The sequence below is a fragment of the Vreelandella stevensii S18214 genome (assembly GCF_000275725.1).
In the GTDB taxonomy this organism is placed as follows: domain Bacteria; phylum Pseudomonadota; class Gammaproteobacteria; order Pseudomonadales; family Halomonadaceae; genus Vreelandella; species Vreelandella stevensii.
The window spans coordinates 1-42,541 of sequence record NZ_AJTS01000031.1; the positions used below are offsets into that span (position 1 = coordinate 1).

General features: G+C 61.2%; 39 protein-coding genes, 10 tRNA genes and 1 pseudogene. 21 read left to right on the forward strand and 29 right to left on the reverse strand.

The window, feature by feature from the left end; translation table 11 throughout:
- Positions 1–56 precede the first annotated feature (56 nt).
- The 4 genes from HSS18214_RS0106220 to HSS18214_RS0106235 all read right to left on the reverse strand — a co-directional run bounded on the left by HSS18214_RS0106220 (position 57) and on the right by HSS18214_RS0106235 (position 1,012).
- Positions 57–353, reverse strand: coding sequence for a metalloregulator ArsR/SmtB family transcription factor (locus HSS18214_RS0106220; RefSeq protein WP_237718591.1), 297 nt, complete (start codon positions 351–353; stop codon positions 57–59).
- A 290-nt stretch (positions 354–643) separates the two neighbouring features.
- A tRNA-Asn gene (locus HSS18214_RS0106225) sits at positions 644–719 on the reverse strand.
- A 55-nt stretch (positions 720–774) separates the two neighbouring features.
- Positions 775–850, reverse strand: a tRNA-Asn gene (locus HSS18214_RS0106230).
- A gap of 86 nt (positions 851–936) precedes the next feature.
- Positions 937–1,012: transfer RNA gene (locus tag HSS18214_RS0106235), tRNA-Asn, on the reverse strand.
- 188 nt (positions 1,013–1,200) lie between these two features.
- Here HSS18214_RS0106235 and miaB point away from each other — a divergent pair.
- The 5 genes from miaB to lnt all read left to right on the forward strand — a co-directional run bounded on the left by miaB (position 1,201) and on the right by lnt (position 6,698).
- Positions 1,201–2,544 carry a tRNA (N6-isopentenyl adenosine(37)-C2)-methylthiotransferase MiaB gene (gene miaB / locus HSS18214_RS0106240; protein WP_016914439.1) on the forward strand — a complete coding sequence of 448 codons (1,344 nt, stop codon included), beginning with the start codon at positions 1,201–1,203 and terminating at the stop codon, positions 2,542–2,544.
- Positions 2,545–2,630: 86 nt separating this feature from the next.
- A complete protein-coding gene (locus HSS18214_RS0106245; protein WP_016914440.1) occupies positions 2,631–3,722 on the forward strand; it encodes a PhoH family protein in 1,092 nt (363 codons plus the stop codon).
- A complete protein-coding gene (ybeY, locus tag HSS18214_RS0106250) occupies positions 3,719–4,180 on the forward strand; it encodes an rRNA maturation RNase YbeY (protein ID WP_016914441.1) in 462 nt (153 codons plus the stop codon). The genes HSS18214_RS0106245 and ybeY overlap by 4 nt, the downstream gene beginning before the upstream one ends.
- Positions 4,181–4,303: 123 nt before the next feature.
- Entirely contained in the window at positions 4,304–5,185 is an 882-nt protein-coding gene (locus tag HSS18214_RS0106255; protein WP_026001772.1) for a CorC family transporter, read from the forward strand.
- A gap of 49 nt (positions 5,186–5,234) precedes the next feature.
- Positions 5,235–6,698, forward strand: a complete 1,464-nt coding sequence (gene lnt, locus HSS18214_RS0106260; protein WP_016914443.1) for an apolipoprotein N-acyltransferase — start codon at positions 5,235–5,237, stop codon at positions 6,696–6,698.
- A gap of 73 nt (positions 6,699–6,771) precedes the next feature.
- Here the strand turns inward: lnt and phaC are convergent, their stop codons facing one another.
- The 5 genes from phaC to prmB all read right to left on the reverse strand — a co-directional run bounded on the left by phaC (position 6,772) and on the right by prmB (position 11,771).
- Positions 6,772–8,625 (reverse strand): class I poly(R)-hydroxyalkanoic acid synthase, encoded by a 1,854-nt coding sequence (gene phaC, locus HSS18214_RS0106265; RefSeq protein ID WP_026001773.1) that lies wholly within the window; start codon positions 8,623–8,625, stop codon positions 6,772–6,774.
- Between the two features lie 93 nt (positions 8,626–8,718).
- Positions 8,719–9,129 (reverse strand): phasin family protein, encoded by a 411-nt coding sequence (locus tag HSS18214_RS0106270; protein ID WP_016914445.1) that lies wholly within the window; start codon positions 9,127–9,129, stop codon positions 8,719–8,721.
- 127 nt (positions 9,130–9,256) lie between these two features.
- Positions 9,257–9,628: a hypothetical protein gene (locus HSS18214_RS0106275; protein WP_016914446.1), complete on the reverse strand. Its 372-nt coding sequence runs from the start codon at positions 9,626–9,628 to the stop codon at positions 9,257–9,259.
- Between the two features lie 60 nt (positions 9,629–9,688).
- Complete coding sequence (gene aroC / locus HSS18214_RS0106280) at positions 9,689–10,780, reverse strand: chorismate synthase (RefSeq protein ID WP_016914447.1); 1,092 nt, start codon at positions 10,778–10,780, stop codon at positions 9,689–9,691.
- 13 nt (positions 10,781–10,793) lie between these two features.
- Positions 10,794–11,771, reverse strand: a complete 978-nt coding sequence (gene prmB / locus HSS18214_RS0106285) for a 50S ribosomal protein L3 N(5)-glutamine methyltransferase (RefSeq protein ID WP_176212910.1) — start codon at positions 11,769–11,771, stop codon at positions 10,794–10,796.
- Positions 11,772–11,895: 124 nt separating this feature from the next.
- Here prmB and HSS18214_RS0106290 point away from each other — a divergent pair, with 124 nt between their 5' ends.
- Entirely contained in the window at positions 11,896–12,459 is a 564-nt protein-coding gene (locus HSS18214_RS0106290; RefSeq protein ID WP_016914449.1) for a Smr/MutS family protein, read from the forward strand.
- A 1-nt stretch (position 12,460) separates the two neighbouring features.
- On the opposite strand, the gene HSS18214_RS0106295 is transcribed toward HSS18214_RS0106290, so the two are convergent.
- Both HSS18214_RS0106295 and HSS18214_RS0106300 read right to left on the reverse strand, forming a co-directional pair.
- Complete coding sequence (locus tag HSS18214_RS0106295; RefSeq protein ID WP_016914450.1) at positions 12,461–13,477, reverse strand: patatin-like phospholipase family protein; 1,017 nt, start codon at positions 13,475–13,477, stop codon at positions 12,461–12,463.
- Between the two features lie 50 nt (positions 13,478–13,527).
- Entirely contained in the window at positions 13,528–14,412 is an 885-nt protein-coding gene (locus tag HSS18214_RS0106300) for an alpha/beta fold hydrolase (RefSeq protein ID WP_016914451.1), read from the reverse strand.
- A 343-nt stretch (positions 14,413–14,755) separates the two neighbouring features.
- Here HSS18214_RS0106300 and HSS18214_RS0106310 point away from each other — a divergent pair, with 343 nt between their 5' ends.
- Together HSS18214_RS0106310 and HSS18214_RS17900 are read left to right on the forward strand one after the other, a co-directional pair.
- Entirely contained in the window at positions 14,756–15,199 is a 444-nt protein-coding gene (locus HSS18214_RS0106310; protein ID WP_016914453.1) for a LexA family protein, read from the forward strand.
- Complete coding sequence (locus HSS18214_RS17900) at positions 15,196–16,494, forward strand: Y-family DNA polymerase (protein ID WP_016914454.1); 1,299 nt, start codon at positions 15,196–15,198, stop codon at positions 16,492–16,494. The genes HSS18214_RS0106310 and HSS18214_RS17900 overlap by 4 nt, the downstream gene beginning before the upstream one ends.
- Before the next feature lie 146 nt (positions 16,495–16,640).
- Here the strand turns inward: HSS18214_RS17900 and HSS18214_RS0106325 are convergent, their stop codons facing one another.
- Both HSS18214_RS0106325 and HSS18214_RS0106330 read right to left on the reverse strand, forming a co-directional pair.
- Positions 16,641–18,104 (reverse strand): sodium-dependent transporter, encoded by a 1,464-nt coding sequence (locus tag HSS18214_RS0106325; protein WP_016914456.1) that lies wholly within the window; start codon positions 18,102–18,104, stop codon positions 16,641–16,643.
- Positions 18,105–18,192: 88 nt separating this feature from the next.
- Positions 18,193–19,410 carry a YbfB/YjiJ family MFS transporter gene (locus HSS18214_RS0106330; protein WP_016914457.1) on the reverse strand — a complete coding sequence of 406 codons (1,218 nt, stop codon included), beginning with the start codon at positions 19,408–19,410 and terminating at the stop codon, positions 18,193–18,195.
- Positions 19,411–19,633: 223 nt separating this feature from the next.
- Here HSS18214_RS0106330 and HSS18214_RS0106335 point away from each other — a divergent pair, with 223 nt between their 5' ends.
- A complete protein-coding gene (locus tag HSS18214_RS0106335; RefSeq protein ID WP_016914458.1) occupies positions 19,634–20,893 on the forward strand; it encodes a M20/M25/M40 family metallo-hydrolase in 1,260 nt (419 codons plus the stop codon).
- Between the two features lie 452 nt (positions 20,894–21,345).
- On the opposite strand, the gene HSS18214_RS0106340 is transcribed toward HSS18214_RS0106335, so the two are convergent.
- Positions 21,346–22,458, reverse strand: coding sequence for an RNA-guided endonuclease InsQ/TnpB family protein (locus HSS18214_RS0106340; RefSeq protein WP_016914459.1), 1,113 nt, complete (start codon positions 22,456–22,458; stop codon positions 21,346–21,348).
- 426 nt (positions 22,459–22,884) lie between these two features.
- Between HSS18214_RS0106340 and HSS18214_RS0106345 the strand changes: the two genes are divergently transcribed.
- The 3 genes from HSS18214_RS0106345 (at position 22,885) to HSS18214_RS18625 (ending at position 26,194) form a co-directional block, all read left to right on the forward strand.
- Positions 22,885–23,682 carry a MipA/OmpV family protein gene (locus HSS18214_RS0106345; RefSeq protein WP_139790098.1) on the forward strand — a complete coding sequence of 266 codons (798 nt, stop codon included), beginning with the start codon at positions 22,885–22,887 and terminating at the stop codon, positions 23,680–23,682.
- Positions 23,683–23,746: 64 nt separating this feature from the next.
- On the forward strand, positions 23,747–25,399 hold the full coding sequence (locus HSS18214_RS0106350; RefSeq protein ID WP_016914461.1) for an alpha/beta hydrolase: 1,653 nt from the start codon (positions 23,747–23,749) through the stop codon (positions 25,397–25,399).
- A gap of 642 nt (positions 25,400–26,041) precedes the next feature.
- Positions 26,042–26,194, forward strand: a complete 153-nt coding sequence (locus HSS18214_RS18625; protein ID WP_081195643.1) for a metallothionein — start codon at positions 26,042–26,044, stop codon at positions 26,192–26,194.
- Positions 26,195–26,648: 454 nt separating this feature from the next.
- Here HSS18214_RS18625 and HSS18214_RS0106360 read toward each other — a convergent pair.
- The 12 genes from HSS18214_RS0106360 to HSS18214_RS0106415 form a co-directional block, all read right to left on the reverse strand.
- Positions 26,649–26,736 (reverse strand) — tRNA-Ser (locus HSS18214_RS0106360).
- Between the two features lie 140 nt (positions 26,737–26,876).
- Positions 26,877–27,383 (reverse strand): YiiD C-terminal domain-containing protein, encoded by a 507-nt coding sequence (locus HSS18214_RS0106365; RefSeq protein ID WP_016914462.1) that lies wholly within the window; start codon positions 27,381–27,383, stop codon positions 26,877–26,879.
- A gap of 25 nt (positions 27,384–27,408) precedes the next feature.
- Complete coding sequence (locus HSS18214_RS0106370) at positions 27,409–27,969, reverse strand: nitroreductase family protein (protein WP_016914463.1); 561 nt, start codon at positions 27,967–27,969, stop codon at positions 27,409–27,411.
- Between the two features lie 25 nt (positions 27,970–27,994).
- Positions 27,995–28,828: an NADPH-dependent 7-cyano-7-deazaguanine reductase QueF gene (gene queF / locus HSS18214_RS0106375; protein ID WP_016914464.1), complete on the reverse strand. Its 834-nt coding sequence runs from the start codon at positions 28,826–28,828 to the stop codon at positions 27,995–27,997.
- 38 nt (positions 28,829–28,866) lie between these two features.
- Positions 28,867–29,640: an ABC transporter permease gene (locus HSS18214_RS0106380; protein ID WP_016914465.1), complete on the reverse strand. Its 774-nt coding sequence runs from the start codon at positions 29,638–29,640 to the stop codon at positions 28,867–28,869.
- Positions 29,637–30,599 carry an ABC transporter ATP-binding protein gene (locus HSS18214_RS0106385; RefSeq protein ID WP_016914466.1) on the reverse strand — a complete coding sequence of 321 codons (963 nt, stop codon included), beginning with the start codon at positions 30,597–30,599 and terminating at the stop codon, positions 29,637–29,639. The genes HSS18214_RS0106380 and HSS18214_RS0106385 overlap by 4 nt, the downstream gene beginning before the upstream one ends.
- A 267-nt stretch (positions 30,600–30,866) precedes the next feature.
- Positions 30,867–30,941 (reverse strand) — tRNA-Gly (locus tag HSS18214_RS0106390).
- 74 nt (positions 30,942–31,015) lie between these two features.
- Positions 31,016–31,091, reverse strand: a tRNA-Glu gene (locus HSS18214_RS0106395).
- Between the two features lie 19 nt (positions 31,092–31,110).
- Positions 31,111–31,185: transfer RNA gene (locus HSS18214_RS0106400), tRNA-Gly, on the reverse strand.
- 22 nt (positions 31,186–31,207) lie between these two features.
- Positions 31,208–31,283, reverse strand: a tRNA-Glu gene (locus HSS18214_RS0106405).
- Positions 31,284–31,317: 34 nt separating this feature from the next.
- A tRNA-Gly gene (locus HSS18214_RS0106410) sits at positions 31,318–31,392 on the reverse strand.
- Between the two features lie 25 nt (positions 31,393–31,417).
- A tRNA-Glu gene (locus HSS18214_RS0106415) sits at positions 31,418–31,493 on the reverse strand.
- 308 nt (positions 31,494–31,801) lie between these two features.
- Between HSS18214_RS0106415 and HSS18214_RS0106420 the strand changes: the two genes are divergently transcribed.
- The 8 genes from HSS18214_RS0106420 to htpX all read left to right on the forward strand — a co-directional run bounded on the left by HSS18214_RS0106420 (position 31,802) and on the right by htpX (position 40,309).
- On the forward strand, positions 31,802–32,905 hold the full coding sequence (locus HSS18214_RS0106420; RefSeq protein ID WP_016914467.1) for a TRAP transporter substrate-binding protein: 1,104 nt from the start codon (positions 31,802–31,804) through the stop codon (positions 32,903–32,905).
- A 1-nt stretch (position 32,906) separates the two neighbouring features.
- A complete protein-coding gene (locus tag HSS18214_RS0106425; protein WP_026001778.1) occupies positions 32,907–33,416 on the forward strand; it encodes a TRAP transporter small permease subunit in 510 nt (169 codons plus the stop codon).
- A gap of 3 nt (positions 33,417–33,419) precedes the next feature.
- The gene (locus HSS18214_RS0106430) at positions 33,420–34,745 is read left to right on the forward strand and encodes a TRAP transporter large permease (protein ID WP_026001779.1); all 1,326 of its coding nucleotides are present in this window, start codon (positions 33,420–33,422) and stop codon (positions 34,743–34,745) included.
- 40 nt (positions 34,746–34,785) lie between these two features.
- On the forward strand, positions 34,786–36,372 hold the full coding sequence (locus tag HSS18214_RS0106435) for a gamma-glutamyltransferase family protein (protein ID WP_016914470.1): 1,587 nt from the start codon (positions 34,786–34,788) through the stop codon (positions 36,370–36,372).
- A gap of 149 nt (positions 36,373–36,521) precedes the next feature.
- Positions 36,522–36,920, forward strand: coding sequence for a peptide-methionine (R)-S-oxide reductase MsrB (gene msrB, locus HSS18214_RS0106440; protein WP_016914471.1), 399 nt, complete (start codon positions 36,522–36,524; stop codon positions 36,918–36,920).
- 94 nt (positions 36,921–37,014) lie between these two features.
- The gene (ylqF, locus tag HSS18214_RS0106445) at positions 37,015–37,974 is read left to right on the forward strand and encodes a ribosome biogenesis GTPase YlqF (RefSeq protein WP_016914472.1); all 960 of its coding nucleotides are present in this window, start codon (positions 37,015–37,017) and stop codon (positions 37,972–37,974) included.
- Between the two features lie 55 nt (positions 37,975–38,029).
- A complete protein-coding gene (locus HSS18214_RS0106450) occupies positions 38,030–39,277 on the forward strand; it encodes a pyridoxal phosphate-dependent aminotransferase (RefSeq protein WP_016914473.1) in 1,248 nt (415 codons plus the stop codon).
- A 126-nt stretch (positions 39,278–39,403) separates the two neighbouring features.
- Complete coding sequence (gene htpX, locus HSS18214_RS0106455) at positions 39,404–40,309, forward strand: protease HtpX (RefSeq protein WP_016914474.1); 906 nt, start codon at positions 39,404–39,406, stop codon at positions 40,307–40,309.
- 77 nt (positions 40,310–40,386) lie between these two features.
- Here the strand turns inward: htpX and pdxB are convergent, their stop codons facing one another.
- Complete coding sequence (gene pdxB / locus HSS18214_RS0106460) at positions 40,387–41,532, reverse strand: 4-phosphoerythronate dehydrogenase PdxB (RefSeq protein WP_016914475.1); 1,146 nt, start codon at positions 41,530–41,532, stop codon at positions 40,387–40,389.
- Positions 41,533–41,616: 84 nt separating this feature from the next.
- On the opposite strand from pdxB, the gene HSS18214_RS0106465 reads away from it, so the two are divergent.
- On the forward strand, positions 41,617–41,898 hold the full coding sequence (locus HSS18214_RS0106465) for a hypothetical protein (RefSeq protein ID WP_026001780.1): 282 nt from the start codon (positions 41,617–41,619) through the stop codon (positions 41,896–41,898).
- 6 nt (positions 41,899–41,904) lie between these two features.
- Here HSS18214_RS0106465 and HSS18214_RS0106470 read toward each other — a convergent pair whose 3' ends face one another.
- The gene (locus HSS18214_RS0106470; protein WP_016914477.1) at positions 41,905–42,240 is read right to left on the reverse strand and encodes a glutaredoxin family protein; all 336 of its coding nucleotides are present in this window, start codon (positions 42,238–42,240) and stop codon (positions 41,905–41,907) included.
- A pseudogene (locus HSS18214_RS19195) lies at positions 42,233–42,541 on the reverse strand (bifunctional 23S rRNA (guanine(2069)-N(7))-methyltransferase RlmK/23S rRNA (guanine(2445)-N(2))-methyltransferase RlmL); the annotation flags it as partial. The gene HSS18214_RS0106470 and the pseudogene HSS18214_RS19195, both read right to left, overlap by 8 nt.

The following is a 42,541-nucleotide window of genomic DNA, read 5'->3' on the forward strand; positions in this document are numbered from 1 at the left end:
CCGTGGGCTGGCGTTTTGCTATATGAACGAATCGACTGATGGAACCGCCCACCCCGTCAGCACAAGGCCGCACGCCGAGCTGGCCGATCGCCCATCTTCAACAGGCGCTTCGTCAAGCCAGCCAGCTGCACTTCGCTGCCTTTTGCCCCCGCCTCGATGATCTCCATGGCCCATGCAGGCAGCTGAGGCGCAAGGTGGTAATACACCCACTGCCCTTCGCGCTGGTCGATCAACAGGCCACACTGGCGCAACTGTGCCAGGTGACGCGACACCTTGGGCTGCGACTCCTCGAGCGCATAGGTCATTTCGCACACGCACAGCGACCGCTCCTGGGCGATCAGCAGTACCAGCATCAAGCGCGTCTCGTCGCTCAAACATTTAAAGACCTGCAGCGCCTGCAAGCCAGTTGCATCCTTCACGCGCTTCTCCAACGTTCGTTACCGTTCTGATGCTCATGCTACCGAAAAAGCTGGCGACAGTGCATCATTAAACGCCCCGAGCAAACGCAACGGACGCAACAAAGCCTTGCCATGCACCAGAGCTTGATAGGCATTAGAGATAGAGAAAAAGGAAATACGGCGTACTACGAAAGGGAAGGGAAGGGAATTGATCGGCTAGATCGATCATACATGGAGAAATGAAATGGCTCCTCGAGCAGGACTCGAACCTGCGACCCAATGATTAACAGTCATTTGCTCTACCAACTGAGCTATCGAGGAACATCTGTGCGTCAGCAGCGAAACGTGCGTCGGCAATAAAAGCAGAATAGCGAATTGGCTCCTCGAGCAGGACTCGAACCTGCGACCCAATGATTAACAGTCATTTGCTCTACCAACTGAGCTATCGAGGAACGTCTGTATCGCTATTGCGCTTGAGCGAGAACCTTTGCCAACCTGTTAACTATTCAGCCATTTGCCGAGAGTTCGGGTTGGTGTTTGGCTCCTCGAGCAGGACTCGAACCTGCGACCCAATGATTAACAGTCATTTGCTCTACCAACTGAGCTATCGAGGAACTGCTCAAACACGGTGCGTAGTATACTGATAGAAACGCGCGGGTCAAGTCTCGATTACAAGTGCAGTGCTAGCCGCTGGTTCGGTGTGTCCGTATAATGCAGCCATTCAGCGGCAGGCGACTGCCCAACGATTTTTTCATTCATCCCTCGTCTCTTCAGAAAGACGACCCATAGACGACAGGTACCGATGGCGAAGAAGCTCTTCATCAAAACGCACGGCTGCCAAATGAACGAGTACGACTCCTCTCGGATGGCAGACCTACTCGGCGAATCCCATCAGCTGGAACTCACCGACAACGAGAAGGAAGCGGACGTCATTCTGCTGAACACCTGCTCGATTCGTGAAAAGGCACAGGACAAGGTCTACCATCAACTGGGCCGTTGGAAGAAGCTCAAGGACGCCAACCCGGAACTGGTCATTGGCGTAGGTGGCTGCGTGGCCAGCCAGGAAGGCGAAGCGCTGCGCAAACGCGCACCTTACGTGGACATGATCTTCGGGCCGCAAACCCTGCATCGCGTTCCCCAGATGCTCGACGCCCGCAAGAACAACCAGATTGCGGCAGTAGATGTCACCTTCCCCGAAATCGAGAAGTTCGACCACCTGCCCCAGCCCAAGTCGGATGGCGCCACGGCGTTCGTATCGGTGATGGAAGGCTGCTCCAAGTACTGCACTTTCTGCGTGGTGCCCTACACCCGCGGCGAAGAAGTCTCGCGCCCCTTCGAAGACCTCATGGATGAGGTCATCCACCTGGCCGACCAGGGCGTACGGGAAATCAACCTGCTGGGGCAGAACGTCAACGCCTACCGCGGCGACAATGAGGATGGCGACGAGATCGACCTGGCCGAGCTGATCGCCTGCATTGCCGCCGTGGACGGTATTGACCGTATCCGCTTCACCACCTCGCACCCGGTGGAGTTCACCGATAGCCTGGTCGATGCCTTTGCCGACATCCCGGAGCTGGTGAGCCACCTGCACCTGCCGGTACAGTCTGGTTCCGACCGCATCCTGAGCGCCATGAAGCGCGGCCATACGGCGGAAGAGTACATCGAGAAGATGGAGCGCATCCGCGCCAACCGCCCGGACATCAGCTTCTCCTCCGACTTCATCATCGGCTTCCCCGGCGAGACCGAAGAGGATTTCGAAGCCACCATGGACTTGATCCATCGCATTGGCTTCGACCACTCCTTCAGTTTTGTCTACTCGGCACGCCCTGGCACCCCCGCCTCGGGCCTGCCCGACGACACCCCGGAAAGCGTCAAGAAGCAGCGCCTGGCCATTCTGCAGGAGCGCATCCTGCAACAGGCGGCGCAAATCAGCCGCCGCATGGTGGGCTCGACCCAGCGCATTCTGGTAACCGGGTTCTCGCCCAAGGACCCCGGCCAGCTCTCCGGGCGCACCGAGAACAACCGAGTCGTCAATTTCCGTGCCGCCAACCCCACCGAGCTGATCGGCTACTTCGTCGATGTCGAGATCACCGAAGCGCTGCCCAACTCGCTGCGTGGTGAGCTGGCCTCCGCCGAGCGTTATTGAGCCTTCTCTTATCCTGGGTAATTGCCCCGACCCCGTCGGGGCATTAAGCTGAAACGCACACACACCAACGAAAGGGTTTCCTACTCTTGAGCCAGCCATCACCTCAGGCCAATCGCATCATTACCCTAAGCCTTGAACCCAATGACCCGCAGCGCCTTGCCAGCCTCTGCGGCCAGCAGGACGAGCACCTAAAGCTGATCGAGAGCCGCCTGGACGTAACGTTGCGCAACCGTGGCAACGTTTTTCAGCTGGCCGGTGCAGCCAACCGCATCAAGGCGGCTGCCAATGTCCTTGAGCACCTGTACCGCGAAACGGCGGCCGCCGAGCTATCGGCAGATACCGTCCACCTGTTCTTGCAGGAGTCCGGACTAGAGGCTCTGGAGGAAGAGGAGGACGGTGAAGGCGGCAGCGACGAGGTGATCATGCGCACCCCCCGTGCCATGATCAAACCCCGCGGCCTGAACCAGCAGCGCTACGTGCAGAGCATCCGCGAACACGACATCAACTTCGGCATTGGGCCTGCGGGTACCGGCAAGACCTACCTGGCAGTGGCCGCGGCGGTCGAAGCGCTCAACCAGCAGGAAGTGCGCCGCATCCTGCTGGTGCGCCCGGCCGTCGAAGCAGGCGAGAAGCTGGGCTTCTTGCCCGGCGACCTGGCGCAGAAGATCGACCCTTACCTGCGCCCGCTGTACGACGCGCTCTATGAGATGATCGGCTTCGAGCAGGTGGCCAAGCTGATCGAGCGTCAGGTGATCGAAATCGCGCCGCTGGCGTACATGCGTGGCCGTACGCTGAACAACTCCTATATCATTCTCGATGAGAGCCAGAACACCACGCCGGAGCAGATGAAAATGTTCCTGACGCGGATCGGCTTTGGCTCGACGGCGGTGATTACCGGCGACATCACCCAGGTGGACCTGCCGCGCGGCCAGCGCTCGGGGCTTTCCCAGGTGCTGGACGTGCTCAAGGAGACCCCCGGCATCGGCGTGACCCACTTTGCCGCCAAGGACGTGGTGCGTCACCCGCTGGTGCAGCGCATCATCGAAGCCTATGACGAGTTCGAGTCGCAGCAGGAAGTGGCCGAACGCGCCCGCCGCGAAACGCGTCAGCAAGAGCGCGAAGCGCGCATGCTGGCCCTCGAACGTCAGGGTCATCGCACTGGAGACGGCGACTCATGAACGAGCCGATGATCGATCGGCAAGCGGCCATCGACGAACCGCTGCTGCCCTCTCTCGACCAGCTCACCCAATGGGTGAGCTGCGTGTTTGCTCGCCATCCTGACGATGACCGCCAGGAGCTGACCATCCGCTTCGTGGATGAAGCCGAGAGCCAGGCGCTGAACCGCGACTACCGAGGCAAGGACAAGCCCACCAACGTGCTGTCGTTTCCTTTCGAGAACCCGCCTGGCATCACGCTGCCTCTGCTGGGCGATCTGGTGATCTGCCACGCGGTGGTGGCCCGGGAAGCCCATGAGCAGCACAAGCTGCTGGAGCACCATTACGCACACATGGTGGTTCATGGCACCCTGCACCTGATGGGCTATGACCATATCGAAGAGCAGGAAGCCGAAGAGATGGAGCAGCTCGAGCGGGAGCTGCTGGCGACCCTGAAGATCGATGACCCTTATCAGGCGTGAGCGGTTTTGTTGCAGAAAGCTGCCGCTAGCGGTGGTGTCTGCCGCCACTCAGTGATACAACGATGAGCGGTCATCATCCCCCTTTATCGAACTACCTTGCCCGTAACTGAGAGAACTGACGCAATGAGCGAAGACCGATCGAGCAACCCCAATCAAAAATCATGGCTCGAGAAACTCTTTGGCGCCCTTTCCGGAGACAGCGACGAACCCAGCTCACGAGATGAGCTAATGACGTTTCTACGCCACACGGCCGGCAAGCTGAAACTGGATCAGGACGCTATCATGATCATTGAAGGCGCCCTCGAGATCAGCGCCCAGCAGGTTCGCGAAATCCTCATCCCGCGCTCTCAGGTCACCGCCATCGCCCTGGATCAGACCAGTGACGACTACCTCCCGCTGATTCAGGAGACCGGCCACTCCCGCTACCCGGTGGTGGGTGAAAACCTCGACGACGTCAAAGGCATTCTGCTGGTCAAGGACCTGCTGCCGCTGCTCTCCCAGACCCAGGCACAGCGCGACGCCTTCAAGCTGGAAGACGTGCTGCGTCCGGCCATGTTCATTCCCGAATCCAAGCGCCTCAACAGCCTGCTCAAGGAGTTCCGCGACACCCATAACCACATGGCCATCGTCGTGGACGAGTATGGCGGCACCGCGGGCATCATCACCATCGAGGATATCCTCGAACAGATCGTCGGGGATATCGAGGACGAGCACGATACCGACGAAGAGGACGATATCCGCACGCTGGAAAACGGCCACTTCGCCATCCGTGCCTTGACGCCCATCGAAGACTTCAATGAACGCTTTGGCACGGCCTTTTCCGATGATGAGTTCGACACCGTGGGGGGGCTGGTCATGCAGCAATTCGGCCACCTGCCCGGCCGTGGCGAGCACACTACGCTAGGCGGTTGGCGCTTTATCATTCTGAATGCCGATAACCGGCGCATCCGCCTGCTCGAGGCCTATCGTGAACGCGATGCCGACGACGAGACCGACACCGACTAGCCACTACTGGCGCTGCGTTACCGTTGCACCCTGCTGACAGGATATTGCTATGAGGTTGACTCCCACGTTACCACTTCAACTGCTGGCCGCCCTGGTGGCCGGTGGTTTTACCACGCTCACCGCCTCCCCTTTCGAACTCTGGTGGCTGGGGCCTGTCGCCATTGGCCTGCTCTTTCTGGGCCTGCATCAGCTGAGCCCGGCTCAGGCCGCGCTGAAGGGCTGGCTGTACGGGGTCGCGCTGTTTGCCAGCGGCACCTCCTGGGTATACGTCTCGATCCATGATTACGGCTATACCGGCATGCCCTTGGCGGTCTTTCTCACCGCGCTGTTCGTGACCGTACTGGCGCTGTTTTTCGCGGGTACGTTCTGGCTCTATCGACGCTTCGTCGGCCCCCGTTGGGCAGTAGTGACCTTCGCCGGTGCCTGGGTACTGGGTGAGGTACTGCGCACCTATCTGTTTACCGGGTTTCCCTGGCTACTGGTGGGGTCGAGCTACGTCGACTCGCCCTTGGCCAGCTGGGCTCCGGTCGGCGGTGTCTATTGGCTCTCATTGCTGGTCGTTTTGAGCGGCACCCTGGGTGTGGCCTTCCTGTGCCGTCAGTGGTGGGCAGCGCTGCCGCTGGCGGCCATCTGGCTCACGCCTCTGGCACTGCCCCAGCACTGGACCACGCCGGTGGACGAACCCACTCGCGTGGCCCTGCTTCAGGGCAACCTTCCGCAGCTACTGAAATGGACACCGGAAGGCCAGCGCAGCGCTGCCAACATCTACAGCGACCTGACCCGTCAGGTGGCAGACGATGCTGACCTGATCCTGTGGCCAGAGACCGCGCTGCCTATGATCGACAGTCAGGCGCGCCCGGTACTGGAGCGCGTGCAGAGCAACCTGCCACCTGAAACGGCGCTGCTCACCGGTATCGTGCAACTGGACGAGGCCAATCGCTACTTCAACAGTGTGATTGGTATCGGCAACGTGGAAGGCAGCTACCAGAAAGAGCATCTGGTACCGTTCGGTGAGTACTTGCCGCTGGAAAGCGTGCTGCGCGGGGCGATCAACTTCTTCGACCTGCCCATGTCCAGCTTTAGCAAGGGAGCATCTCATCAGGTGCCCATGCAGGCCGCCGGGGTCACCATCGGTAACGCGATCTGTTACGAAATCATCTATCCGCAACTGGTGGCACGCCGCGCCATGGATAGCGATGTCATCGTCACGATCTCCAACGACACCTGGTTCGGCGCCTCCATCGGCCCACACCAACACCTGCAAATGGCGCGCCTGCGTGCGTTGGAAAATGGCCGCTACGTGGTGCGTGCCACCAGCAACGGCATTACCGCCATCATCGACCCCCGCGGCAGGCTCGTCGACCGTGCACCGCAGTTCGAAACCACCTACCTGACCGGCGAGTTCCACGCCATGCAGGGGCTCACGCCCTTCACCCGCATGGGTAGCTGGCCCACCTGGCTGCTGGCAGGCCTGCTGTTGCTGCCTGGGGTTGTACGTCGCCGCGCAGGATAACGCACCTTGCTAGCCCTGCCTGCTGCCGGGCCCCCGCATTGACGCCGTTGACCGGCGAGCGGGGGCCTTGCTTTTAGCGGGCCGAGGGGGTTTCCCCCAGCACTTCTGGAATGGTCATTTTCACATAGCGGCCTGGGGCGGGCTCGATCACCTTTAACTGCCCCTCTCCGGGCTGACGGGCTGGCACCATTTTCTTCGGGTCGGCATCCGCGTAGCCGTTTTCCGTCACCCAGGCCTGCCAGTGCGGCCACCAGGAGCCTTCGTTGAAGGTCGCCCCTTGCTGCCATGCATCGTGGGAGTCCGGCAGCTCGTCGTTCGTCCAGTAGCCGTACTTGTTCTTGTGCGGCGGGTTAACGATCCCGGCGATATGCCCGGAGCCCCCTAACACGAAGGTCACTGGCCCCTTGGGCAGCAGCGCACCGTAGTAAGTACTGTTCCACTTGGCAATGTGGTCTTCCTTGGTCGAGACGAAATAGCTGGGCGCCGAGATCTTGCGCAGGTCGATCTTGACGTCGTCCAGCTCGATGCCACCGGGCTCTACCAGGCGATTTTCCAGATACATGTGGCGCAGGTACCAGGCGTGGGTACCTGCGGTCAGGTTGGTGCCATCGGTGTTCCAGTAGAGCAGATCGAACGCCGCAGGCTCGTCACCTTTCAGGTAGTTGTTGATGTAGAACGACCAGAACAGGTCGTTTTCCCGCAGCAGGTTGAAGGTGTACGCCATGGAGCGACCGTCCAGGTAGCCCTTGAGCTGCATGCTCTGCTCCAGCCCTTGAATGACGCGCTCGCTGAGAAAGACGCCAATGTCGCCCGGGTCGCGGAAGTCCTGCAGCGTCGCCATGTAGGTCACCGACTTGACCTTGCGGCCACGACGCGTGCTGGTCAGGTAGGCCACCGTGGACGCCGTGAGCGTTCCTCCCACGCAGTAGCTGACCAGGTTGACCGACTTTTCGCCGCAGGCCTGCTCGATGGCCTCCATGGCACTGATCGGCCCCAGCTGCATGTAGTCGGCCCAGGTGATGTCGCGTTGAGCAGGGCCAGGGTTGCGCCAGGAGATCAGAAACACCGTGTGCCCCTGCTCTACCAGCCACTTGACCAGCGAGTTGTCATCGCGCAGGTCGAGAATGTAATACTTGTTGATCCATGGCGGCACGATCAACAGCGGCGTCTTGAAGGTTTTCTCGGTGGTCGGGGCGTACTGAATCAGCTGAATCAGCTCGTTTTCGTATACCACAGAGCCCGGCGTCACGGCGATGTTGTCGCCGACCCCGAAGGCGCTACGGTCGGTCATGCGTACGTTGATCCCTTCGGCCGAGTTGGCCAGGTCTTCGCGCAGGCGGGTCAGGCCGTCCACCAGGTTCTGCCCCTTGGTCTCCAGCGTACGCCGCATGACTTCCGGGTTGGTGGATACGAAGTTGGTGGGCGACATGGCGCTGACCACCTGACGCGCATAGAACGCCAGGTTGCGCTTGTGGGTGGGGTCCAGCCCGTTCAGGCCGTCGATCAGCTCCTCGACCATCTGCGAAAACAGCAGGTACTGCTGCATGATCGCCATGTAGTAGGGGTCCTGGCGCCAGGCCTCGTCGCTGAAGCGGCGGTCATGCTTGGGGGGCGTGATCAGCGGCGTGACCTGCTCGCCCGCCATGGCGCGAAGGCCCTGCTGCCACAGCAGCCACTGGTCCTGGATCAGCCGCGATTGGGTTTGCCACAGCAGGTTGGGGTTGCTCATCAGCGACTGGGCTGCCGCCTCGAAGCTTTCACGCATGTCACGGTAGACCGAGTCTGCGGCTTCACTGGGCACGATGCGCTGTAGCAGGTCTTCGAGCAGCCCCTTGTACTGCTCGGCAACGTCGTCCAATTGAGCTTTCCAGGCCTCCATTTCCGACTGGGTTAGCGGTTGAGACGGTATTTTCCACCCTGACTGCATACGAGTTCCCCCTCGCGTGCCGAGCATTGTTCGCTCTGACAGCTCATCCAAAAGAACGCGGCGCCTCATCGGCGCCGCGAACAGTATGTGATATCAGCTCTTGCGTGACGACTGGCTGGTGGCCTTGGCCGAGGACTCGCCTTTCGCGGTTGCCGTGGCCTGTTCGCTCATTTTTTGCCCGGCTTCGCTGAACAGCTTCTCCATTTCTGTCTTGAACTGCAGGGTCATCTCGCCCATGGCGCGGGCATCTTCCTGCATCTGCTGGGAAAGCTCGTTCATCATTTCCGCTTGCCGGGTACCGAAGTCACGCAGGCTTTCGGCATCGTTGATTTCGGTGGCGCTGCGAATACGCTCGGTCCCCATCTGGCTGTAGCGCTTCATGGCTTCCAGCTGGTACTGGGTCATCTTTTCCATGTTGTTGAGCATCAGCGAGTTCATCTTGCGCATCGGCTCGAACATCTGGCGGGTCTGGGCGCTGAACGCCTCTAGCATCTTGTCTTGCATTGTGGTAGCTCCTATCTCTCATTCCCTGGCATGAGCCTGGAGTGGCTCATTCACATCGCAATTATTGTGCATCGCACAAAGAGTAATCGCTGGCTTACCGCTTGACAACTCTGCTTTGGCGGCAGCCCTACCCTTTAGCGCGGGTTCGTGACGAGGCGGCTTTCGCCTTGGTACCTCGACTGCTGGCCGTGCTGGGTGCCTCTTGCTCCTCGCGGGACTGGCTGCTGCTGGTGGCACTGGAACCCGCCTGCCGCAGCATGTCCAGCATCATCTGCTGGTAGGTACCGAAGTTGGCCAGCCCCTGCGATAGCCCTTGTTGCATCATCGGCTGCTGCAGGAACGGGCGCATCAGGCTCATGGGGTCGTAACCCTCCACCCCGGACTCCATCTGGTGCTGGATGTTGTCCAGCAGGCTTTGCTGAAACGCCTCGACATCCGGTAGCCCCAGCGAACGCCGAAACTCGTCCGGCGTCAGGTCAAACTCAACGTTGATCTTCATAGGTGACTCCTTGACCGTCATGCTTGAGTGTAGCAGCGAACCCCGAGGCGTACCGTGGCGTTATCGCTGGCCGATAGTCGGTGTATCAACGCTGACATCGGCATTCTGCCCACGGTGGCGCAGCCAGTGATCCAGCAGCGTCATGGCCATCATGGCTTCGGCAATCGGCGTGGCACGAATGCCCACACAGGGGTCATGACGCCCCTTGGTAATCACCTCCACCGGCTCGCCGTGCACGTCGATTGAGCGGCCCGGCGTGGTGATGCTGGAGGTCGGTTTCAGCGCCAGCCGTGCCACGATGGGCTGGCCACTGGAAATACCGCCCAGCACGCCCCCGGCATGGTTGGAGAGGAACCCCTCAGGGGTCAGCTCATCGCGGTGCTCGCTGCCCCGCTGTGCCACGCAGCCAAAACCGGCGCCAATCTCGATGCCTTTTACCGCATTGATGCTCATCAGACCATGCGCCAGATCAGCATCCAGACGATCGAATACCGGCTCGCCCAGGCCTACCGGCACGCCTTCCGCCACCACGGTGATCTCTGCCCCCACCGAGTCCTGGTCACGGCGCAGCTGATCCATGTAGCTTTCCAGCTCAGGCACTTTGTCCGGATCGGGGCAGAAGAAGGCATTCTGCTCGACGCTGTCCCAGTCTTTGAAGTCGATCTTGATCGGCCCCAGCTGGCTCATGTAGCCACGAATCTGAATGCCCTGTGCCGCCAGTACTTTCTTGGCAATGGCTCCGGCCGCCACGCGCATGGCGGTTTCCCGAGCGCTGGAGCGCCCACCGCCCCGGTAGTCACGATGCCCATACTTGTGATGGTAGGTGTAGTCGGCATGGGCGGGCCGGAACTGATCCTTGATCTTCGAGTAGTCCTTGGAGCGCTGGTCGGTATTCTCGATCAGCAGGCCAATGGAGGTCCCCGTGGTCTTGCCTTCGAACACGCCAGAGAGAATGCGGACCTGATCCGGCTCCTTGCGCTGGGTAGTATGCCGGGAGCTGCCGGGGCGGCGGCGATCCAGGTCACCCTGCAGATCGGCTTCGCTAATCTCGATACCGGGCGGGCAGCCATCGACGATGGCCCCCAGCGCAGGGCCGTGGCTTTCGCCAAAGGTGGTGACGGTAAACAGTTTGCCAAAGGTGTTGCCAGACATGGGCGTTATTTCCTCACGCAAAAGACGCCGCATGGGCGTCGAGTTCAGCGGCGCTCAGGGCAAACACGCCCTGGCCGCCACGCTCGAAGTCAAGCCACATAAAGGGCACGTCGGGGAAAGCGGCCTCTACATGACGGTCGGAGTTGCCCACCTCGACGATCAGCCAGCCGTCGTCGCTCAAATGGCGGCGCGCGTCACGCAGAATACGCCGGACGATATCCAGCCCATCGCTGCCAGCGCCCAGCGCAAGGTCCGGCTCGTGGCGGAACTCGGCGGGCATGGTCGCCAGGTCGCGGGCGTCCACGTAGGGCGGGTTCGAGACGATCAGGTCAAATGTCTGCCCCTGAAGGCCGCTGAACACGTCCGACTCCCAGGCGCGCACTCGGTCACCGACACCGTGACGGGTGATGTTCTGGCGCGCCACGGCCAGGGCGTCCTGGCTGATATCCGCCAGCGCGACATCACAGGTGGGCAGCACCAGCGCCGTGGCGATGCCGATACAGCCGGAGCCGGTACACAGGTCCAGCACCCGAGCGGGGGGCTCTTCGGGGAACCAGGCGGCAAAGCCATCTTCAATCAGCTCGGCAATGGGCGAGCGCGGAATCAGCACGCGCTCGTCTACCGAGAAGGGGTAACCCGCGAAGAAGGCCTCACCCAGCAGGTAGGGCAACGGGCGACGAGTGGTGATGCGCTCGCGGGCGAGCTTGATGATGCGCGAACGCTCCATGGGGAGCAGCCGCGCATCGAGCACAGCGGGGTCGACGTTCCAGGGCAAGTGCAGCGCGCCCAGGCTCAGGGCGACCGCTTCGTCCCAGGGGGACTGCGTGCCGTGGCCATAATGCAGGCCCGCCAGGTAGAACTCGCTGGAGACCCAGCGCAGGTAATCGCGCAGCGTTATCAGCTCGTGTGCCAGCGTCGAATCGGGCAGTGAAAGCGTAGAAGTGGACAGCTCTTCAGGGGAGTGCGTGGTCACAGGGGCTCCTGGCAACATGACATCATGAGAGGATTGTACCTTTGACGCCACTCGGTTCACAGCCACGAGGTTCACAGCGACACCGGGCTCGCTATACTATGCATCTTTATCACCGTGTACTTTCACCGATGCCGAGCCGACCATGACGCGACACCTGCCCAACGACGACGATATCAGTGCCTTTCGCCAGGCACTGCAGGAAGCAGGCGTACGCCGTATTGCCACCAACCAGGCGGACCCCGGCAAACCCAAACGGCAACCCGACAATCGCGAGGCCCGCCGCCGCGCCGCCGTGGAAGGCAGCACGCTGCAGGGCAGCGGCCGCACCTCCGACGGCCGTGTCGAAGCCGTGCGCCCCTCCGAGTACCTGGAGTTCAGCGTGCCGGACCTGCCCTGGCGCACCTTCAGCCAGCTCAAACGGGGGCAAACCGCCTGGCAAGCAGGGCTCGACCTGCATGGCTACACGCTGGAAGAGGCCCGCCTGGAGCTGGAGAGCTTTCTGGGCGATGCCGCAGCCCAGGGGCTGCGCTGCGTGCTGGTGGTACACGGCAAGGCGTGGGGCAGCAGCGCGGATTTCCCTGTCTTGAAGAGTCACACCAACGCCTGGTTGCGAGAGTGGCCTGGCGTGCTGGCGTTTTGCTCCGCCACCGACGTGGATGGCGGCACAGGGGCGGTCTATATTCTGCTGCGCAAACGCGGCCAGTAGCTCACTCGGTAGCGTCCGAGGCAATACTGGGCATGCGCCGCTCCAGCGCCTGATCCGCCAGATGGCGCCCCAGGCGAATCAACTCGTTGGCGCGATGGAACTCATAGGTACTGCAAACGGTTTTGGGCACTTCGATCAGCACATCCGGCGGATACCCGGCCACCTTGTACTTGGCCAGCGCCGCCTGGGTGATATCGAACGACTCCAGAATCATGTCCAGCTTGCCCCACTCACGCTTGCCGCGCAGGTCGACGGTTTCATCGTCATCGTTCTCTTCTTCACCGCCGCCCAGGCCGCCCCACAGTCGGCGCGTGGTGGCGCGCACTTCGCTCATCCAACCGCCAATGTTGGCCTCTCGCTCGCGCTCCGAGGGGGTCTGCGGCGGGGCAGGCTCGTCACGGGGCAGCAGCTCTTCCAGGGTCACCGGCTGCGGGCTATGGGCCGTCGCGTTCACCGCCACCACAAAATCCGCTTCATGGGCGGCCAGAATGGGCATCATCGGCAGCGGGTTGAGCAGCCCGCCATCCACCAGCACCTGCTCGCCCAGGTTCACCGGAGTAATCACGCCAGGCACCGCAATGGAGGCGCGTATGGCGCGTAGCAGCGGGCCATTTTGAAACCACACTTCGCGCTGGCGTACCAGATCGGTGGCCACCGTGGTCACGGGGATCGGCAGATCCTCGATCAGTACGTCACCCACCAGCTCTTCCAGCTTGCTCATGACCTTGTTGGCCCGCATGGCCCCCATGGGGCTCCAGGTCACATCGACCAGCTTCAGCACGTCCAGATAGTCGAGATGGCACACCCAATCCCGATACTGGGGCAGCTTGCCCGATGCGTAGATACCGCCAATCAGCGCGCCCATGGAGCAGCCCGCTATCGAGATGATCTCGAAGCCCCGCGCTTCCAGCGCCTCGATCACGCCGATATGCGCGTAGCCTCTGGCCCCGCCGCTGCCCAGCACCAGAGCCACCTTGTTTCCCTCACCCAGCGCTCTCCCTGCCAACAGACTCACCACGGCACACCCTCCTTCTTATTTTTCACCGCTCTATTCTTCTCTTCACCGCTCTACTCTTCACCACTGGGACTACAGCAAATCACCTCGGCGACCTGGGCCACGGCCTGCGGCTCCAGATGAAGATGGTGCCCCCCCGCCAGCACATGGCGGGTGAGGCGGGGAACCGCCTGCCGAGCGGCCACCGCCCACTGGCGCTCACCGAGAATACCGCGCTCTCCTTCTATCAATAGCACGGGGGCTTGAATCTCTGCCAGTATGGCCAGCACCTGCTGCGGCGTCAGGCGGACCAGGGAAGGCTTCAGCAGGCGGCTGTCGGTGCGCATGGCGACCTTGCCATCCGCCGTGGCCTGGGTGTTACGCTCGACCAGCGGCCTGGCCGTGATAGCATCCAGCGGCGTCACGCCGCCTGCCACCCGGGCGGCAACGGCCTGTTCGATATCCGCATACCGGGGCGTGCGCGAAGCGACGCGGCGGTGGGCGGTGAGGCCCTTGCGCAGCTGGCTGGCCGTCTCCTCTGCGGGCGTATTCAGTGCCCCCAGGCCATCCAGCAGCACCAACCGTGCGACACGCTCGGGCAGCGCCGCTGCCAGCAGGCAGGAGACTGCCGCCCCCATCGAGTGCGCCAGCAACGTGGCCTGCTCGATCTCCAGCGCCTCCATGGCATCCAGCACATCGTGAAGGTAGTCCCACAGCGCATAGTCGCTGCCGAAGGGCGCATGGGCCGAGTGGCCGTGCCCGCGAAAATCGAGGGCAACGATACGAATGTTGAGTCGCTTTACCAGCAAGGGGGCCAGCCGCGAGAAGCTCGCCGCGTTATCCAGCCAGCCGTGCAGGGCGACCCACACCGGGGCATCGTGGCGCCCCCAGCTCAGGGCCGCCAGGCGCCCATTGGCCAACGACAGCGGCGTACTGCCGCTAAACTCGGAACCTTTCATCAGCCCTCTCTCTTCACAAAAAACCCTGCGCCGGATGACGCTTCGAGCACCAAACGTTACCATGCCTGGCATAGCCTATGCGCTGATTTCGAGCGGCCCATGGTGGGCCACCCTTTCCTGTCTGCTGGAGACAACCCGATGAAACCTCGTCGCGACACCCGCGCCCGCAATCTCGTGTTCTGGATCACGGTCATCAGTGCGCTGGTGGTTGGCCTCTGGCTGGCCCGTTAGCCTCCTCGTACCCTTACCTTCGCCCCGGCACCTTGCATTTTTTTCCGCAGGAATGAATACTGGCCACAAATACTGTATATAAACACACTATTCATTCGTGAGGAGCCCGACGATGCCGTCTCAACCCACTGCCGTTGCGACCGCCTTGCCGTCAACGCCCTTGCCTCTTCCGTTTGCCTCGCTGAGTGGTCGCGCGGGTTTTAGCGGCTTTCCTTCCCCCGCGCAGGATTACGAGCCACGCACGCTGGATCTCAACACGCGGCTGATCAAGCACCCGACACAGACGTTCTACCTGACTGCCCGCGGCGACAGCATGGAGGGGTGGGGCATCTTCGACGGCGACCTGCTGGTGGTAGACCGCAGCGTGCCGCCTCGGCTGGGCCACATTGTGGTCGCCCTGTTCGACCAGGAGCTGTTGATCAAGCGCTACGCGCTGTATCGCGGTACGCCGCATTTGTGCTCGTCTCATCCGCACTACCCTCCGCTGCCGCTGGAAGAGGCCGAGTGCCAGCTATGGGGGGTAGTGCGCGCCGTCATTCATGAGTATTTGCCATGATCGGTCTGGTGGATGCCAACAACTTTTACGTTTCCTGCGAGCGGGTATTCCAGCCCACGCTGGAAGGCAAGGCCGTGGGCGTCATGTCCAACAACGATGGCTGCGTGATTGCGCGCTCTGCCGAGCTGAAAGCCATGGGCATTGCCATGGGGACGCCAGCGTTCCAGCTGGAAGGGCTGCGGCGTCGGGGCCAGATCCATTTGTGCTCTTCCAACTACGAGCTGTACGGCGACATGTCGGCGCGGTTGGCACAGCTGCTGCGTGAAGCCTGCCCAGAGGTCGCCCCCTACTCCATTGATGAGATGTTCATTTACCTGGATGGCTTCGATGACGCCCAGTGCCAGGCCATGGGCGTGGCGCTACGCCGCCGTGTTCGCCGTTACCTGGGGTTGCCCGTCTGCGTTGGGCTGGCGGCCACGCATACGCTGGCCAAGCTGGCCAATCACGTGGCCAAGCAGCAGCCCCACTATCAAGGGGTATGTCTGCTGGCTGCCCACACTGCCACCACCCAGGCACTGCTCAAACAGCTTCCGGTGAGCGAGGTATGGGGAGTCGGCCGACGGCTTGCCGAGCAGCTCGCCGTGAGCGGTATTCGTACCGCCTGGCAGCTGCGTGATAGCGACCCCAGGCAGTTGCGCAAGCGCTTTTCGGTAGTGTTGGCGCGCACCGCCCTCGAGCTGCGCGGCACGCCTTGCCTGGAGATGAACGCCGTCGAACAGCCCCGCCAGCGCATCATGACCTCACGCTCTTTCGGGCGTGCCACGGGGCGCAAGGAGGAACTGCACGATGCATTGCGCCAGCACGCCCAGCGCAGCGCCGAGAAACTGCGCCAGCAGGGTAGTCTGGCCCGTGCGGTGCTGATGTTTCTGACCACCAGCCGCCATCGCAGGGACCTGCCCCAGCTGGCCCCCCGTGCCATGATTCCCCTCGATGCTCCCACCGACGACACGCGGCTCATTCTGCAGGCCGTCAAGGAAGGGATGGAGCAGATGTACCGCCCCGGATACGTGTTCATGAAAGCAGGCGTCATGCTGGTGGACCTGGTAGACGCCCAGCAGTACCAGCTCTCGCTGCTGGCACCGCCTGCCAAAGCGCACCCCCACGTGATGCGGGCGGTGGATGCCATCAACCAGCGGATGGGGCAAGGCACCATCCACTTTGGCATGCGCGACCCGGACGCCGCTTGGCAGCTGCGCTGCGGGCACCGTTCGCGCCGCTACACCACGCGTTGGAACGAGTTGCTGGAAGCCGGCACCCACCCGGGAGCCATCGCGGCGTTTACTTCTCACCGATAGCCGCTAGGCTAGTGATTCCGCACGCCAAAAGTTTGCCTTATGTCCTATCAACGATCTGATGACGAGTATGCGCCCAGCCCGGACGTGGCCCATCGCCAGCTCAACGACCTTCAGCGCCGCCTGAACACCGGGCAGGATTGGCCCTCCTAGGCAGCTTTCAGGGCCTTGCGCAAGCGTGGGCTCAAGGTTTCACCCGCTGCCATCATGGCCACCAGGATCGCCAGCAGCCACGGCCAGTGCTGGGCAAACGAGACCTGATAGAGGCCCAGGGCATCGACGAAGATGACCAGGATGCCCAGCGGGCTGACGTAGCGCACCATGGTCAGCCACAGCGTATAGGGCAGCGGAGCCAGCCCCAGCTCGTCGCGGAACGTCTCGTTCTTGAGCACGAACCCGGCCAGCAGCACCATGCCCAACCCGCCCAGCGGCATCATCCAACGGGACGTCAGGTAGTCCAACCAGTCAAAGAAGTGCCTGCCCGCCAGCGTCCAGTCAGCGCCCAGATTGAACGACAGCATCGCCAGCGTGCTGACCAGCCACAGCACGATCCCGGTGGACCAGGCGGCCACCGGGCGCGTGATGCCCTTGTTGTCGCACAGCCAGGAGACGGTGGCTTCGACCATCGAGATGGATGAGGTTAGTGCCGCCATGGAGAGCATCAAAAAGAACAGAATACCGAACAGGGTGCCCAAGGGCATAGCCTGGAAAGCCAGCGGCAGGCTCATGAAAATCAGCCCTGGCCCTTCGCCAGGATTCATGCCGTTGGCAAAGATCACCGGGAAGATTGCCAGCCCGGCCATCAGCGCCACCACGGTATCGGCCAGCGCCACGCTGACCGTGGTACGCCCGATGGAGGCCCCTTTGGGGAGATAGCTGCCGTAGGTGAGAATGGCCCCCGAGGCCAGCGACAGCGTAAAGAAGGCGTGCCCCAGCGCCGCCAGCATACCGGCACTGGACAGGCTGCCCGCATTGAACGAGAACAGGAAGCGGACGGCGTCACCAAAGCCACCGGAAAACACGCCAAACACGATCAGCAGCACCAGCATCAGCACCAGGCCCGGCATCATCCAGCTGACGCTCTTCTCGATCCCCTCCTGTACGCCCTTGCCCACGATCAGCATGGTCAACAGCGTCACCAGCGTGCTCCAGCCGCCCAGCACCCACGGGTTGGCGTTGTTGGCCGCAAAGATCGCCGCCATGTCATCGACGCTGCTGCCCGCCAGACCACCGGAGAGCATCTTCCACAAGTAGGAGAAGGACCACCCGGCCACCACCACATAGAACGACAGAACCATGAACCCGCAAAGCATGGCCATCCAGCCGATCAACGACCAGCCGGAGGAGCGCCCCGATTCGCTGACCACCCGGCGGATGGCATCGATGGGGCTACCGCGACCACGACGACCAAAAGCGATCTCGGTCATCATCACGGGCACCCCGACGGCCAGGATGCAGGCCAGATAGACCAGCACGAAAGCGCCGCCACCGTACTCCCCGGTGATATAGGGGAATTTCCAGATATTGCCCAAGCCTACCGCCGAGCCGGTAGCTGCCAACACAAAGCCCCAGCGGCCCAGCCACTGAATACGCGGTTGTCCAGAAGACGCCATGCCCTTCTACCCTGTCAGAAAAAAGCGCCTATCCTAGAGGATTTTGCCCTCGAAGCCCACGCATCTCTGGGTCGCGCCAGCGCTTTTTCTATGCGGCCAGCGCCTTGGCCTCAGCGTCCAGCCGCTGCGCCGTGTAGTCGATGCGACGTAACCATATCAACAGCAACGCCCCTGTCGTCACGAAGCCACCGGCCAACCAAAGCCCCAGGTAGTAGTGCCCAGAGGCTTCCGCCAGCATGCCCGTCAGCGCCGGCGCAACGATTTGTGCAGCCCCATACGCCAGCGTCATTTGGCCCATCAAGCGAGCGGGGCTCGCTGGGTAAAGCCGCCCTGCCATGGTCAATACCAGACTCACACAGCCCAGAAAGGTACCGCCATACAGCACGGCGCTTACCAGCACGCCCGGCAAGGTCGGGCTGACGGCAGGCAGCACAATGCCAACGACCTGAACCAGCATCGCAACGATCAAGGCGCCCAGGTAGCCAATCCGCCTTGCTATCAGATCCCACAGCATTACAGTGGGAGCCGCTGCCAATCCGACTAGCGCGAACGCCCAGTTACCCGCTCCCGCCAGCAGCGGTTCACGCTCGACGATGGCGACCAGAAAGGTGGCGCTGATGACGTAACCGTACCCGGCACAAAAATAGGCAGGCAGCATCAAGCGCATGAAGGTACGGCTGGGCGGCCGGACCGGTGCAGCATGCTCAGACGTGCCTGGAAGCGGCTTTACGGGGCGAGGCAGCCAGCACCATGCGGGCACCAGCAGCACCAGCCCTAGCAGGCTAAAGCCCCACCATTGGGCTTGCCAGCCCAGCGCAAGCGCTTGCATGAATTCAACGGCCAGCGCCGCCACCACGATGCCAACCCCCACCCCAGCAAAATGGATCCCAAGCTCGCCACGCTGATGATGCTGAATCAGCCAATGGAGAATCAGTCCGGACGCCAGCAGCATGGAACCACTGCTGGATAACCCCGCGATAAACCGCAGGCCTGCCCATACCCAGAAGTGCTCGGTCAGCGCCATCCCTAGCGTACTCAGCACCGCCAATACGAGCCCAGTCCGGAACAGAGTATCCTTCAGGTGCAAGGTGCGGATAGATGCGGCCAGCACAGCGCCCAGCATGTAGCCGGCATAGTTGAGTGCCGCCAGCCAACCACCATCGGCATCATTGAGCCAACTCTGCTGCTGCATTACGGGCAATAGCGGGGTATAGGCGAATCGCGCAATACCAATGCACAATATCTGGCTAAACACCCCTGCCAACAGAACTTTAAAACGAGGACTGACCAGCGTTTCTGCCGTCATGGCAACACTCCCAGGACATCGATACCATGGTAGTTTCATCAGCGTGCATACGTTAATGATCATAGTAAGGTGTTTCAGACAGCGCGTCATGACCACCTAGGTCGGGGGTGCGCTTATCCCGCGCGCATGCAACCGCCGCCGTTGCCCCACCCACTGGCGACAGAACACGCCACAATCTGTCAGACTAGTCATCACTGACCACCGCTGTAAGTGAGGTTTCACCATGACCGATACCGCAACACCCTGGACCCAGCCCATGCCGGACGCACAGTTCACCCTGATGCGTGACATTCTGGCGGCGCCCAGCCCCGTAGGCCTGGAGGGCGCCATGACCTATGGCGTTCTCAAACCCTATTTCGAAAGCTTTGCCCCGGCGGGCTGGCACCTGCATCAGTTCAAGGGCAACGCCGGTGTGGTACTGGACACGCACCCGGGCCAGGACGACATGTTCAAGTTGATGATCATCGGCCATGCCGACAAGATCCGCATGCAGGTTCGCTCGATTGGGGAAGACGGCAAGATCTGGATCAATACCGACTCCTTCCTGCCGGGCGTGCTGATCGGCCATGAAGTCACCCTGTTCAGTGAAGACCCAGAGGCCCCAGGCAGCTACCGCCGCATCGACGGCGGCACGGTGGAAGCCCTGGGCGCGATTCACTTCTCCGACCCAGCCCAGCGTGATGGCAGCAAGGGCATCAAGAAAGAGCAGATTTACCTGGACCTGCAAATTCACGGAGAAAACAAGAAGCAGCAGGTTCTCAACCTGGGCGTGCGCCCCGGCGACTCGATCATCTTCAATCGTCCCATCCGCCCGGGGTTCAGCCCGAATACCTTCTACGGCGCCTACCTGGATAACGGACTGGGCTGCTTTGTCGCCGCCGAAGCCGCTCGGCTCGTTGCCGAAGCCGGTGGCACCGACAAGGTTCGCGTCATGTTTGCGATTGCCAGCTACGAAGAGATCGGCCGCTTCGGCAGCCGCGTGATGGCGGGCGAGCTGAAGCCCGATGCAATCATCGGCGTGGACGTCAACCACGATTACGTGGGCGCGCCCGGCATTGGCGACAAGCGCATGCAGCCGCTGGAAATGGGCAAGGGGTTCACGCTGTCGGTGGGCTCGATTGCCAGTGAGCAGTTGAATCGCATCATTGCCACCGCCGCCAGGGAGCACGACATTCCCATGCAGCGGGATATCGTCGGGGTAGATACCGGCACCGACGGCATGGCAGGCGTACTGGCCTCCATCGACAGCGCGGCCACCTCCATGGGCTTCCCCATCCGCAACATGCACACCATTTCGGAAACCGGCAATACCCAGGACGTATTGGCAGCCGTGCATGCCCTGGCACACACCATCCAGGCCATGGATGCCATGCCCGACCTGCATCAGGCTTTCAAGAACAACCACCCGCGCCTGGACGAAGCCAGCCCACTTGCCCACCAGGGCAGCAGCAAACCGGAAAGCGGTACTGACAGCACCGACTGACCCCGGTACTTCCCACCATGGTGGCTGAGGAAAACCTTAAATTACTGTCCGGTATTAGTTGACCACTACAGCCACGATGGGCGAATAGGCAAAAAAAACCCCGGCCATGACTGGCCGGGGCAGTACTGACTCCTCCCTGATCCTTCTTCATGAACGTCCTGTTCATGCATCCCTGGTGCTCAAGCGCTCCTTGCTTGATAGTACTCCCTGAAGGCACGTTTCCTTATGCCACTGCCTACTCTGCAGCTTCTATATGACAACTGCATTAACCTGAGTTGACATCCTCCCCTCCCTCAGCTTGCGCTGCCGCCTCGCGGCGGAAAGGAAGGGGATTCCCAGGTTGTTGCCTTCCTGGTTCCTGCTTCGCTGTCCGTTGCCCTCAATGCCCTGGCATTGCCGGTCTTACACAAACTCCACAGGCGTTAATTCCCGAGTGCCCCTCGGTAGTTACTTCAACGCTCGGCACCCGCTAATAGCGCGGTGCCAGCTTGTAGGATGTTGCGGGCGGCATTGAGGTCACGGTCAATGCCTTCGGTGCCACAGCCTGGGCAATCCCAGGTGCGAACAGTGAGCGGTAGCGATTCCATGACAAATCCACAGCCATGGCAGCGTTTTGAGCTTGGGTACCAGCGGTCGATCTGGACGAATTGGCGTCCGGCCCAAGCCGCTTTGTACTCAAGCTGGCGCACCAACTCCCCCCAGCCAACATCACTGATGGCGTTAGAGAGATGGCGATTTTTGACCATATTTTTAACCTGCAAACTCTCCGCCGCGATCACTTGGTTCTCGTTAACGATCTGGCGGGTGAGTTTATGCAGGTGGTCACGCCGTGTATCGGCAATTTTGGCGTGACAGCGAGCGACCTTTAACCGTGCCTTGGCACGGTTGTTAGAGCCTTTTTGCTTACGGCTCAATTGCCGCTGTGCCCGAGCCAGTTTCCTCTCATGGTGTGCCGTATGGCGCGGGTTATTAACCCGTTGACCCTCGCTGGTCACGAACAGGTCTTTTAGTCCCAGGTCGATACCGATCATGTTAGGCGTGATCGGCAGCGTCTCAGTATCTACCTTGCACAGACAGCTAATGAAGTAGCGGCCTGCTGCGTCCTTTGACACGGTGACGGTGCTAGGCGCTGACGGTAGCTCGCGGCTCCAGCGAATGCTCAACGGTTCGCGGCACTTGGCGAGCGTGATCTGGCCGTCACGGTACGAAAATGCCGAACTGGCAAAGGTGGCTGACTGCCGGTGCTTTTTGGATTTAAAGCTGGGATACCGCGCCCGCTTGGCAAAGAAATTCTTGAAAGCGGTTTGTTGGTGGCGCAGGCATTGTTGCAGTGGCACCGAACTGACCTCGGCCAGAAAGGCGGTGTCAGGCTGCTTTTTTAACTGTGTCAAAAACGCGCTGGCGTCGATGTAACCGATTTTTTCCTGACGCTGATAGAACGCATCGGTGCGATAGCGCAGCACCGCGTTCCAGACAAACCGCACGCACCCAAACGTACGCGCCAGCAGGGTTGCCTGCTCTGGCGTGGGGTAGAAGCGGTATTTATAGGCGCGTTCGGTTATCATATCTTACAAATTATCGTGCTTTATGTAAGATTACAAGGCACAAGGCACAAGGCACAAGGCGTCCTGCCGGACGCCGCGCTATCCATCCTCGCACTCAAAGTACGAGGTTTTACGCGCTGACTGATAAAAAAACCCCGACCATCGCTGGCCGAGGCTTTATCAGGTCCTCCCTGATCCCACTTCACGAACGTCCTGTCCATGCATCCTTGTGCGCCGCAAGCACTCCCTGCTTGCACTTCCTTGTAACGCTGTCCCTGCGTCATGGGCACACAGTGCGCCTTATAGACGTCGAGTTATCTAACCTGGGATATGAAAAGTTAAAAAGTTTTTATGGGCGGGCCGTGATAAATATCAAGCGCTGGCTTGCGATTGGTTTTAAACCAAACATACAATCATGCACGTTTCTCTCACATTCTGGATGCTTCCATGCCGACTCGCTCCCTGATTTCAAGCCGTTACTCTCGCTCCCACTTACGCCCCCTAGGCTGCCTGGTAACGCTCGCCTGCATGGCCCTGGCCCCCATGGCGCTGGCCGACCAGTGGCGGGGCAGCGTGGGCGCGGGGATTGCTTACGCCCCTGATTATGCCGGTAGCGACGACTACGAAGCCCGCGCACTGCCCGTACTGAACCTGGCCTATGGCGACCAGCTGTCCATCAATCTGCGCGATGGCATCGAGTGGCACGCCTTGCGCCAGGGCAACTGGAGCGCCTCGCCCTTTATCGGCTACACCTTCGGCCGCGATAACAAGGGTGACCTTGGCGCCTTCGAAAAAATCGATGGTGGCGCCACGCTGGGCTTGCGAGTCGGTTACCAGGATGGGCCCTGGCGCTACAGCGTGGCTGGCAGCCGCGCAGTGACCGGCGACATGGAAGGCGCCACGTTCTCGGCGAGCGCCACCCTGCGCACCCCGCTCAGCGAGCGTTTGCTGCTGGTGCTATCCCCCAGCGTCAACTACTCCAACGAGCGCTGGACTCAATCTCTGTATGGAGTTTCCGACCAGGATAGCGCCCGCAGCGGAGTGGCCACCTACGCACCGGATGGCGGCTATTGGCGGCTGGGCGCAAACGCCAGCCTGAGTTACGCCTTGACCCCTGAGTGGACAGCCACCGGCTTCGTCGGCGCTACCCGACTGACCGGCAACGCCGCCGACAGCCCGATCGTCGATGCGCTGGGAAGCCCCTGGCAGGCGCTGAGTGGGGTATCACTGACCTACCGTTTCTAATACACTAGCGTCTGGGACCCACACGCCAAATGGATTGCCCTCGAACCAGGCCATGAAAAACGTTATGGAAAACCGTCTCGAGCACTTTCGCATGAGGCCCTTGCTGAGCCGCTTGTCGGGCACGGGCCTACTGCTTGCCACGCTCTTTTTTGCCTTTTCACTCACCCCAAGCCTGGTGCCCCGCCCCTTGCTGGCTCAGGGCATCGTCTCCGGGCTCAGCGTCACGGCGGGGTATGCCCTGGGCGTCATTGCGCGCACGCTGTGGCACTACCTGCACCTGCCAGAGCCCAGAGCCGCTGTAGAGCGCACGCTCAAGCAGCTGGCCGCCCTGGTCGCGCTGGTGGTGTCGGTGATTTTTCTATGGCGCGCGGCCGAGTGGCAAAACAGCATTCGCGAACTGATGGAGATGGACCCCACCAGCGGCACACGCCCGCTGGCCGTGGCGCTGATCACCATGGGGGTCTTTCTGAGTCTGCTGCTGGTCGCGCGGCTGTTCAAGCGCACCTTCAAGCTGCTCTCGTACAAGCTTGCCCATGTGCTGCCCCATCGCACGGCCCAAGTGCTGGGCATCGTCTCCGCCGTGGCGCTGTTCTGGCTGATCATCGAGGGCGTCATCTTTTCTTACGCACTACAGGTGGCTGACCGCTCCTACCAGCAGGTGGACGAGCTGATGCAGGATGACCTGAGCCCCCCGCAAGCGGCCAATGTGCCCGGCAGCGCCGAGTCGCTGATCAGTTGGGAAGCGCTGGGTAGCCGGGGCAGGCGCTTCGTCACCCAGGGCCCTACGGCCGAGGATATGGAAGCGTTTCTGGGTGAGCCCGCGCTCGACCCCATTCGCGTCTATGTCGGGCTCAACGCCGCCGAAACCGCCACTCAGCGCGCCGAGCTGGCCCTCGAAGAGCTAATCAGAACCGGCGGGTTCGAACGCTCGGTCATGGTCATCGCGACCCCCACTGGCCGCGGCTGGATCGACCCTCGTTCCCAGCACAGCGTGGAGTATCTTCATCGCGGCGATATTGCCACGGTGGCCGCCCAGTACTCGTATCTACCCAGCCACCTGTCGCTGATCTCCGAAGCAGAGTACGGCGTCGAGAGTGCCCGCGCGCTGTTTTCGGCCATTTACCGCTACTGGAGCCAGCTGCCAAGCGATGAGCGACCGCAGCTTTACCTCTTTGGCCTGAGCCTGGGCGCGCTCAACTCGGATCTATCCTTCGATCTTTACGATATCATCGACGACCCCTTTCAAGGCGTGCTGTGGAGCGGCCCTCCCTTTCGCAGCGACACCTGGCGCGCCGTGACCGCCGACCGCGATCCGGGTTCCCCCGCATGGCTACCCACGTTTCGCGAGGGCGCGGTTGTCAGGTTCATGAACCAGACCCAAGGGCTGGAGGAAGCCGCTGCCCCATGGGGAGATTTCCGCATTGCGTTTCTGCAATATGCCAGCGACCCCATCACCTTTTTCGAGCCTGCGGCGTTCTGGCGAGAACCCGAGTGGATGCGCGCACCTCGTGGGCCAGATGTTTCTCCAGCGCTACGCTGGTACCCCGTGGTGACCATGCTACAGCTGCTGGTCGACCTGACCGTGGGCAGCGCCCCCGACGGCTATGGGCATGAAATCGCCGCCGAACACTACATCGATGCCTGGGCAGCCCTCACCGAACCCGACGGCTGGGATGCTGAGCAATTGCAGCGCCTGCGCGATCATCTGACGCGCTGACGATAACCCATTTCACCGGCAGGCTATTTAGCCTGCTATTTTTTGTGCCAACTGTAAAATTATAAACATTTGTTAAATATACACTTTATGATCGAGCAGCAGCATTTCTGTACTATTCAAGTACAATAAAAATACAATTTTATCTTGTACATTAATTGTCACTCACCTATAGTTCAAAGCGTTCGCGGCAGGGATACCGCGTGACAAGGGAATGTGCGCTTAGGATGAGCGAAGACGATTCAGGGACCGAGCAAGCTCAGGACGAGCTTTCGTCAATCAGGGAAGAAGAAGTACCGCAGTACACGGACTGATCATTCAGCACGCTCTGTACCGCGATGAAAAAAGCGTCCTCATTCGTGAGGGCGCTTTTTTTTATGTATCCTCCCCATGCCCCTTTCAGCAGGTACCCGGGTGATGCTCGATACCAGGCAGTTTTTCGCCAAGGGCCCGTGCACCGGCCCGAAGTTAGCAGCGACTTTGTCGCGATTCGCCGCCAGTTCGACTTTTCCTTGCGCTAGGCAGCGCCCTGGCGCGCTCGACGCCTTGACAGCAGTCATCACCAGCAAAAAACCTCACAACGCAATTACATAACACCCAGGGTGCGCACTACGCTTGAAGAGACAACCCACAGGAGGTTCTACCATGTCTCAGCAACAGTGCGCATGCCCGAAGTGTCATTGCAAGGTGGACAGCCACTCCATCGAAAAAGAGGGTCAACTCTTCTGCTCGACGGCCTGCGCGACAGGCCATGCCGATGGCTCTACCGATTGTGGCCATGACTGCAAGTGCGGTTGAACCCACCCGATAACCGCCCTCCCCACTGCGATGCCCGGCCAAACACCGGGCATCGGCCTATCAAAGCGTGCGAAACCGCCCATCACCGACTAGGCTTACCTTTCAACAATTCTCAAAGGAAGAGATCATGCCCTCTACTACTACCATCGTCGTCATTGTCGTCGTCATCGTAGCGATTTTCGGATTCAGCGGCGGCCTGCGTTTCTAGGATAGCGGCACGTCTCAACAGGGGTGTGTGATGGCCCTGGTCTATGCCTCACCAACGAAACGCCCCGCTGTGCAAAGCGGGGCGTTGTTTATCTATCATCGAGAAGCGATAGGCGCCAGGTGAGAACGCTCAATTCAGGCTCGGACTAGCGTTTAATGACGCCTAGGGTAGTTCCCAAGTCGGCGCCAAGGCCCAGAAACGATGAAGGGGAATCAACATAAGATGTTGATTCCCCTTCTATATTCTTGGCGGAGAGGGAGGGATTCGAACCCTCGAAGCCTTTCGACTTACACACTTTCCAGGCGTGCTCCTTCGACCACTCGGACACCTCTCCACATTGTGTGCTCTGCTGCAGGGCGTTGCCTTTCTCAACAGAACGGCGCATATACTATGCGTTAAGCTGTGAAATAGCAAGCCTTTTTCACATCAGAGCTTTTTCACATCAGAGCTTTTTCACATCAAGGCTTTTTCACATCAAGGGCTAGGCAGCACGGCATAGCGGCTGCTGGCTTCCAGACATAGCGTGTCGCCGCAGTAGAGCTGCTGGCTGAGCGCGATGCTGCCTTTGCCGCGTTCGCGCAGCCGTTCTGCCAGCGTTGCGGGGCCGTCGCTGCTGCTGGGCGTACAGATGAGACGGTAGTCGCCGGTCACCGGGGCAACGAAGCGCTGACTGGCCTCCGCCACGACCACGTCTTGTGCCCTTCCCTGCTGGCGCAGCCACAGGGTCACCCAGCACCATCCTTGCAGGGTGGCTTGTGCCGCCAGGGCACCGCCAAAGCCGGTGCCTTTATCATTGAGGTTAGGCGCCAGCGCCAGGTGCCAGGTCAACGCGTCGTTGGCGTGGCTCACGTCACTGATGCCCAAGGCTCCCACCATGGGAATCGCCTCGCCCAGCCAGCGGTGGAAGGCGTGCAGGTCTTCCTTGCCTTCTGGCAGCGGTAGACGCGGGTGCGGTAGGCCTGGCTGGCGTGACGGGCTCATGGTGGGCTCCTCGGCGGTTAAGCGCTCAATCCCAGCGTTCGACGAAATCGGCAGCGTTATGCTCGGGTACCGGCTTGTGACGACCGGCCAGGCTGCCCAGGTAGATGAACGCGACTACTTCATCCTCCTTGTCCAGCCCCATTCCCTTGCGCACCACTGGGTCGAAGGCATACTTGCCGCTGCGCCACATGGCGCCCAAGCCCAGGGCGTGTGCGGCCAACAGAATCCCGTGGGCAGCACAGCCCGCTGAAATAATCTGTTCGACCTTGGGTGCCTTGGCAATATCCGGCGTCACCTTGGCAATCACGGCGATCACCATGGGCGCGCGCAGGGGCTTTTTGCGAGCAGCGTTCAGGGTGTCATCGCTGGCGTGCGGGTCTTCCTGGAACTCCGCTTCGGCGAACAGTTCCCCCAAGCGCTCGCGCCCTTCTCCGACGAACTCGATAAACCGCCACGGGCGTAGCTCCTTGTGGTCGGGGGCACGCAGGGCGGCGCGGTAGATGGCGCTGAGCTGTTCCGGGCTGGGGGCAGGCTCGGTGAGCTTGCCCATGGAGCTACGTTCGTGCAGCAGCGTAAGAGCGTCCATTGGTGTCTCCTTTCCTGGGTCGGTATCACTGGCGCGCCAGGCGTAGCGGGCTGGGCGGCGCCATGCCCGGCGTGGCACGCCAGGGGCTGATGTCCAGCCCACCACGGCGCACGTAACGCGCCAGCACCAGCAGTGATTCTGGCTGGGCGTACTGCATGAGATCCGTGAAGATATGCTCGACGCAGTGCTCGTGAAAATCCTGATGCTGGCGGTAGCCAATCAGGTAGCGCAGCAGTCCTTCGCGGTCGAGGCGCGGGCCTTTATAGCGAATCAGCACGCTCCCCCAGTCGGGCTGCCCGGACACAGGGCAGTTCGATTTGAGCAGATGCGAATGCAGCGTCTCTTCCACGATATCATCGTGGGTGGTCAGGTGCTCGGCGCTGGGGGTGTAGTGGCTGACCTCGATATCCAGGTCGTCCAGGCACTCCCCTGGCAAGCGTCGCGGGGCCAGCGCTTCGTCATCCACCGGCAACAGCTCGACGCTGACCGGGGCACCCGCCGCACCGCTCAGGTCGCGCACCAGGATGGCTTCTACCTCGGCCTGGCTGGCAAAGCGCGTCTGGTTGAGGCTGTTGAGGTAGAGCTTCCAGGATTTGGACTCGATCAACTGCGGCGAGCTTGCCGGCAGCCGAAAACGCGCCACTGCCACCACGGGCTTGCCGCGTCCATTCAGCCAGGAGACTTCAAAGGCGTGCCACTCGTCTTCACCCACGAAGGGCAACGCGCTTTCTTCGATCCCCAGCGGCGCGCGATTGGCCGCCCGAGGAATGGGGTACAGCAGTGCCGCATCGTACTGTTCGGGGTAGGCAGAATCGCGCCCCAGCGGCGCGTTTTCCAGAGTATCAGGGCGGTGTGCCATGCAAAACGTCTCCATCAAACCAGGGGCCCTTGGGGCACTTAACTGCGAATACCTTTGCCACGCTCCAGCATGGTCAGCGCCACCATGAACAGCACCACGATGAACGCCATGATCGCCGTCAGCGCCCAGCCGACGGGAATGTCAGACACCCCCAGAAAGCCATAGCGGAAGACGTTGACCATATACAGAATCGGGTTGAGCATCGAGACGCCCTGCCAGAAGTCCGGCAGCATCGAAATCGAGTAGAACACGCCGCCCAGGTAGGTCAGCGGGGTCAGGATGAACGTCGGCACGATGGAAATGTCATCGAACTTGTTCGCCAGCAGGGCATTGATGAACCCCCCTATGGAAAACAGCGCCGAGGTCAGCACCACGACCAGTATCGTGAGCAGCGGATGCTCCACCGTCAAGCGGGTGAAGAACAGCGACACCAGCGTCACGATGAGCCCGACGCCCAGGCCCCGGGCCATGCCGCCCAGAATGAAGCCGGAAAGAATCACGCTATTGGGCATGGGCGAGACCATCATCTCTTCCACCGAGCGCTGAAACTTGTTGGAAAAGAAGCTGGAGGCCACGTTGGAGTAGCTGTTGGTGATCACCGACATCATGATCAACCCGGGCACGATGAAATCCATATAGCTGAAGCCATCCATCTCACCAATGCGCGAGCCGATCAGGCTGCCGAAAATGATGAAGTACATGGCCATGGTGATCGACGGTGGCAGCAGGGTTTGCGGCCAGATACGGGTAAACCGCTTGATCTCCTTGAGCACCAGTGTCCACAGCGCGACCAGGGTTTGTGTGGCATTCATGCGTTGGCCTCCTGCTGCTCACGTTGATCCAGAGCCGCCTGGCTGCTCTCTACCATGGAAACGAACATCTCTTCCAGACGATTGGCGCGGTTGCGCATGGAAACCACTTGAATGCCCTGCTCACTGAGCGATGAGAACACGTCGTTCAGCTGCTGGCCTCGGTGAATGGCCACCGAAAGCTGGGAGGGCTCCACCTGGTGGACCTCGAAACCCGGCACCTGCGGCGCTTGCGCGACGGGAGCCGCCAGGTCCAGCAGGAAGGTTTCGGTGTCCAGCTCGGCCAGCAGCTCGCGCACGCTGGTGTTACGCACGATCTCGCCGTGATTGATGATGGCGATATTGCGGCACAGGCTTTCGGCTTCTTCCAGATAGTGGGTCGTCAGAATGATCGTCGTGCCTTCGTCGCGGTTGATGCGCCGCATGTACTCCCACATGCTGCGACGCAGCTCGATATCCACCCCCGCCGTGGGCTCATCGAGAATCAGCAGCTTGGGGCGATGCATCAGCGCACGCGCAATCATCAGGCGGCGCTTCATGCCGCCGGAGAGCATCCGCGCGCTGCCGTTGCGTTTTTCCCACAACCCCAGGTCGGTCAGCAGCTGCTGGGCACGGGGCAGCGCTTCACTACGCCGCATGCCGTAATAGCCCGCCTGGGCCAATACGATATCCAGCACTTTCTCGAACTGGTTGAAGTTGAACTCCTGCGGCACCACGCCCAACTGGTACTTGGCTTTGGCAAAATCCTTGTCGATGTCGATACCAAAAATCGACACCTTGCCCGCGGTTTTCTGTACCAGGGAACATACCACGCCCAGAGTGGTGGATTTACCTGCCCCATTGGGGCCCAGCAGTGCAAAGAAGTCGCCCTGCTGAACGTCCAGATCAATCCCTTTTAACGCTTGAAAGCCGTTGCCGTACACCTTGGTAAGGCCACGGATCGACAATGCCGGTTCGGCCATGAACATGTCCTGTCAGCAAAATGAGAGCTTATGAAGCTAGATGGGAAGATATCGGGGCGAACGCATATTTTTTCAAGCTAACGAGCTTGCCGCTAGCGCAGACGTCATAGCACACATTACTTAGCCAGACCAAACGACACCCACGACAAAGCGCTGCTCAAGGCAGTGGCCGAACGGATAACAGAGACGAAGGGGATCCAGCGAGGGAAAATCAGAAAAAGCGATGGAAAGGCACAGACGAAGACACAGGAGGGAGGACCGTTGAACTGGAGCGGGAAAGGAGATTCGAACTCCCGACCCTCGCCTTGGCAAGGCGATGCTCTACCACTGAGCTATTCCCGCAACATGAACGGCATTACTTATGGAAACCGGTTACAGCAACCGATGACGACAACCAAGTGTCAGCGTCATGCGAGTGGCGTCCCATAGGGGGTTCGAACCCCTGTTCCCGCCGTGAAAGGGCGGTGTCCTGGACCACTAGACGAATGGGACACATGTACACGTAGACGACTGGAGCGGGAAAGGAGATTCGAACTCCCGACCCTCGCCTTGGCAAGGCGATGCTCTACCACTGAGCTATTCCCGCTTGATGTCGCTAAAAATCGGATTGGCGTCCCATAGGGGGTTCGAACCCCTGTTCCCGCCGTGAAAGGGCGGTGTCCTGGACCACTAGACGAATGGGACGTATAAACACGTATGATTCATTACATACGCGTTATGGAGCGGGAAAGGAGATTCGAACTCCCGACCCTCGCCTTGGCAAGGCGATGCTCTACCACTGAGCTATTCCCGCAACTCCGATAACCTGAACGATACGATGGCGTCCCATAGGGGGTTCGAACCCCTGTTCCCGCCGTGAAAGGGCGGTGTCCTGGACCACTAGACGAATGGGACGTTTCATTGCCTCGTCGAGGTGGCGCGTATATTAATCAGCGCACCTCTTACTGTCAAGCCCTCTGATATCGAAACGTTTTATGCCTGCGCAACGAAGGTGCCTGACGGCAATAACATGCGCGATAACGGTGCACGAAACTTGCCCATGCGCACCACGCCACCCGTTCAGCGCATCCTACAAAGCCCTAAAAATCTTTTATTTAAAATAAAATCGATTTTTTGGCATATCCCTTGCTTTGTACACAGCGTCCCTCGGCGATTGGTGCTCCCCTACCACTGCCGTCTTTCCTTACTGCATGAGGTGCTGTATGTCCTTTACCCGTCGCAAGTTTCTTACCAGCGCTGCTCTGACATCCACTGCGGGGCTGGTGTTGGGCGCCCCTTCCTTGGCCAAGGCGCAGTCGAGCGAACAGTTCAACTGGCGAATGACCAATGCCTACAGCCCCGGCTCTCCGTTCTATGTAGAAGGGCCCGGCAGCCCGCGGGACGTGATTGCCAAGATCAACGCCATGTCGGGCGGACGGCTCAATATTCAGCACTTTGCAGCAGGAGAACTGATCCCGGCCTTCGAAGGCTTCGAGGCCGTGCAGAGCGGCACCATCGAAATGAACGCCGCCAACAGCTACTTCTGGTCGGGCACCACGTTCGCCGCGCAATACTTCACTACCGTGCCCTTCGGCATGAGCTTCATGGGCCATATGGCCTGGCTGTATCACGGCGGTGGCCTGGAGCTATGGGAAGAAGTGTATGAGCCTTACGGCATGATCGCCCTGCCGTTGAACAATACAGGCGTGCAGATGACCGGCTGGTTCCGTGAGCCCATCGAGGACATCGGCCAGTTGAACGGGCTGCGCATGCGTATTCCGGGCCTGGCCGGGAAAGTCTATGCCGCGCTGGGGGTCGATGCCCGTGTACTGCCCGGCGGTGAAATCTTCCCGGCGCTGGAGCGGGGCGTCATCGATGCAGCAGAGTTCGTGGGCCCTTACCAGGATCGCCGCATGGGGCTGCAGAATGCCGCGAAGTTTTATCACACCACCGGCTGGCACGAGCCTGCCACCACCGGTGAGCTGCTGATTTCCAAACAGCATTGGGATGCCCTTCCCGACGATCTCAAGATGATCGTGAAAAGTGCCTGCATGGCGGCGTGTCTGGAAAGCGTCACCTGGTCGGAAGCCGTCAACGGCGAGGCCATGGCCGACCTGGTGGACAACCACGGCGTTACCGCAAGCCCCCTGCCAGCCCCGGTGGTCGAAGCGCTGCGTGAAGCCACGATGGATACCCTGGCCACCGAAGCCAACGCCGACCCGCTGGTACGCAAGGTCCACGACAGCTACATGGCCTTCAAGGCCAACCATGACCGCTGGGCAGGCCCCAGCGAACGCGCCTGGTTAAACGACATCATCGGGGTGTGATATGCAAGCCGTGGAACGTCTTGTCCACGGAATCGAGGCGGTGGTCCGGCTGTTTGGCTTGATCGCCGCCTGGATTTGCGTGGTGCTGGTTGCCCTGGTCGCGGGCGATGTGGTCATGCGCTACCTGTTCAGCATTGGCGCCGTCTGGCTTCAGGAGCTGCAGTGGCACTTGATTTCCCCCATCGCCCTGTTCGGCATGTCGTACCTGCTGTTCGTGGGCGAACAGGTGCGGGTGGATGTGTTTTACGAGCGCTTTCCGGTCGCAGTACAGCGCACCATCGAAGTGATCGGCGGCCTGCTGCTATTGGTCATGGGGCTCTACATCGCCTGGCTGACCCTGCCCTGGGTAGAGCAGTCATATCTGCGTAACGAAACCTCACCCAACCCAGGCGGCCTGCCCTTCCGCTGGCTGCTCAAATCGCTCATCCCTCTGGGGTTTCTTCTGTTGGCACTGCAAGGCCTGGCCCACGCACTGCGCCAGGGGTTGGCCCTTCCAAGCCGAGGTGAATAACGCATGTCTCCTAATGAGTGGCTAGCGATCGGCATGATCGTCGCCTTTTTCGTACTACTGCTGATCGGTATTCCGGTGGCTATCAGCATCGCCGTCACGGCCTTCGTGTTTGGCTACCTGGGGTTTGGCCCCATGCTGTTCAACCTGCTGCCCTCGCGCATCTACGGCGTGGTCACCAACTACACCTTCATGGCCATCCCCCTATTCGTGTTCATGGGGGTGATGCTGGAGAAGTCGAAGCTGGCCGAAGAGCTGATCGACGTGGTCGGTCACCTGTTCGGGGGACTCTCCGGCGGCATGGGGGTGGCCATCATCTTCGTGGGCGTACTGCTGGGCGCTGCCACGGGTATCGTCGGGGCGACCATCGTCACGCTGGGCCTGTTGACACTCCCCACCCTGCTGCGCCGTGGCTACCCTAAAACCCTGGCCACCGGCATGATTTGTGCGTCGGGCACGCTGGGGCAAATCATCCCCCCTAGCCTGGTACTGATTCTGCTGGCGGAGATCCTCGGTGAATCCGTGGGCACCATGTTTGCGGCGGCCATGGTGCCGGGGCTGGCCCTGGCCGGGATCTATATTCTGGCGATTCTGGTGCTGGCCAAACTCTACCCCGGCATGATGCCGCCCATTCCCGCCGAAGAGCGTGCGCTGCTCAGCAAAAAGCAGCTATTGTTCAAGGTGGCCACTGTGGTGGGGCCGCCGGTGGGGCTGGTGTTTGCCGTGCTGGGTTCGATCATCGGCGGAATTGCCGCCCCCACCGAAGCCGCTGCTATGGGGGCGCTCGGCGCGCTGGTCTTCGTCGCGTGCTCTGGGCGGCTCACGGTGGCCCTGCTGAGCGAGGTCGCCAAGGCCACGCTGATCATTTCTGCCATGGTCTTCTTCATTCTGATCAGCGCTCAGGTCTTTGGCCTGGCCTTCCGTGGGCTGGGTGGCGAGCATCTCGTGGGCCGCATGTTCGACTGGGTCCCCGGGGGCGAGCTCGGCGCGCTGCTGTTCATGCTGCTGCTGATGTTCGTGCTGGGCTTCTTCCTGGAATGGATAGAAATTACCTATATTGCCCTGCCGCTGTTTTTGCCCTTCTTCGTACAAATGGGCATCGATATGGTATGGCTGGGCATTCTGGTGGGTCTGGTGTTGCAAACCTCGTTTCTCACGCCACCGTTTGGCTGGTCGCTGTTTTTCCTCAAGGGCGTGGCCCCCAAGGAGGTTTCGACCCTCGATATCTACAAAGGCGCGCTGCCCTTCATTGGCCTGCAATTCCTGGCCGTGGCGCTGGTCTTCGCCTTCCCGGCCATTGCCACCTGGCTACCCGACGCCATTGGCTGGTAGCCCTTGATAACAGTAGCCCTTGATAACAAAGGATAACGTCATGCTTCATACACAACGTAGTTACGGCGGCAGCTGTGTTGCCCCCCACCACCTGGCCGCCAGTGCCGGTCGCGACGTGCTCAAACAAGGCGGCAATGCGGTAGAAGCCATGGTGGCCGCCGCAGCGGCCATCGCCGTGGTCTACCCGCACATGAACGCGCTGGGTGGCGACGGTTTCTGGCTGATTCACGAACCAGGCAAGCCGCCCATTGCCATCGATGCCTGCGGGCCAGCCGCCGCGCTGGCCAGCGCCGATTTTTACGCTGGCGAATCACACATCCCGGAACGCGGCCCCCAGGCAGCCCTGACCATGGCGGGCACCATTGGCGGTTGGCAGGAAGCACTCAACGTGGCCTCCCAGTGGGGCACGGCGCTACCGCTGACGACCCTGCTGGCCGATGCCATTCGCCATGCCGACGACGGCGTGGCGGTTTCCCAAAGCCAGGAGGCGCTGACCGCCAAGCACCTTGCGCGGCTCAGCCAAAGCCCCGGCTTCAACGAAGCCTTCCTGCTCGATGGCAAGGTCCCCCGGGAAGGCGAGCGGCTGCGCCAGCCGCGCCTGGCCCGAACCCTCGAACGTCTGGCCAGTGCAGGGCTGGATGACTTCTACCGTGGCGAACTGGCCGCCAGCATGGCCCAGGACCTGGCCGCGCTGGGCAGCCCGCTGCGGTTGGAGGATTTCCACGCCTATCGCGCCCAGCAGGTCACGCCGCTGCAGGTACAGCTGCAGGACGCGACACTCTACAACCTGCCCGCCCCGACCCAGGGCATGGCCTCGCTGATGATTCTCGGCATCTACGAACGCCTCAAGGCTGCCGAGCCCAACGGCTTCGAGCATCTGCACGGCTTGATCGAGGCCACCAAACGCGCCTTCATGCTGCGCGATAGCCACGTCACCGACCCCCAGCGGGTGCCTGCCCCCCTGCAGTCGCTGCTAAGCGCCGAGCGCCTGGCCGAAGAAGCTGCCGCCATTGACCCGGCCAGCGCCCTGCCCTGGCCCCATGAGCCCGCGCCGGGCGACACCATCTGGATGGGCACCGTGGATAGCCAGGGCCGCTCGGTGAGCTTCATTCAGAGCATCTACTGGGAGTTCGGCAGTGGCGTCGTGCTGCCGGAAAGCGGCGTGCTCTGGCAAAACCGAGGCATCAGTTTTTCACTCGACCCCAATCATCTGCGCGGCCTGGCCCCGGGGCGCAAGCCGTTTCACACCCTCAATCCGGCGCTGGCCCTGTTCGAAGACGGGCGCACCATGGTGTACGGCACCATGGGCGGTGAAGGCCAGCCACAAACCCAAGCCGCGGTGTTCTCCCGCTACGCGCTACATGGCATGCTACTGCAGCAGGCGGTCACCGCACCACGCTGGCTATTAGGGCGCACCTGGGGCGAGACCAGCACCAACTTGAAGCTGGAAGCGCGTTTCGACGATGCCCTGGTGACCGCCCTCGCCACGGCGGGCCACGATGTAGAAGTACTGCCCGAGGCCTTCAGCGACACCATGGGCCATGCCGGTGGCATCGTACGCCACCCGGATGGCCTGATCGAAAGCGCCCATGACCCCCGCAGCAACGGCGGCGCCGCCAGCGTTTAGGCCCGGTACTGGCGCTATCGCCCACTTTCGCACATGCTGAACCTGAGCAGGGCTGCCATTGTCACTGGTATAGCGTCAGGCATAACGGTGGTATCCTGCCTGCCCCATAAGCCTCTGCTTATCAGCAACCGGAGGGAGAGGAGAGCCCCATGGCGAAAATAGCGAAATCCCCTGAAGAATGGCGCCAGCAGTTGACCCCGGAGCAGTACCGCGTCGCCCGGGAGAAGGGTACCGAGCGTCCGTTTACCGGTGACTATCAAGTGAGCGATGCCCAGGGCATCTACCACTGCGTCTGCTGTCATGCGCCGCTGTTCGAGAACGAACACAAGTTCGATGCAGGCTGTGGCTGGCCAAGCTTCGACAGGCCACTGGGCATCCGCTGCGTGGAAGAGCATCGCGATACTTCCCACGGCATGATTCGCACCGAAGTAGTGTGTTCCCACTGCGATGCCCACCTGGGACACGTGTTTCCCGACGGCCCCCCGCAAACGACGGGCCTGCGCTACTGCATCAACTCGGTCTCTTTGGAGTTTCACCCCGACGAATAATTGATCCCAAACGAAGCGCAGCAAGGCGGGCACCATCTGTTAGAATGGCGGCCCGCTTTTTTATGCCGAATGTTAGTGCTTGCAGGAGATCCCCATGCTCGGCTGGTTCCCAGGACACATGAACAAGGCCCGCCGCCAGATCAAGGACGCGCTGCCGGAAATCGATGTCGTGATCGAAGTGCTCGATGCGCGGCTCCCCTATTCCAGCGCCAACCCGATGCTGGCCGAGCTGACCCGCCACAAGCCGGTCCTCAAGATTCTGTCGCGTGCCGACCTGGCCGACCCTGCGCGTACCGACGAGTGGGTCGCGTTTTTCGATGCCCAAGCCGACACACGGGCGCTGGCCATCACCACCACCAACACCCGGGAACTGAAGCGCATTCCCCGGCTTTGCCATGAGCTGGCCGGTGCGGTGCGTGCCGACCGTGATGTTCGTGTGATGGTCATGGGGATTCCCAACGTCGGCAAGTCGACGCTGATCAACGGCCTGGCAGGACGCAAGATCGCCAAGACCGGTAACGAGCCCGCCGTGACCAAGCGCCAGCAAAAGGTACGCATCGATGGCCGCGTGGCACTGATCGATACGCCTGGTGTGCTGTGGCCCAAAATCGAGGATCAGGCCAGTGCCTACCGGCTGGCGGCCAGCGGTGCCATTCGCGACACGGCCATCGAGTATACCGATGTGGCCATGGTGGCCTGTGCCGAACTCGCCAAACGCTACCCCGGCGCGCTGACGGCCCGCTACAAGCTCAAGGCGCTGCCCCGCTATGAAGCCCCTGCCACCCCTCAGGCAGAGGTCGATGCCGATGGCCCCCAGAAGCCCGACTTTATGGCCATTGCCGGGTTCGATGGCCACGCCATCCTCACCGAAATTGCCAGCAAGCGCGGTGGTTTGCGCCCTGGCGGCGCCGTGGACCTGCACCGAGGCGCCGAAGTGCTGCTGCATGAACTGCGCGACGGCAAGGTGGGCAGGCTGACGCTGGAAACCCCCGAGGACATTCCACCGCCCGTGGAGCAAATCGACCAAGACAGCTCGCCATCAAGCAACGCATAATGGGCGAATAATCAGTCACTCCCACGGCAATGGACACTTTTGGATAACGCACCCCATGGACACCGCGCAGCCTAACGAATCACACACGCTCAAGAAGTCCCATAAACTGCACAATGTCTGCTATGACATTCGCGGCCCGGTTCTCGACCATGCCAAGCGCCTGGAAGAGGAAGGCCAGCGGATTCTCAAGCTCAACATTGGCAATCCGGCCCCCTTTGGTTTCGAGGCACCGGAAGAGATTCTCCAGGACGTCATGCGCAACCTGCCCACCGCCCAGGGCTACTGTGATTCGAAAGGGCTCTACTCTGCGCGCAAGGCCATCATGCAGGAGTGCCAGCGCAAGCAGATCCCCGGCGTCGGTATCGAAGATATCTATATCGGCAACGGCGTGTCCGAGCTGATCGTCATGGCCATGCAGGCGCTGCTCAACGATGGCGATGAAGTACTGATCCCGGCACCGGACTACCCGCTATGGACCGCTGCTGCCCACCTGTCGGGCGGCCACGGCGTTCACTATCTGTGCGACGAGCAGGCCGACTGGGCGCCGGACATGGCCGACATTCGTGCCAAGGTCACCAGCCGTACCCGGGCCATCGTCATCATCAACCCCAACAACCCCACCGGGGCAGTGTACTCTCCGGAAGTGGTGCGGGAAGTCCTCGAGATCGCCAAACAGCACAATCTGGTGGTATTCTCCGACGAGATCTACGACAAGATTCTCTACGACAGGGTCGAGCACACCGCCACGGGGGCGCTGGCCGACGACGATCAACTGGTCATCACCATGAACGGGCTTTCCAAGAGCTACCGCTGCGCTGGTTTTCGCTCCGGCTGGATGACCATTTCCGGCACGCTGGCCAAACAGCGGGCCAAGGATTTCATTCAGGGCCTGACCATGCTGGCCTCCATGCGGCTGTGCGCCAACGTACCTGCCCAGCACGCCATTCAAACGGCGCTGGGCGGCTACCAGTCCATCAATGACCTGATCCTGCCTGGCGGGCGCCTGCTGGCGCAGCGGGACATCACCATCGAGAAGCTCAACGCCATTCCCGGTGTCTCCTGCGTAACACCCAAAGGGGCGCTCTACGCGTTTCCGCGCTTGGACCCCAAGGTCTTCAATATCAAGAATGACCAGCAGCTGGTGCTGGACCTGTTATTGCAAGAAAAGATCCTGCTGGTGCAAGGCACGGCCTTCAACTGGCCAGACCCGGACCACGTGCGCATCGTGACGCTGCCCTGGGCCGACCAGCTGGGCGACGCGCTGGATCGCTTTGCCAATTTCCTGTCACGCTATCGGCAGTAGTTATTTCAGTCTTCATGTCCGTCGCTACAGCATTAAAAACAGCTACTTGAAACTGTAGCGACGGGCACGCATCTAAGCCATATTCCAGCAAGACCCCGCTATAAACCTGAAGGGAGAAACCCACCCATGATGCGAATTATGCTGTTTCTGGCCACCAACCTCGCCGTCGTACTGGTGGCTAGCTTTACGCTGCGCCTGTTCGGCGTCGAGGGCTATCTGCGCAGCCAGGGAATCAACTTCACTGGCCTACTGCTGTTCTGCTTCATCGTCGGCATGGCGGGCTCGATCATCTCGCTGTTCATGTCCAAATGGCTGGCCAAGCGCTCCACGGGCACGGTGATCATCGAAACGCCTTCCAACGCCACCGAAAAGTGGCTGGTGGACACCGTGGCCGAGCTTTCCCGTGAAGCCGGGATCAAGACCCCCGAAGTGGGCATTTTCCCGGCCCAGCAATCCAATGCATTTGCTACCGGCTGGAACAAGAACGACTCGCTGGTAGCCGTCTCGGCGGGCCTGCTCAACCGCATGCGCCCCGAAGAGGTCCGCGCGGTACTGGCCCACGAGATTGGCCACGTGGCCAACGGCGACATGGTCACCCTGGCACTGATCCAGGGCGTGGTGAACACCTTCGTGATGTTCTTTGCCCGTGCCGTCGCCCACTTGATCGACACCTTCCTGAAAAGCCGCAGCGACGGTGAAGGCGGCCTGGGCTTCATGGGGTATTTTGCGGTGGTCATGATTGCCGAGATCGTGTTTGGCATCCTTGCGTCGGCCATCGTGGCGTGGTTCTCGCGCTACCGCGAATACCGCGCCGACGAAGCGGGTGCACGCTTGGCGGGCACCGGCGCCATGGTCAACGCCTTGGCGCGCCTGAAGGCCGAAACCGAAATGCCCGACCAGATGCCCGACCAGATGCGCGCCATGGCCATCACCAAAGGCCAGACCCGCTCGCTGATGGAGCGCATGTTCGCCAGCCACCCACCGCTGGACGACCGCATTCGCGCCCTGAAAGAAGCCGCCTACCGTCAGTGATGCTAACCGTCACTTAACGGCAGTCGCTACCATAAGGCCCGCATCGCGGGCCTTATGCGTTTTGTATCCAGCTCTTTTCAGCCGAGCTGGACTTGAAAACCGGCAGCTTCCAAAGGCGCACACAGTGGCTGGGCATCTTCTTTCAACAGCACACTCAGCGTGGCAAACTCGCGACGCAGCGGGTAATGGGCGCGGCAGTGATCGAACCCCTTGGCAACCCCTTGCTGCATCACGTTACGCTGCAGCGTGTCGTGGTCACGGCGCACGTCATACACCGCTCGGATACATAGCCGCAGTGCCTCTTCAACGGGCAGTGCCTGTGAGAGGGTCAGCGAGGCCAGCACCGGGGGCGGGCACAAGTCACTGAATGCCAGGCCGGAGGGGCGGCCTTCATGTGCCGCCAGCGCCTGCTGAATCATCCAGGTGCCGCGCAGCTTGCCGTCCAGGCTGTGGCCGGCAATGTGCGGGGTTGCCAAGGCCACCAGATCCCTCAGGCCGGCATCGATGCCAGGCTCCTCCTCCCACACATCGAGAATGGCAGAGATGTCGCCCTTGCCTGCCAGGCGGCTGCGCAGTGCCAGCCCATCGATGCAGTCCCCGCGCCCGGCGTTGAGCAGTACCGTTTGCGGGGCCAGTTCCTGGAGCCGCTCGGCGTTCAACAAATGGTACGACGCGTGGGGGCCGTGCTTGACCAGCGGCGTATGTAGGCAAATGACATCGCATTGCTCGATCAGGGTATCCAGGTCTACGAAGCCCTCAGGCCCTTCCTGCTCGGCGCGGGGCGGGTCACATACCAGCACTTCCATGCCCAGTGCACTCAGCCGCGTCAGCAAGCGGCTGCCGACGTTACCGGCCCCGACGACTCCCACACGGCGCGACAGCAGCGGCCACCCTTCCCGCTCGCTCACGGTCAACAGGCTGCTGAGCACATAGTCCACCACGGCGTCGGCATTACAGCCAGGCGCACTGGCAAACCCGATGCCCTGGGCTGAGAGGTAGTTCAAGTCGATATGATCGGTGCCGATGGTGCAGGTGCCGACGAAAGCAACACGGCTGTTGGCCAGCAAGGCCTCATCGACCCGGGTGATGGAGCGCACGATGAGCGCGTCGGCATCGGCCACGTCGGCCGCGCGAATCTCGCGCCCGGGCAGGCGGTGCAAGGTGCCCAGCCCACCAAAGCACGCGTCGGCGGCGGGGATGTTGGCATCGATGACAAGTTTCATAGGCGTTTTGATTTCCGGGCTTTACAATACGCCCGCAACGGCTTGCTGTGCAGGCGTGAACATGATGGCGTTAAGGAGATGGGTGTGATCGTACGCTGGGAAACCGACCATGACTATGTGTTGGTGCACATTCACCAGGATATGTTCGGCGACTGGATTTTCAGCCGCGCCTGGGGGCAGATCGGCACCCAGTTTGGCGGGCTGAAACATCAGTTGGCCGACACCCTGGCGCAGGCACAGATGTGGCTGGAGGACGAGTCCACCATCCAGACCTCGCGAGGCTTTCGCAAGGTCCTGGAAGCCGCCGACCACACCCCCGAAGGCCAAGAGGCCATGCGCCAGCTGTCGCTGCTGAATGTGCTGTAGGCACGCCTACCCCAGAAACCGACGCCCATTACGCTGGTGCACCCCCACCGGGGGCGTCGGGGCAGGCGGGTTGGTCAGGGACGCCAGCGCCGCTTCGTCCAGCCAGCCTCGCTGCTCCAGCCATTGGCTCAGCCGCACCAGATCAAAGCCACGGTCCAGCTCTTCCCCCTGCTCATCCAGCAACACCGGTATACGCACGCCGTAGCGCTCGACCAGCGCGTCGTCTTCGCTGATTTCGATACGTCGCAAGTCCACTGGCTGGTTGGCCAGGGTGGTCACCAGCGCTTCGAGTTGAGCGCACAGGTGGCAGCCCAGAGTGGTGTAGATGGAGAGTTTAATCATCGGCTCGGCTCTTGATCAAAAAGACGTGATGCAGGTTGGTGCGACGCTGGAAATCCGGGTCGAAGGTGCGCGCGGTGATCTCCTCCACTGCGTAACGCTGCACCAGCGCGTCGTCCAGTTTGAAACGCCGCTGGTTATTCGAGAACACCAGCACGCCACCCGGCGCCAGGCGCGCCATGGCCAGCTCGACCAGCCTTGGGTGATCCCGCTGGATGTCCAGCGTATCGCGCATCTTCTTGGAGTTCGAGAACGTCGGCGGGTCCATGAAGATCAGATCGAAATCGGCATTGGCCGTTTCCAC

Coding starts and splice junctions, on each gene's coding strand:
- ybeY (WP_016914441.1), top strand. CDS start 3,719: ATGAACGAGCCGATGATCGATCGGCAAGCGGCCATCGACGAACCGCTG.
- HSS18214_RS0106310 (WP_016914453.1), top strand. CDS start 14,756: ATGCCGTCTCAACCCACTGCCGTTGCGACCGCCTTGCCGTCAACGCCC.
- HSS18214_RS0106425 (WP_026001778.1), top strand. CDS start 32,907: ATGCAAGCCGTGGAACGTCTTGTCCACGGAATCGAGGCGGTGGTCCGG.
- HSS18214_RS0106255 (WP_026001772.1), top strand. CDS start 4,304: ATGAGCGAAGACCGATCGAGCAACCCCAATCAAAAATCATGGCTCGAG.
- HSS18214_RS0106300 (WP_016914451.1), bottom strand. CDS start 14,412: ATGAAAGGTTCCGAGTTTAGCGGCAGTACGCCGCTGTCGTTGGCCAAT.
- HSS18214_RS0106430 (WP_026001779.1), top strand. CDS start 33,420: ATGTCTCCTAATGAGTGGCTAGCGATCGGCATGATCGTCGCCTTTTTC.
- HSS18214_RS0106340 (WP_016914459.1), bottom strand. CDS start 22,458: ATGATAACCGAACGCGCCTATAAATACCGCTTCTACCCCACGCCAGAG.
- msrB (WP_016914471.1), top strand. CDS start 36,522: ATGGCGAAAATAGCGAAATCCCCTGAAGAATGGCGCCAGCAGTTGACC.
- miaB (WP_016914439.1), top strand. CDS start 1,201: ATGGCGAAGAAGCTCTTCATCAAAACGCACGGCTGCCAAATGAACGAG.
- HSS18214_RS18625 (WP_081195643.1), top strand. CDS start 26,042: ATGTCTCAGCAACAGTGCGCATGCCCGAAGTGTCATTGCAAGGTGGAC.
- HSS18214_RS0106380 (WP_016914465.1), bottom strand. CDS start 29,640: ATGAATGCCACACAAACCCTGGTCGCGCTGTGGACACTGGTGCTCAAG.
- HSS18214_RS0106350 (WP_016914461.1), top strand. CDS start 23,747: ATGGAAAACCGTCTCGAGCACTTTCGCATGAGGCCCTTGCTGAGCCGC.
- HSS18214_RS0106345 (WP_139790098.1), top strand. CDS start 22,885: ATGCCGACTCGCTCCCTGATTTCAAGCCGTTACTCTCGCTCCCACTTA.
- HSS18214_RS0106370 (WP_016914463.1), bottom strand. CDS start 27,969: ATGGACGCTCTTACGCTGCTGCACGAACGTAGCTCCATGGGCAAGCTC.
- HSS18214_RS0106330 (WP_016914457.1), bottom strand. CDS start 19,410: ATGACGGCAGAAACGCTGGTCAGTCCTCGTTTTAAAGTTCTGTTGGCA.
- HSS18214_RS0106435 (WP_016914470.1), top strand. CDS start 34,786: ATGCTTCATACACAACGTAGTTACGGCGGCAGCTGTGTTGCCCCCCAC.
- HSS18214_RS0106385 (WP_016914466.1), bottom strand. CDS start 30,599: ATGGCCGAACCGGCATTGTCGATCCGTGGCCTTACCAAGGTGTACGGC.
- HSS18214_RS0106470 (WP_016914477.1), bottom strand. CDS start 42,240: ATGATTAAACTCTCCATCTACACCACTCTGGGCTGCCACCTGTGCGCT.
- HSS18214_RS0106275 (WP_016914446.1), bottom strand. CDS start 9,628: ATGAAGATCAACGTTGAGTTTGACCTGACGCCGGACGAGTTTCGGCGT.
- HSS18214_RS0106270 (WP_016914445.1), bottom strand. CDS start 9,129: ATGCAAGACAAGATGCTAGAGGCGTTCAGCGCCCAGACCCGCCAGATG.
- HSS18214_RS0106420 (WP_016914467.1), top strand. CDS start 31,802: ATGTCCTTTACCCGTCGCAAGTTTCTTACCAGCGCTGCTCTGACATCC.
- HSS18214_RS0106450 (WP_016914473.1), top strand. CDS start 38,030: ATGGACACCGCGCAGCCTAACGAATCACACACGCTCAAGAAGTCCCAT.
- htpX (WP_016914474.1), top strand. CDS start 39,404: ATGATGCGAATTATGCTGTTTCTGGCCACCAACCTCGCCGTCGTACTG.
- phaC (WP_026001773.1), bottom strand. CDS start 8,625: ATGCAGTCAGGGTGGAAAATACCGTCTCAACCGCTAACCCAGTCGGAA.
- HSS18214_RS17900 (WP_016914454.1), top strand. CDS start 15,196: ATGATCGGTCTGGTGGATGCCAACAACTTTTACGTTTCCTGCGAGCGG.
- prmB (WP_176212910.1), bottom strand. CDS start 11,771: ATGTTGCCAGGAGCCCCTGTGACCACGCACTCCCCTGAAGAGCTGTCC.
- queF (WP_016914464.1), bottom strand. CDS start 28,828: ATGGCACACCGCCCTGATACTCTGGAAAACGCGCCGCTGGGGCGCGAT.
- HSS18214_RS0106335 (WP_016914458.1), top strand. CDS start 19,634: ATGACCGATACCGCAACACCCTGGACCCAGCCCATGCCGGACGCACAG.
- pdxB (WP_016914475.1), bottom strand. CDS start 41,532: ATGAAACTTGTCATCGATGCCAACATCCCCGCCGCCGACGCGTGCTTT.
- HSS18214_RS0106365 (WP_016914462.1), bottom strand. CDS start 27,383: ATGAGCCCGTCACGCCAGCCAGGCCTACCGCACCCGCGTCTACCGCTG.
- aroC (WP_016914447.1), bottom strand. CDS start 10,780: ATGTCTGGCAACACCTTTGGCAAACTGTTTACCGTCACCACCTTTGGC.
- HSS18214_RS0106220 (WP_237718591.1), bottom strand. CDS start 353: ATGCTGGTACTGCTGATCGCCCAGGAGCGGTCGCTGTGCGTGTGCGAA.
- lnt (WP_016914443.1), top strand. CDS start 5,235: ATGAGGTTGACTCCCACGTTACCACTTCAACTGCTGGCCGCCCTGGTG.
- ylqF (WP_016914472.1), top strand. CDS start 37,015: ATGCTCGGCTGGTTCCCAGGACACATGAACAAGGCCCGCCGCCAGATC.
- HSS18214_RS0106290 (WP_016914449.1), top strand. CDS start 11,896: ATGACGCGACACCTGCCCAACGACGACGATATCAGTGCCTTTCGCCAG.
- HSS18214_RS0106325 (WP_016914456.1), bottom strand. CDS start 18,104: ATGGCGTCTTCTGGACAACCGCGTATTCAGTGGCTGGGCCGCTGGGGC.